A 57,671-nucleotide genomic window follows, 5' to 3' on the forward strand; every position below is an offset into this window, starting at 1 on the left:
TTGGGCGGCGGGTCGGTCATGGATCTGGCGAAGCTCGTCGCGGCGATCTGCGACAGCGGCGAGACGCTGGACGAGATCGCCGGCCCGAACCGCGTCGCAGACCGCCGCACCCGTCTCGCGCAGGTCGCGACCACGGCGGGCACGGGCTCGGAGGCCGGTATCCGCGCGCTCATCACCGATCCCGGCAAGGGCGCCAAGATCGCCGTTGAAAGCCCGCATCTGCTGGCCGACCTGGCCGTGCTGGACCCCGAGCTGACCTTTACCGTCCCCCCCGCCATCACCGCCGCGACCGGGATCGATGCCATGGCGCATTGCGTCGAGGCCTTCACCAACCGAAACGCCCATCCGGTGATCGACGGCTATGCCCGGATGGGGATAGACCTCGTCGGGCGCTACCTCGCCCGCGCCGTCGCCGATGGCAGCGACACCGAGGCGCGGGAAGGGATGATGCTGGCTTCATTCTATGGCGGGATCTGCCTCGGCCCGGTCAATACCGCCGCCGGTCACGCGCTGGCCTATCCCCTGGGAACGCTCCTGCACCTGCCGCATGGGCTGGCCAATGCGATCATCTTCCCGCATGTGCTGGCCTTCAACGAAAGCGTCGCCCCCGCGAAGACGGCCGAGATCGCCGCGGCGCTTGGCCTGTCGGGCGACCTCTTGCCCGCCGCGCATCGCTTCTGCGCCGATCTCGGCGTCGAGATGCGGCTGTCGGCCCATGGCGCGCGCGAGGATCAACTGGACCGTTTTGCCAACGACGCCCATGCGATCCGCCGCCTGATGGACAACAACCCCCGCGACATGAGCGTGGATCAGGTCCGCGAGATCTATCGCGCCGCCTTCTGAGCGGCGCGGTCAGACCGGTTTCTTGCGTTCGAAGAGGCGCTCGCGCGACCCGATCAGGTGCTCTCGCATCAATTGCTGCGCCAGCGCCGCCTCGCCGCCACGGATCGCGCGGAAGATGCGGTCATGCTCATCGAAAACCCGCGCCAGCCCAGTGGCCTCGCGCTTGACCGAGGCGCCGTGAAAGCGCATGCCCACCGCGATATGGTCCTTGAGCGCCTCCATCGCGGTCGAGAAATAGCTGTTTTCGCTGGCCTGCGCGATGGCGAGGTGGAACTGGAAATCGGCATCCTCGCGATGCGATTGCCGGTTGGTCGCATCCCGCATCAGCTCCAGCGCGGCACCGATCCGGTCCAGCGATTGGGGCTCATGGCGCTCGGCGGCGCAGGCTGCCGCGACCGGCTCCATCGTGATGCGGAACTCGTAGCAGTTCAGCAGGTCGGCGACGTTTTCGAGCTGACCGAAACCCAGGGGTTGCTTGAGGCCGGTCGAGCGCACGAAACTGCCCGCGCCCCTCCGCGAGTAAATCAGCCCCTGCTCGCGCAGCCGTTGCAGCGCCTCGCGGATGATCGGACGCGAGACCTCGAACTCGGCCGCCAGATCGTGTTCAGTCGGCAGGCGCTCGTCCGGGGCGAAGGCCCCGGATTTGATCGAACGCAGGATCCGCTCGAAAACCAGATCGGCAAGGCTCTTGCGGGAGGTCTGCCGCGCGCCGGTCATGCTCGGGCAGTCCCGACCATCGCGGCGATGCGGGTCAGACAGTCAGGCTCTCCGAAGCCACCGGATTTTGTGATCACGGTCGATCCCTCCCATTCGGCGACCACGAGGCCCGGCAGGCATTCGCCACGCACCCTCAGGACATCCGCCCCGGCCGCGCGCAGACAGACGGCAGCCGTGGCGCCCCCGCTCAGCAGCACGGTCCCGAAACCCGGCCGCAGCAGGGGCACGACGGCGCGCGCCAAGGCCGCGGAAACCTCCTCTGCGTTCCGCGGTTCCGATCCGGGCACTGCCTGAAGCAGCAAGCGTGGAACATCGGGAAGCGTGGCCCGGAAGATGCCGTTCGGCGCAACGACTCGGGTCGTTCCCGGCATGTCGCGCAGCAGGTCGGCCTGGGACAGCGTGATCGGATCGCGGGAGCCAAGCACGAAAAGCGCCTGCGGTCCCGGCAGGCATCTGATCCTGCGCGGGGCGCAGGCCACCATGCGCTCCGCCAGCGCATCGGCCAACCCGCGCGCCCCGATGAGCAGGGCATCCCCTGCGGCATCCAGCGCCGCGTGCATCTCGGCTACGGTCGTGACATCCGGGACGGCAACCGGCGCCGCGCGGATGCCCAGACGTTCACGAACCGGGATCGGCGCGTCGATGCCGAAGCCCGTGACCGCCCCCGCCTGCACGATCCGCCCGAATTCAGGTATCGCCGGGGCAGCGAGGGCGCAGCCGAACTCAAACGCGGAAAGCTCGGCCTCGATATTGCCCTTGAGGCGGGAATCGACCTTTTTCAGGATGCGAACCGCTGGCAGTGCCCCGATGACCCGACGCACCGCGTCATGGGCGGCTTGCGGCGAAATCTCGCGGCTTTCCGTCGTCACCGCGATGACATCTGGGTCGCCGGACAGCGCGGTTGAGACATGCTGAGGGCCAAGCGCGACTGCGACGGCCAACCCTCGGGAAGCAAAGGGGGCTGAGGCGTCCAGCGCCCCGGTCAGGTCATCGCCGATGATGGCAAGCGAAAGCGGCATGTGCAGATGTTGTAAACTTATCCCAGCTGACAGGATAGGGTCTTGGCGGCCCAGCCGCAACAATGTCGCGTGGCATTTCGCGCAATCTCCCCAGCGACGCGACCGGGCTGCAGCCGGCAAGGTGGAGCCGTCGCCAGCCCGACCCTGTTTGATCCCAGGGCTTTCTGATTGCGGTGTGCTGGCTGGCTAGGCGTGAGGTATCGCGCCAGCCTCTCGTCAGCCCCAGTTGCCCCTTCGGATCGGGCCGGATCATGCGATCATGCCGACGACCTGCGGCTTCGTCTGGGGGCCTGGCCCGGCATTGGCCTATGCCCCCGCGATTGCCCTGCTGTCGGGTGGCCTCGCGTGGCGCGGCCGGTTCATTCCGGCGATGGTCCTGCTGATCGCGGCAGGTGTTTTGAAGGTCGGCATTGCGCGTCTTGCCTGGCCCTTCGTCCTGTTTGCCGTGGCGTCCCTGGGCTGGGCGGCCGCCGCGCGATCGTCCCCATGATCCGCTACACGCATGAAGGGCTGACCTCCACGCCAGACGAGCTGATCGAGGCTGGCCACCGCCTGCCGAGCGACCAGATGCGCCATCATGCGCGAGGTTCGCGCACCATATGCCACACCCACGATCCTTCTCGGTCTCAACCAGACAATCCTCTATGCGTTTTCGATGCTGGTGATCGTCGCGCTGATCGGAACAACCGATCTGCGTCAAAGGATCTATCTCGCCTTGGGTCAGGGCGATGTCGGGCTTGGCGTCGCGGCGGACGCGGCCATGGCCATTCTGGCACTCGTGGCCGACCGATCCTTTTGGGGAAACTCGATCAGTCGAAGCCTATTGCGCCAAAGCGCAGCAAGGCTGCTTTCCTCGGCAGTTTCAATCCTGAAGACTTGCATGACAGGCCGGGACCGACCAGACTATCTCGGACCGATCCTTTCCTCCGACAGTCCATATCGGTCACACTGCCCGACCCCTCCCGCATGCTGCTCACGCTTGAGCCCTCGCAGGCCAAACCGATCAGAAACGAGTAGAGACCCATGGCACAGTTTGATTTCCTGTCGATCATCGCGTTCACCAGAAGTGGCAACAGCCTCAATTTCGGGGACGGCACAACATATGACGTCGAAGGCACACTGGATGACGGCGATTCCGCCGATAACAGTTTCCAGGATGGAGAGATCGTCGGCACCGTCGACGGAAATGCCGTCCGCTTCATCGGCACCTATACTTATAACGGCCACGTCTATCCGGTCGTCACCATAGACGGAAATCCCGACAGCGGTTATCTTGTCAGCCCCTATATCTCGGCAACCTCGCTCAGCGATCTTCCAAACGAAGTCAGCACGAACGATGTCGAATTCAACGCGGCATCGGCGGGTGATTTCGTCACCTGCTTCGCGGCGGGAACGCTTGTCAGAACACCGGTTGGCGAAACCGCCGTCGAAGCCCTTCGGATCGGTGATCTCATCATGACGGATGACGGGCGAAGCATCCCGGTCAGGTGGATCGGGCGGCAGACGGTGGACAAGCGCTTCACCCCAACCGAACGTTTCGTTCCGGTTCGGGTGCGGGCCGGTGCCCTGGGTGGGGGCATTCCGCATAGCGACCTTGTCCTGACCGCCGATCACGCGCTCATCCTCGACGGTATTGCCATCAATGCCAGTGCTCTGGTGAACGGTCGCACCATTGCCTACGAGCCGTCTTGCAACTTGCCCGACCGCATCACCTATTATCATGTCGAGACGGAAGGACATGAGATCATCGTGGCAAACGGCGTCGCAGCCGAGACCTATGTGGATTACATCACGCGCCGGGTCTTCGACAATTATGCCGAGTTCGCAACCCTCTACGGCGAGGATCGGACCATCGCGGAAATGAGCCTTCCGCGCGTGTCCTCGGCACGTCTCCTGCCACCGCCGATCCGCGCCCGGCTCGCGGCGATCTGCACGTCGGGGCATCGGCGCAGCGCGTAGATTTCGCGTTCGGGCAGAGCTTCAAAGGGGCGCATGGAGGAGGCGTTCTTCCATCTCTCCTTGCCGCCGCGAGTGGTGGAGATTATCGCAGATCGCGGGCGCGGTGCCCCATAGGAAACGTCATGGATCTCTCTGTCTCACCGATCATGCCGGGTGTCACCGCCAAAGGCATTGGCCATGCGGGGCTGCGATGGTTCGACCTGACGGACACGGCAAACGGCGTGATCCGGCGGGTATTTCTGTGGTTGCCGCCCGGTGAGATGCCACGGGCAGGCTGGCCCGCGCTCTTCATGACCGATGGCAACGCAGTCATTGCCACGGCGATTGACGCAATGCGGGCGCAGGCCCCCTATCCCACGGGCACAAACTTGGGACAAGGCGCGCTTATCGCCATCGGCTACCCGACTGACGACGCCTATGATCCCTTCCGACGCAGCTGGGATCTCGGCCCGCCTCCCGGCGCAACCTATCCGCCCTTCTGGCCCGGCACGCCCGAAGTCAGGACCGGTGGCGGGGCGGAGCTCGCGCGTTTCATCCTTGAGGATGTATGTGCATTTCTGGCCACGCTCACACGCCTTGATCCGGCGCAACAGGGACTCTTCGGGCATTCCTTCGGCGGGCTCTTCGCGCTGTGGCTGATGTTCAACCGCCCCGATGCGTTTACCCATTGGATCGCGGCCAGTCCCTCGATCACATGGGAGGATAGTTTCCTTCTCGCGCATCGCGACGCCTTCGATCCCGGAGGGCGCGAAATTCGCGTGCATCTTTCCGCCGGGGAATGGGAAGGTGATCTGCTCGCCCCCTTTCAGCGCGAGGCCGAGGATGCCGGGAAACGGCTTGCGGCCAAAGCCAAGGAACGCACCTCGGACGCCGCGCGCGAGATGGCCGAGGATCTGAACCGCCTGCCCGGCGTCACAGCGGTCTATGAGACATATGCCGGAGAGACCCATATGTCTGTCCTGCCCGTCGCGGTGAACCGGGCGCTGCATTGGGTCTTCGGCCTGCGCTCATAGGCCTGCCGGCAGAACCACCGGTTTGCCATCCGGAAGCGCGCTGCATTCGAAGCCGATGCCGAAAGTTTCGCGCAATGGCACCGGCGACAACACGGTCTCGGGCGGGCCGATGGCCACCAACCGGCCCTCGCGCAGGGCAAGGACCTGATCGCAGGTGCGGGCGGCGATGGTCAGGTCATGCAGGATCATCACGACGCTGCGCGTTCTGCCCAAGTCCCGCAGCAACCCGACCAGCTCGGCCTGATGCGGCAGGTCAAGGAAGTTCAGCGGCTCATCCAGCAGGATCGTGTCGCATTCCTGCGCAAGGACCAGCGCGATCCAGGCCCTTTGCCGCTGCCCGCCCGACAGGCTGTCCACGGGCCGCGCGGCAAGATCGACCAGACCCACCGCGTGAATTGCGCGATCGACCGCAGCACGATCCGCGGGCCCCATCGGCAGAAACGGCCGCATCCATGGCGTACGTCCCCGCGCGACCAGTTGACGAACGGTCAGGCCGGGCGGGGCCGAGGCGGATTGCGGCAGCATGGCGATGCGGCGGGCGCGGGCGCGTGGCGGCAACCCCGCAATGTCTCGACCCTGATGCAAGACCGTCCCGCTTTCGGGGGGCAAAAGCCCCGCCATGGCGCGCAGCATCGTCGTCTTGCCCGAGCCATTCGCGCCGATGATCCCGGTGATCCCGCCCGAGGGCAGCGCGAAATCCAGCCCATGCAGCACGGGCATCCCGCTGAGATGGATCGAAAGGTCGCGGATCTCGAAGGGCATTGTCGTCCTTTCGCCTCTAGCTTCGCGGCGCGTGCATTTAGTTTCGCGCCATCCGGCGCACGGTCAGGATCAGGACCGGCGCACCGATCAGGGCCGTATAAAGCCCGGTCGGCAGCAGGGCCGTCGGGGCCATGGCGCGGGCCAGCACATCGGCCAAGGTCACGAAAGCCGCGCCGGTCAGCATGGCGGCGAAAGGGCTGGGGCGGCCACCGGCGACCACTCGCGCAACCGGACCAGCGGCCAGGGCCACAAAGCTCATCGGGCCGCAAAGGGCAACCGAGCCAGCCGCCACAAGGGCCGCGACAAGGCCAAGCCCGGCTCGCAGCAGCCCGACCCGCAAGCCAAGCGCGCGGGCCAGATCGTCGCCCAGTTCCAAGCGGTCCAACACCCTCCCCGACAACAACAGCGGCAGAAGCAGCGGGGCAAACAAGAGCCCGCGCTGGATCTCGGACCAGCCTGCCCCATTCAGCGTGCCGCTGAGCCATGTCATCGCCATCCCCGCGCTGCTGTCGCCCATGCGCAGGATCAGCGCCTCGGTTCCGGCTGCGGCGAAGATCGCAAGGGCCAGCCCTTGCAGCACGACGGCCCGCGTCTCGATGCCTTGGCGGGGATGCGCGGCAAGCCAGCCCAAGGCGGCGACGGCGGCCAGGCCTCCGGCCCAGGCGCAAAGTACGACCGGAGCGCCAAGGAACAGTCCCACCACCGCACCGAAGGCCGAGACCTGCGTCACCCCGATCACATCGGGCGAGGCCAGCGGGTTTCGCAGCAGCGTCTGGAAGACGAGGCCCGAAAGGCCAAAGCCCGCCCCGGCTATCATCCCGACCAGCAGGCGCGGCAGGCGCAGGTTCCAGATCATGCGGCCCGCGCCCTCGGGGTCGAGAAGCGCTTGTGCAAGCGCGGACGGCGCAAGCCACGTCCGCCCGGCGGAAAGCGACAGGATGGCCAGCGCCAGCAGAAGCACGATCAGCCCGAGATACCTCATGCGCCCTCGCGGATCATGCGGCGGATCAGCGCCATGAAGATGGGCGCGCCCAGCATCGCGAGCACAAGGCCAAGCTGCACTTCCGAGGGCCGCGCGAACCAGCGCCCCGCCAGATCGGCAAAGACCGCAAGCCCCGCACCGATCGGACAGGCCAGCGCGACCTGTTGCGTCAGACCGGCCTGTGGCAGGACACGCCGCGCCAGATGCGGCGCGATCAGGCCGATGAAGCCGACCGGCCCGGCAATGGCGACGCTCGCGCCCGCGCAAAGCGCGACCGAGGCAAGGCCAAGTCCCATGACCCGCCCGACATTCAGGCCAAGTGCGCCGCCCATCTCGGCCCCGAGCATCAGCGCCTCGATCTGGCGCGCGACCAATGCCGCAAGCAGGATGCCGAGGCCCGCGACAGGCGCGAGAACCGCCAGCGCGGGCAGTTGCGCCATGGCGAGCGATCCGACCATCCAGAAACGGTAGACATTGCGCGCCTCGGGCTGGGTCAGCACGATCAGCGCGACAAGGGCCATGAAAAGGCTCGACAGCGCCGCGCCGGCCAAGGGCAGGCGCAGGATATTGTCGCCGCGGCCGGAAAGGTAGCGCACCAGGATCGCCGCCATTGCCGCGCCCGCCAATGCCAGGCCTGCGACCGCCATCTGAGGCAGCGCGCCCAGCCAGAAAAGCCCCAGCACCACGGTCAGCGCCGCCCCGGCATTGACCCCTGTCAGGCCCGGATCGGCCAAGGGATTGCGCGCCATGGCCTGCATCACCACCCCCGCGACGGCAAGCGCCGCGCCGATCATCAGCGCCGCCAGCACGCGCGGCAGGCGCATGCCCATGATGATGCCCTGCGCGGGTTCGGTGGGGTCGAAAGACGTCACGGCCTGCCAAAGAACGCGCGGCGCATAATCCTGTGCCCCAAGGCAAAGCGCGGCGAAAAGCCCTGCCAGAACGGCAAGCCATAGCGCAAACAGGCGGGGCAGAAGTCGCAAACCGGGCTCCGTTGGGGATATTCTTGGCGGCTGGCGACGGCTGGCCCTTTGCGCCTGATTGCAGGGCAGAACGGCGTGGTCAAGCGGCTTGACCGATCACTGTACAGAGGTTAGCCCAAGATCACCCAGCGCAGCGGCGCAAGGCAGCACCTGAACCGACGGAAGATGCCATGCTGCGCTGCCTGCTGACCTTTGCCATTCTGGCAGCCCTTGCTTTGCCTGCCACGGCCGAGGATATCACCCTGCGCCACGGCTTCGGCGAAACGACGGTCGACCCAGACAAGGTGCAGCGCATCGTCTCGGTCGGTTATCACGAGCAGGATTTCCTTTATGCCCTCGGCCTTGCGCCGGTCGGCGTGCATGATTGGTTTGGCGGCCATCCCTATGCGACCGGGCCTTGGGCCGAAGAGGCGCGCAAGGCGGTCGGCGCAGAACCCGAGGTGCAGAAGGGCTTCGAGATCGACGTGGAATGGGTCTGGGAAATGCAGCCCGACCTGATCGTCGCCAGTTTCGCGCCAATGGATGCGGCGCTTTACGCGCAGCTTTCCCAGATCGCGCCGGTGCTGGGACCGCCCGCCGATTATCCGCTATGGGGCGGGCCGTGGGACGCGGAATTGCGGCTGATCGCGCAAGCCACCGGGCGCGAACCTCAGGCCGAGGCCGTGATCGACCGCATCAGCGCCAAGGTCGATGCCGCTGTTGCCGAGCATCCGCAGTTTCGGGGCTTGTCGGGCACGGCGGCCTATTTCCAGAACGGGCAGATCGTCGGCTATCGCAGTCTGGACGGCGCGAACCGGCTGCTGGACAGTTTCGGGATCAAGACACCACCGGTCTTTGACGAGATGGTCGGCGGCTCGGACCGCTTCCAGATCAGTCCCGAGCGTTTCGACCTGTTTGACCTCGATGTGCTGTTCTGGCTGGTCGAGGCCCCTTCGCGCGCCGCGATCAAGGCTCTGCCCTCATGGCAGAACACCCGTGCCGCCCGCGAGGGTCGCGCGATCTGGGCCAGCCCCGAGATGATGGGCGCGATGGCCTTCCAATCGCCGTTGTCGATTGAATGGGCTCTGGAGCCTCTGACCAGGCTGCTGGCAGCGGCATCAGACGGAAATCCCGGTACATCAACGGATCTGACACCTTGACTTGACCCGCCAAGGGTCACAGAAGCGTGAAAACCTAGGCAGCGCGGCTCGCGCAACCCCGGCAGCAATCAGCGGCCCTCTCTCCCGCTATTCATTTCCCCTCGCGCCGTCCCTTCCGGGAGTCCGGCGCCGCGCATCAATGGCCGGATCATCATGAACATTTCCCTGTTCCCCATCGCCTCAAGCAGGCCTCGCTTGGCCCTTCTGCTCAGCGCCACCGCTCTGACCGCCCTGCCCGCATTGGCGCAGGAAAACGTCACGCTGGACCCCGTCGTCTTGCAGGGTCAGGGTTCACCGATCTCGGGCGGCGTGGGCTATACCGTCGCCACCACGGCGACCGGGCTGAAATCCGGCGCGCCCGTGACCGAAGTTCCGATGACGGTCAACACCGTGACCGAACAGGAACTCGCGGATCGCGACCCCGTCCAGATCGAGGACGCGTTGGCCTATATCCCGGGCATTGTCGCCTCGCCCTGGGGGATGGATGACCGTTTCGACCAGTTCAGCATTCGCGGCTTCGACCTTGGCGTTTACGGCCTCTTCCGCGATGGGCTGATCAACAAGGCGCAAAGCTTCACCGGCTTCAAGGTCGATCCCTACATGATCCAGCGCATCGACGTGCTGAAGGGTCCGGCCTCGGTGCTTTACGGCTCGAACGACGCGGCGGGCATGGTGAACATGATCACCAAGCGCCCGACCTTTGCCCATCTGGGCGAGGCGCGGCTGTCCTATGGCTCGCATGACACGGCGGAACTGGCCGTCGACTGGGGCGATGTGAATGCCGACAAGACCCTGTCCTGGCGTCTGACCGGGCTGACCCGCGAGGGCGCGAACCAGATCGAGAATTCGGATGACGACCGCAACCTTCTGGCCTTCAGCACGACATGGGCACCGACCGATCAGACCTCGATCACCTTCCTTGCCAATTGGCAAAAGGACAACATGATGCCCAATGTCATGGTCCCCGTCGCGGGCGAGGACTACGACACTTCGGGCGGCACGCTGCCCTATGATTTCCTGAACAGCATTCACCCCTGGAACAAGTTCCAGACCGAACAGGCGAGCATCGGCTGGCAGGCCGAGCATGAGGTGAACGAGAGCCTGAAGATCCGGCAGAACTTCCGCTACGCCCGCCAGAGCACGGATTACAACCACCTCTATTCCAGCGGTCTGGATGCCAGCGCGCCGCTGCCCGCGAACCTGAATTACACCGCCTTCACCGTGGACGAAAAGGCACGCTACTGGGCCTTGGACAACCAACTGGAATATCGCGGTCGCTTCGGCAATGCCGAGCATGTCCTGACCTTCGGCGTCGATGTCAGCAAGCAGATCCGCGATGGCAGCATGGGCTATGCCGATCCGGGCTATGTCATTCCACTGGCTGCGCTGAATTTCGACCAGCCTGTCGCCGAGCCGGGAGCCTTCAACGACGCCCGGACCGAGGTGCTGGAAAAAGGCCTCTATGCGCAGGATCATATCCGCTTCGGCAATGGCGTCACGGTTACCGCGGGTCTGCGCCGGTCATGGATCGAGAACGAGACGGAAGACCGCCTCTGGGGCATGGATAGCTACCAGAAGGACAACGCCACCACCGGCATGCTGGGCGCGACCTGGGATCTGGGCAATGGCTTCGTGCCCTATGCCAGCTATGGCGAAAGCTTTACCGTGAATATCGGCCAGACCTTTGGCGGCGAGCAATACCAGCCGACCGAGGGCAAGCAGCTTGAAATCGGCCTGCGCTATCAACCGGCGGGCACGCAACTGCAACTGGCGGCGGCGCTCTACAATATCGAGAAAAGCAATGTCCTGACCTCGGACCCGATCAATCCGGGTTTCCAGATCCAGACCGGCGAGGTTCGCCATCGCGGGCTTGAGCTTGAGGCACGCGGCCAGCTGACCGAGGCGCTCTCGCTGATCGCGGGCTATAGCTATATCGACGCCAAGGTGACAAGCTCCGAGGATGGCGATCAGGGCAATGAACCGGCCCTGGTTCCCGAGCATTCGGCCTCGATCTGGGCGCAGTACGACTTCAAGGGCGCGGTCGAGGGCCTGCGCCTGGGCGGCGGTCTGCGCTATGTCGGCAAGACCTGGGCCGACAACGCCAATTCGCGCGAGGTCGATTCCTATCTGCTGGCCGACATGGCCGTCCATTACGACTGGGATGATTATTCGGTTGCGCTGAATGTCACGAACCTCTTCGACGAGGATTATTACTCGACCTGTAGTTCGGCGGGTTACGGCTGCGCCCAGGGCGAAGGCCGCGAGGCCACGCTGACGCTTTCGCGCGCCTTCTGATCTTGGCCACAGTCGCCGCGGGGAGTTGCCTTTCCGCGGCCCGTGCTCATCAAGCGCTTCGACGGCATCGCCGGGAAGCAGACCGGCTGCAAGCTGCAGGATCATTTCCTGCGACACCTCGACAGGCGCAAGGGATCTCATGAGGGTGCAGCAGCGCACCGAGATCCCGCCCCATCCGATACATCGAAAAACGTCCTGCGGGCCCAGGTTGTCAAACGCCGGAACTCGGGGGGACGATAAGCGAGAAGTCTCGGTCCGCCCGCGATCGCAATTTTTCCAATCTTTTTTTGAACCGGCAGCGGTGTCGCCGCGACTTAGCGATACCAACCCAAAACCAGTTTGAGGAAAATGACATGATTGATCCGTTTGAAGTCGTCGGCGAGCGCGTGCGTCACTGGGCCGAAATCAACAATCCCAAGGACGGCAAAGGCACCTATGTGCCTTCAAAGTCCAAGATGCGCATCCAGACGCAGGAGCTGGTGTTCGGGGAAGTTCTGCCCGGCGCGATCATCCCGAGGGGCGTCTATCACACCGACTGGGAAAACAACACTTCGGTGCAGAATGTGCAGACATTTCTTGTCGAGGAGACCACAACCGACACCTATACCTGGAGCCTTACGGCGGGCCTGAAGGTCAGCAGCAAGTTCACCGCGAAAATTCCCTTCGGCAGCGGCACCGAAAACACCGTCGAGATGAGCACGAGCGTGACCGAGACCGAGACGCAGTCCACGGCGCGGAGATGGAGTTATTCCACGCAGGTCTTTGTGCCGCCGCATTGCAAACTGGTGTCGTCCTTTATCGTCAATGAGGCGCAATACCATGTGCCGTTCACCGCCAAGGTGACCGTGCGCGGCTATGTCTACATCAAGTTCAGCAACGGCAAATACTTCGGCAAGGAAATCGACGTGCTGATCAAGGATCTGGGTTGGTCACCCTCGACCTTCATGGTGCATACCACCGGCGAACTGGATGCGGTTGTAGGTGAGAGCTTTACCGTGCGGACGGATGAATACGCGCTCGACGGCACGCAGCGGGCGATGGGTGAGGTGCTCGACCGAGGCTATTGGGTCGAAGGTCGGGCGATCTCGGCCCCCGGATTGGGACTGCTTGAAACCGAGCTTGAAACCCGATGACCCGGTGCCGCCGCTCGGCCCAGCCGGGGCGCGGCGGCATCCACTGTCCGCCAAGGGCCGGAAGGGGGTCAGAACCATGATCGGGCTGCAGGCCAAGCCCGGGTCCGCGACTTTGCGTGAAAGGGACAGATGCGGCTGTGCCAGATCATTCGACGACGAACACCTTCAAGATGCAGTTTACGGGGCGCTTCCCGACCCTTTCATGGATCAACCGCGTCAGGGCTGCCCGGTTCATGCCGCTGTCGAACCTCAGGCATCTGCGATTGGTCAACCGCAACTTTGCCGGAACCGAACTCTGTGCCGGTCGGCTCCACATGGTCGACCCGGTTCATGATTTGGCGGAAGTTCGATAGTTCTTGATACAAGCGTCGACGCGCCCGGCTCTGGTTGCCAAGTGGCCGGTGCTCACGAAGCGAATGCCACGGGTTGAACTTCAGGTTGCGGTTGAGGCTCATCATCTCCGGGTTGTCGAAATCCTGCCTCGGGATATGGATGCGTGCGACCGGCACCCAAGGTGAGAGATCCTCGGGCCAGCGGATCGAGGCATCCTCGATCGGCATGCGGTGAGGATCGGTCTGGATCTGCACAAGCATATCGAAGTCGACATCCGTCTCTCGCAGAGTCCGCGCCATGTTGTCGCGAAGATAGTTCGGCGGGACGCGGCCAAACGGGACGCCGGGGATGTCCATCCCCACCTTGCTCAGCGGCAGATAGGAATAGAGCATCGCCTGTCCCTCGCCCAGCAGGTAAGGCACGCAACTGTAATAGCGCTGGCCAAGCGGGTTGTACTGGGTCTGATTCCAAAGCCCCTGCATGAGAAAATCAAGGAAATGCAGGTCCTTCGGGTTGAGAAAGTACCAAAGCGGCTCGTCGATCGTGCTCCAGTACTGCAGCTTGGCATTCTCGCGCACGTTCGGTGTCACGAAGGTCGGCGTGACGACCGCAGGCCAGTCCTGCGTGAACTTTTCTTCGTCCATCAGCTTTTCGCCCGGCACGTCCATCAGCTTTACGGTCATTGATCCGAAGCCGACATCGCGGATGTCCTCGGGTACGTCCGGCCCGGGCCCCGCGAAGCGGATATAGGCGGGATAGCTGCGCTCGACTGCGAAAACGCCCCTCCGCAGGTTCTCGGCAAGGCCCGGCCGGACGGTGAAGGTCGCGCGGACCAGGCCGTGTGTCTTGGTATTGCCGCCACGCTCGTAGGCGCCGGGCTGGAAGTGCAGGTTCATCTGTTCGCGCATCTCGTCGATGATGTCCTGCAGCGCCTGTTCTTCCCAGTCGAAGAGTTTCTCTTCGGCAAGGCCAAGACCGAGATCGGGACGGTTGCGGTTCTTCAGGTGCTGGACCAGCTTCGCCAATGGCTCACGGGTTAGGCGGTCGAGCTGCGGGCGGAAGAACGGCTCGAATCGGCGCTCGATGTGCAGGCCGACTTCCAGACCGCGATGGGCAAGCCGACGCAACGGGATCAGGAACTCAAACATCACCGCCTCCTACGCACCGGCAATGAACTGCAGCGCCCGGATGCCGGGCATGAAGAAATAGGCACCGCCCCGCACCGTGACGAATTGCGGCAGGCCCTCCAGCCGTTCTGGCAAGCCGGTCAGCCGCGGCGCGCTGTAATGGTCGGTCATCGTGCCATCGGGAAGCGGTGTGCGGGCGCCCGTCAGGGGATCGCGCTCACCGCCCAGCCCGTCGAACCTCGCGCTGTAGAGCCAGGCTTCCTGCACGAACTCGAACTGGCGGACGATGTCGGCGCAGAGGCAGACGAAGAGAATGCCCCGTTCTTCGTCTGGACCGGGCAGCAACGCTTCGTCGACGCTGAGCCTGCTGCCGTATTCGCGGCCCCGGCGAACCAGCCGGTGGAAACGCGACGAGGCCACGAGGTCGTGCCGTCCGGCCAGCCCGTCCCGCCGCCTTCGGAAACCCAGCGTGCTCATCAGCCAGGACCAGCGGCCACTGACCCCGGCGGGATGATCGCCCGTCCGTGGGTTGGCGCGCCGGATATGGGCGCCGACCGGGCAGACATTTCCGTCGACATCCCCGGAATAAGTGAAGTTGTTACCGCTTCGCCCACCCGGGATATTCTCGTGGTCGGGGATCAGGCCACGGCCGTCGCGATGGCGGCCCACCATGAGCGAGGCCAGCCGATCACGCTGCGCCGGATCGGCGCCGGCCACGCGGTCGAGGTACTGCCAGAAACCTCGCACGTCCTGGTGAAGTTGACGAAGCACCAGAAAGCTGCCGTTCCGCGCAAGATCGGTGGCCCGCTGACCGGGCGCGGCCTCGGCCAGCACCGCCGGGGCAGTCTCCTGGTATTCGTTCGGGTATCCAAGCAGCAACTCGCCCGGCGCCAGCATGTTCGCATAGCCGAGCCTGCGGTGCAGATCGGTGGTGAAGGTCTGATCCCAGTCGATCACCGGCTCGCTGACGCCGTCAACGAAGCCGAAGGGCTCGATGCCGCGGGCGATGCCGGTCGGCAATCTGCGCATCACGCGAAAGCCGGTGTCGAAATTCGTGTCGCGCAGCTCGGCCATCAGCGCATCAAGGCCACCTTCGGCGGCATAGAGCATCAACAAGACATGCGGCGCGGGCCGGCCCCACTGCCAGTTTAGCGGATCGTTATCGCCCACATCCCCCAGCCGCCGCGAGCGGCTCGCCTCGCCCGCCATCCCGGCAAGAAAGGGCTGCGGGAACCGCGAGACGGTGGCCTCGGTGATGCCGAGGGCGCGCAGCCCATCGGCGGTCAGCGCGACCTGCAGCGCGGTTTGCGGCGGCGTTTCGCGCAGTTGCGCCGTCGTCAGCGGCGCGCTGCGCAGCCAGGCGCGGGCGGCATCAGGCGCTGCCACCTCGAGCAGCAGGAACTCGGCTGCCCTCAGCCGTCCGTGGCCGAAGCGGGCAAGGCCCTGGATATCCGCAAAATCGACCGCTGGCATCGCCCTGCCCTTCATCGCCGGATGCCCGCGAGCCAGTGCCGAAGCGCCCGCGCGCCGACCGGCCGTTTCTCGAGCCCGCGACGGACGCGGGTGTTTTCCGCAAGATCGAAAGCCGCGAGGCCGGGATAGGCCTTGTACCAGACATCCGTCGCCTGATGACGATTGCGGAGATAGCGCTTGAACTTCGCCTCTTGCTCGGCGCCGCCCTTCAGCAGGAAGCGGGTGGACGGATAGCCGACGCCGTTCGAGAAGACCAGGTTCAGGCCCCAGGCGACCTTGTTGATGAAGTCATCCATGTAGCTTTCAAGCGAGCCATCGTAGTTGCTGAAGAAAAGCACCCGCCGCCGCTTGTCGAAGAAGACCCAGCGCGCGAAATGAATGGACTGCACCCGGGTCAGGTAACCACGGCCAAAGACATGCCGCGCCGACCATCCGAGCAAGAACAGGAAGAACGCTGTCGCCGAGCGGCGGAACAGCCCCGGCTTGAGGTCGCCGGCGGCTGAAAAAGGGTTGGTGACGTCATGGTCCTCGAATTCCGCGATCCAGGCAAGGCGGGTGTCGTCCGGGCGCGGCAGCACCTCGGGGTCCGATCGCTCGAGCTGGCGCAGGCGAAGAAGGAGAAATGGGAAGGCGAGCACCGTGACGGGGCTGAGCATGAGCAGCACCAATGGCACGCCGATCAGATCGGCGGCACCGCTGATGCGGCGGCCGAGTGGTGTCGGCGCCTCCGGGGTCAGCGCGAGCCGGCCGGAACGCTGCTCATCCGCGACGAAGGCCACCAGTTCGCGATGCAGGCGGGGGCCGTCGGCTTCGCCTATCCGGGCGACGATCGCCGGAAGCTCTGCGGCGAGAGCGCGGCGCAGCCTGTCTTCCTCGTGCACCTGCAGCACGGTGCGGCCGCGGGTGTTGACGTAATTGGCGGCCTCCTCGACGTTTTTGCTGCGCATCCAGCCCAGCAGGTCGTCCTCCGCCCGAAAGCCTTCGCAGAGCGAGAAGATGCGCCGCAACCCCTCGCCGGCCAGTTCGACGAGCTGGGCGAGGAAGCTTTCCCGATCGCCGTCTATATCACCGAGAAAGGCGAGATGCGCGGGGAATTGCTCGGCCGGGGTACCATAGGCCGTCTGAATATCGCGCCATGTATCGACCTCGACGACGAGAAGGCGCGCGACATGCAGCCTGTCGAAGCGGCCAAAGGGCACCAGCGCGTTCTGGGGGTCGGCAAGGCCCGGCCGCAGCGTCATCGTGGCAAGCAGGGCACGCAATTCCTCGACCCGGCCCTTGGCGATCGGGGCGAAGATCAGAAAGGTGGACTGCGGCGTCATCCGATACCCCGTCAGCGCGTGTCAGCCCTTGCCCTCGAACTCCAGGACGAAGTCGATCAGGCGCGTGTCATCCCAGTATACCTTTCCAAGATAGAGACCGGGACCGATCTCGCGGATCTCGTCGCGGATCCATTGCGCGACCAGCGAGGTGTCGGAATAATCGAGAACGATGCATTCCTTGCCGTCGAGCCAGCTTTGGTCCTTGTAGACCTTGGCGATGATCGCGTTGAAGCCGATCGGCAGGATGCGGTTGCGCAAGACGCCCTTCTCGGCGTCGAACACCTTGCCTTGCCAGGCGAAGGTGTTGATGAACCTCGCGATCAGCGGCGAGAAGCGCGTTCCGGCCGCGATGATCGCGGTGCCCTCGGCGGCGCCGTCGGGAATATCGCCGGCCGGCACGCTCGAGAACAGGTCGTCGAGTTCCTTCTGGCTCATGTCCATCAGCTTTTCGAGATCATATGCCATTGGTGGCTTCCTCTGTCAGCGGTTGGCGTTTCGCGTCCTCAAGGATCGTCTCGGCTGCCTTCTCGCCGACCATGTAGACGGCGGCCGCGATGAAAAAGCCGGGGATGCGCGGGAAGACCGAGGCGTCGACGACGCGCAGGCCGGGCACCCCATGCACCCGGAACCGCGAGTCAAGAACGCCACCCTCGTCCTTCGGGCCGATCCTGCAGCTGCAGGAGGCGTGGTGACCCCAGGCATTGTCGCGGATGTAGGCGGCGATCTCATCGTCGGACTGCACGCCGTCACCGGGCACCTCCTCGGCGGCGATCAAGCCGCGGCGGCGCAGCGGCTCGGTGATCCGGCGGACCAGCTTCACCCCCTCCACCACGCCGCGCAGGTCGGCCTCATGGCCTTCGCTGCCTTCGTCGAGATAGTTGAAATCAATCCTCGGCCGGTCACGCGGATCGGCTGAAGCCAGCCGGACCCGTCCGGCGCGGTTCGCCGTATGCGCTTTCAGGACCGCCCAGGTCAGACAGTTGAAGTGCCGGGAAAGCTCGGCCGCGTAGCCCGGATAATAGCCATCGAAATGCGCGAGCAGGGCCATGCAGAAGAGATCGGGCAGCGGCGCGTCGGGAGTGGAGCGGCGGATGACGCCGATGCCCGCCCCATTGGTGGCGTAGAGGCTGCTGCCGTGCTTGTCCCAGGCCCGCCAAAGCGCATCTCCAACGGCGAAGTCGGCCCCGGCCAGGCTCTCCCAGCGGTCGAACGCCATTCGGTTGATGACGGCGACCTCGTAGCGATCCTGAAGGTTGCAGCCGACGCCGTCGAGCCGCGCCCGCAGGTCGATGCCATGCCGACCAAGTTCGGCCGGATCGCCGATGCCCGAAAGCATCAGCAACTGCGGCGTGTTGAATGCCCCGCCGGCAAGGATCACCTCGCGCCGCGCGGCGATGTGATGCGGCTCCCCTGGGTCGTTGTTTGGCACGGCATGGGCCCGGTAAAGCCGCTCTCCCTTCAGGTAGTCGACGCCGATCGCCCGGCCGCTGGCGTCGAGCACCACGCGGGTCGCCAGCGCATCGAGCTCGACGATCAGCCGGTCGGGGTGGCGTCGGGCCACGTCGAGCACGCGCTCGCGGCTTCCGACCCGGCGACCGCGACGCGTGGAAAGCGGCGTATAGCACAGGCCTTCGGCGGCATCCTCAAGCCGGTCTATGTCGTTCGGATCGGCGGCGCTTTCCAGAAACCAGCGCAAGCGCTCACCAAGATCGGCGCGCTCGCCTGCGATCTTGCGCACCGACGACAGGACCATGTCGACAAGCTCATCGTCGCGCAGCGCTGCGCGCGGGATGCCCTTGTCGGTCGCAAGCCAGCCGTCGTAGCCGTGGCCCGTCCGGTCGATGCCCAAAGCCGCGAGCCGCCGCTGGACAGGGCGGTAGTGACAATCCTCGAGCCTGCGGAAGTGGCGCTGCATTTCTCGGGGTGACCAGCTTGCATCGCCGGTCAGGGCCTCGATCCTGCGCCAGTCCTCGTGGTGCGGACAGACAAGGATCATCGCGTTATGCGCAGTGCAACCCCCAAGCGTGCCCGCGCGCGGATAAAGCACCCCCTCCGGCCCCGCCCTCCAGTCGCGGGCCTGCCGATCGGGAACTGCGTAGTGGTTCACATAGAAATCCCAGCGCAGCGCCTCGTTCTCGGAGGCGAAGCAATGAAACGCCGGCACGTCGTAATCGTCGGGCAGCCGGTTGCCGTCCGGCATTCCGCGCACGCCTCCGGTCAGGTTCCGCGGGTCGCCACCCGCCTCGAGCAGCAGCACCCGCATGCCGCTCTCGGCCAGGCGCGCAGCGACCGTGCCGCCCCCGGCGCCCGATCCGACCACGACGTAATCTACCGCTTCCCTGTGCACGGGGTGCCTCAGAAGGTCTTGAGGAAATCTATCAGGTCGTTCTTCTCTGCGTCGCTCAGCTGCGTCCCGAACAGGTGCCCGCGATTGACCACCAAATCCGGGCATTTGCTGAGTTCCAGCATCGGCCCGACCAGAGGGCGAAAGGCAAGCCGGACGTCCTCGTCACTGGCGTCTTCCGGCAGGTCCTTCAAGGTGCGCTTGATCTGGACGACCAACCTGAACAGCTTGACGTCATGTTCTATCCGATCGAGGAGATCGGCCTGGTCGAGCCTGAGATCCAGGTTGGCCAGAAGCCCGACCGGTGCGCCCGCCGGAATCGGCCCCAGCTGGATATCCCCATTCGCGTTGAACAGCCACGGCAGCTCATCTCGGAAGGGTTCGAAAAGCTTGCCCAGGAACTCCGGCTGGAAGCCCCGCGGGATGATCAGGTAACTCCGCGCGGTCGTCCGGTCGATGAAGCCGGGGATCTTGTCGCCGAGAAGCTGGTCGCGCTCTCGTTTCTCCGGCCAGAGCATCTTGGTGATGCCATCCTCGAATTCGATCATCCGACCGCGCACCGAGGGGTCGGGGTCGTATATCTGGCCGACATTCCGGCCGACCGTGTTGTTGAGCAGGAACGGTGCCGTCGACCAGAGACTGACAAGCGACGGCACCCGGGTATAGCCGCGTCCGCCCGCCGGCATCTCGTAATCGTAGGGCTCCCCGGTCACGGGATGGTAGACCTTGATCGTGCCGACCGAAGGCAGGCTCTTGTAACTGTCCGACGAGAAGTTGTCCCAGATATTCCCGGCAATCGCGTTGGTCGCCAACGGGCTGCAGGCGTTGGTTTCAAGCAGGGTGACCGGAATGCGCAACTCGTTCGACAGGTAGTTGCCGTCCAGGAAGTCCTCCGCCCGCACGATCGCGCGCATCTCGGACTTGAAATCCTCAGTCTTGGTCAGTTCCCAATAGCGGTTCCAGCATTGCAGGTATCCCGACCCCGAACAGCCGCCGGGCATCGCCTGATACGCCGATTGGGGCAACTTGCTTGAATGGCAGCGCGCGCAGTTCTCGGCAAAGATTGTCTTGCCATTGTCGAGCGATCCCGCCTCTGCCGTCAGATACTCCGCGCCGCCCGGCGCGTCCGCCAGGGCGTCCGGCCGACCCGCCTTCAGGAAATAGAGCGCGGTCAGCGGCGTCTGCGCCTCGGTCGCCTGCCAATAGGCAGAGTTTTTCTGCGCCGTCTCGATCTTGATCGGCGAAATCGACCGGCCGCCGACGATCGGGTTGAAGTGGCGGGTCCACTCCTCGCTGTAGAGCCCGATATTGAGATAGACCCGGTTCAGCGCGCCAAGCGCCCCCACCGAGTCGGCGCCGTCCTTCAGGACGCGCGGGCTGAAACTGAGGTCCGGCGGCTCGAAGAAGGGGGCGAGCGCCTGGGTCGCCGGGAAATCGTCGAACTGCCGGTTGTCGCGTTCACCGTCTTCCAGCCGCTCTTCTCCGAAGCGCAGCGCGTTCGCCATCCGCGCCTCGAGCAGATAGATCGCGTTCATCGTCCGCGGGTTGTTGATGTAGTCGCTTGAAACCAGAGAGGTATCGAGCGTTCCCGGCCGCGCGGTGTGAATAAGCTGGACCATGTATTGCCGGTCCTCGGGCTTCCACGCGAAGATCCGATCAAACCAGAAATACTGCGCCCCGACGGTGGCGTTGAGGTTCTCCATCGCCGGGTTTTCCGGATCGTCCGGCGGCGCAATCGGACTTGGCCCGACATGGCAAAACGCGCAGGACATCCCCACCCGGTATGGTCGCACCAGATCATCGTCCAGATAATAGTCCGGATCGTTGTAGAAACGCTCCGGGTCCCAGTCCTGCTCGGCCTTCTCGTCGAATTCCGGGTTCGGGAAAAGCCGCAGGCCCAGCACGCCGCTAGGCTCACCGTAATAAGACCCGACCGGAACGTTGCGGCCACGGGCACCGATCTCGACCCCGGGATATTTCTCGGCGTTTGCGAAGGGATCGGCGGGGCAGTCCTCGCTGCGCCGGTCGAGCCACAGGCCGTAACGATCAGGGTCGGGACCGGTCGCTTGCTCGAAACACGGCTCGTTCATCAGTCCCAGGTATTTGAAGCGATTGGCACGTCGTGCCGGCAGGTCGGGGTGGGACGACAGCGTCTTCAAAAGGTCGAACTGGCCGAAGGTGTCATTGGTGAGGCGGTCCCAGAACAGGTCGTTGCCACCCGTCCAGACCAGCCACATATTGCGACCCTTCACCTCGTCTGGGGTCAGATCAAGGCCGTTATCCATCGCTGCGAAATAGTTCTCATCGGCAGGCTGGAACGACTGGGCGCTTCGGCCCGCCAGCATCGCCTCGTCGCGCACCTCCCGCAGGAATTGGGCGGCCGCGACCGTGGGCAGCACTGCAATCAGCAGAATCGGCCAAAAAAAACGGCCCATTTTTACAATCCTCCGCGCAGGCACCATCGCAGGTGCCGGAATGCTTCGGCAAATTCTCTAACAATATAGCATCGACTCGAACTTTAAAAAATATCGACTCGAATCGCAAAAAATGCAACCTTGTCAATTAACCCATTTTCGACCGCATATGTGACGATAAACTGCATTATTGGCAGGGCGGGACTTAATATTTCCATTCGATGAATAACGTGGATTCTATTTGGATCACGGGGTTTACGGGCACTTCAATCGCCAGGAAACAGCCGATGAATTCTTCGGGTATTACCTCCACACAAACCGAGCAACCCGGCGAGAATACCGCAGGCCTCGCCAGCCTAATCGGCCCGGCCTTGAAGCGGGTCGATGTCGCGCAGGTTCTGGCACGGTCCGGCTTGGCGGGCAGTATCGGCGTCGGTCGAATCGAACTCGGTCGCGCCACCATTGACCGGGTCGATATCGAGAACGTCCATGCGACGCTGACTGCCGGTCAGACGCGGCTCCAGCAAGTGAGCGGGGTGCTGCGCATAATCGTCGAGCTGCGGTTTCGCGTCTTCGGCATTGGCCGCTCGCGTTCCGGAGAGCTCAGCTTTCCATTCTCCATCGGTGAAGTCATCGTCCCGCAACTGAACGATATCGCGGTGGACGTTCCCTCTGCCTCGCTGTCGGATGCAGGGATCGACGTGCAGCCGGTGGCCGATCTCGACCTCGGCGCAGGTCAGTTCAGCGGCCTGCGGATCGATGGCACGCAATTGCCTGCGGCCGGCTTCGGACTCGACGGGATCGGTCTGGGCGCTGTGCGGATGCGCGATCTCGCCGTCCCGGCAACCTTTACCGAAGCGCTTTCCATCGAACGCTTCGCGCCCGACCAACCGCTGCGGCTGCCGGGCACCGTCGTGACCGGTGTGCAGCTTCCCGATGTCGACGTGCCCGCCATATCTTCCAGCGCCCCGATCCACATCCCGAACATCACACCCACGAACCTCCAGCAGAGCATTGGCTTCGACCTCATCATCCTGAGCGTCCGCCTGTTCGTGCGCCCGGTGATCGACATCCGCATGTCATCGCTGACCATCAGCGACATTGACGCGAACTCGTCGATAGGCCGGATCGCGATCGAGAACATCAGGGCACCCGTGACCCTTCACAACCTGCGTCTGGGCGAGCTTGAGCTTCGCGAGGTCACCATCAACGAGATCAGCATCTGAGGAGGCATGGATGCCGGACGATGCCAAGGATGCAATCCAGGACGCCACGGAGGCCGAGGCACGGTTCCAGGCGCTCTGGACGGCCGCGAACGAAAGCCCGGTCCGCTACCTTGAAACCGGCGAGGATGAGGAGATCGACACCGCGGGCGCGTTCGGCGCATGGATTCGCGAGATCGCCGATGCCTGCCGTGAAGGCGGGCTGATCGATGAGGCGGATCACGCCGAGATGCAGCAATGCGGCGATACCGTTGCGAAAATCCTGGGGAAAGTCTCGCCTGAGGCGCTGCGCGCCCGGCTGACCTCCCTTGGACCCGAGGACCCGATTTCCATCGACTAGCAGCAAATGGGAGAAACGCCCATGCCCGACCCGCAGACCTTGACCGCTCGCCTCCTCGACCCGCAGCTGCTCGAACAACTCGGGGCTGCCTTGCGTCGGCGGATCAGCGTCAACAGCATCGCGGCAGCTGCCGGCCGGGCCGCCTCGGTCGAAATCGACCGGATCGAGGTCGGCGAGGCCAGCATCGAGAAAGTGGCGATCGAACACTTTTCCTCTCGGGTCACTTGCGGCGCGGCCCTGCTCCGGAACGTGCGCGCCATTCTCGAGCTGCATTTCGAGGTGCAGTGGAGCTACGATCTCAAGTGGTTCGGAAGTGATCAGGGCGTGAAGGCACTCGGCTCGAAGGCCAAGACCATCCCGCTGCACGACATCCGGATCCCGCTATTGCGGGACATCGAGCTGGAGGTCCCGAGCGTCGATGTCTCTGACGTTTCGGCCAGCGTCCAGCCCGTGTCTGACGTTGCGCTCGGTGCGGCCGGATTCACCGATCTTGCGATCGAGCAGACCCGCCTGCCGGCCAGCGGTTTCCGTGTCTCGGGCCTCGGTTTCGCCTCCTTCGAGGTCGCGCGCTTCGCGGCTCCCGACGCCGACAGCGCGAGGCTCGCGATCGACCGGTTCAGTCCCGAGGCGCCGCTTCGTTTGCCCGACGTGGCAGTCGGGAATATCGAGATCCCGGAGGTTGCAATCCCGGATGTGGGTTCCCCCGAGCCGGTGACGCTGATGGATATCGAGCCCGAAACATTCGAGGCGCCGGTGTTCAAGATCGGTGAGTTCTTCAAGGCGATCTTCATCGCCAAACCGGTGCTGCACCTGCAAATCGGCGAGCTGGTGCTGAGCGATCTCCGTGCGAAGGCCTCAATCGGCGCAGTGCGGGTCGAGGGGCTCAGCACACCGGTCAGCGTGGAGGGCCTGCGCCTGAGCGGGCTGACGCTTGACCAGGTCTCAGCCGAGGGGATCAGAGTCTGAGGGAGGAAAAGCCATGTCCGAACAGGCACCCGGAACAAGGACCGCGAACCAGCGCTTCGACGCGCTTTGGGAAGAGATCGGCGCAAAGCGTCTCATCATCGGCGACGAGGATGAGGGTGTCGAGATCCGCGTCGACGCCGACCTGTCCATCTTCGGCATCCTCGACCGGCTGAAGGAAGCGGCGAACCGCGAACACGAGAAGGGAGAGATCAGCAAGGACGAGCAGAAGATCGTCACCGAAGCGCTGGAACAGACGGCAAGCAAGCTTTCAGGCGGCATCTACGACAAGCTGAACGATCATTTCGCGAAGCTCCTCGGCAAACGGTCCTGATGACATGCCGAAGAACTTGGTGATTGGCTGCGACGGCACGTGGAACGATCCTGAGGACGAAACCAACATCCATTGGCTGACGAGCGAGGCCGTAAAAGACGCGCGCCAGCTCGTCTATTACGACAAGGGTGTGGGGACCGCCGGCGACCTCGATGCGAAGATCGGCGGAAACTTCGGCATCGGCTTGTCGGAAAACGTGCGGCAGGCCTATGCCTTCCTTCTGAAGAACTACGAGCCCGGTGACGCCGTTTTCCTGTTCGGGTTTTCCCGTGGCGCTTTCACCGTGCGCTCGATGGCCGGCTTCATGCGCCTTGTGGGCCGACTCCGCTCGCCCGAGTTGATCGAACAGGCCTACATCTACTATCGGGTTCACGAGCCCGGCGAGGACGACAGCTTCTTCGAACGGATCCTTCGCCCTGAGGTCGGCGCGCCGATGCCGATACGTTTTCTGGGCGTGTTCGATACCGTCGGCTCGCTGGGCCTGCCTTTCGAGATCTCTGGGCGCGCGCCGGATCTTCGCAGGACGCCCTGGGCGCGCGCGGGTAGCCTCGTCACCCGCTGGCTTGACGAGCTCGGCGACCGGGTGCGTCGGCCGATCAAGGGCTTCCATGACACCCGGCTTGGCGATCAGGTCGAGGAAGCCGCGCAGGCGCTGGCGATGGACGAGCGTCGCGGCTTCTTTACCCCCACCCTTTGGACGGAAGCGCCCGGCGAGGCGCTCAAATGCGATCCGACGGGCAGGTTTCTTCAGGTTCCCCAGGCGGTCAGTCAGGTCTGGTTCGCGGGCAGTCACATCGACGTCGGGGGCGGCGATACCGCCATCGCACGATCAGGTCGTCTCAGCAACATTCCGCTGCTCTGGCTCGCCGAGCGGGCGGAGGCAGCGGGCATGCGCTTCCGCGCGGGATTTCTTGAACAGCTGAGAGAATGGCGGGACAGCCTTGCCACCGCCGCGCAGAACGACCCCTGGTCCGAGCGATGGGAACGGCTGCATCGCCAGACCGGCGTCAGGTGGGCCGACAGGCCGATCGGCAATGCAAGCCGGCGCGCCGCCGACCCGACCGGAATGCATTGGCCGCTGGTGGCGACGCCCGAGACGATCCACTCATCATTGACAAAGCGTCGTGGCCAGATGGTTACCATCCTGGGCGAAGGCGGCGTCCGGCGCTCCGAGCTCTACGAGCCCGAGAACCTCGTGCCCGAAATGATCGAAACCGCATAGCCTCGCCTGGGGTCAGAACCCATTCTTCTTGGCCCCGCAGCGCGGTTTACGGCTCGAGAATACAAACGCCGCAACCAAGAACAAATCCCGACCCTGACGGGCATCGACAGGTCAGTTCATTTCAGATCAGAAGCTGACCGCAAGCCCTACGCCCCAGCCATTCAGCTTTTCGCCCATGGTGTAGCGAAAGACCATGCGGCCTTCTTCGATAAGCGGTATCTTCGTCTTCTGGGTGTTGATCTCAAGTCCGACGCCAATCTGGGCCAGCCAATCAGTGCGGAGGACTTCCCCCTGATCCCCGGCAAGATAGGATGCGGAGAATTCATAGACCGTTCGCATCGGGCTTCCAAACGCCTGCATCGAGTTCGGCACGCGGAGCCGTGACCACAAAGCAAGCGTTCTTGCCGATGCGGACCCGACCACATCCTTGTCGCCGCCGATGGGTTCAAGATGAATATCGGTATAGCGAAGGACGGCATCTGCCTCGGAACCCGAAGCCCAGGATTCATTGTAGACAAGCGCAAGTGCTCCGCCGTAACCGCCAACGGTCAAGCCGCCATCCTTGATGAAGGCGGTGTCATAGTTGCCAAGGTGTTCAGCTATGAACTGCGCAACGTATTGGGTGTCGCTGAAAACCTGGCCGATGGTCAGGTTCAGGATTGGTCGGAATGTCAAGGTGTCCGTCAGCGCGAAATCCCAGCCGACGCCACCGGTTGCAGCGAAACCTGTCCATTTCGGGCGGAGCCGCGCGCTTTCCGCATCTTCTGTGATCAACAGGTCGGGATTGTAGCGATTATATCCAATCGATCCCTCCAGGTAGAGAGGCAGCTCATCGCTCCAAGTGAACCCGCCGCTGACTTGCCATGTTTCAAACTTCGATCTGGAACCTCGGGCGATATCGCCCTTGAGCTGCAGCGCACTGGACGCAGAATCCGGAATGGCGGAAATGCCAAGCAGGGAAAGAACGCCCTCGGCCTGACTTTCGATCGAGTAACTTAGAACGTTGCTGACTGACAGTGCATGCAAGGGGTCCGCGGCCGCGAAGCTGAGGCCTATCATCGAGACTGTCGCATATGCGCTGCTGCGCCTTGAATAGCGGCCAGAGTTACGTCTTTGGTCCCGTTGCCTTACCGATTGGTGCGTGTCATTTGCCACAGGCGGCTCCCCTGCCTCGTCGAACAGTTCTTCGCTAAATTGCGCGCGTAATTCGGCTCATTCGCGAGACAGGGCTCTTGGTCAAGGGCCGAGAGATGAAATCCCACCCGATCGACTTCTGCCAACGGTGATGAAGGCATGACTGTTGCTTTTTGGTCGAAACGGCCGAGACGATATGCTGGCCCAACTCGTCACTTGCAATCATTCCCGCTCTCCACTCGTGGCCTGGCTGCGGAAATCCGCGGATGGTCAGCATGCGCGGAACTGGCGGGACGCATGCTGTTTGAAGGCCGCTATTCGCGCAGCCAAATTCAGGACAGCCAGGGCCTTTCCCACAAAGGCGTATTCCACGGCCTCGACACCGCGCCACTTCCTGCGGCGGTGGATTACTTCAGCCTTGAATAGGCCGCTGATCGTCTCTGCCAAGGCATTGTCGTAGCCTTCCCCAACGCTCCCCACCTAGGCTTCGATTCAAGCCTTGGCCATGGTGATGGTCGTCATCATTGATGTGCCCGCCGTTCTGTTCCGACGCAGCCATCATGGCATACGAGATGCCGTAGGGTGGGGGCATCCACCGCATCAGTTCACTTCGACATGGGACGTGTTCTGATGAGCGAGCGCGAGCTGCAGCGGAGCGTGGTGCTGGCCCGGGTTCTGGCTCGCCTCGTGCGCACGGCGATGCCGGGGCACTTCCACGGGGATGAGCCCTTGCCTCGCCGCACGGTTCCTTATGGAGCCCCCGCGCAACATCCATCCTTATCCCCCATTCGGTTACGTGGCAACGAGCCCTCCGGTCACGTCCGGCACGACATTCCGAAACGCGATCTCCTTGTCGAAGCCTTTCGGACGTGCCTGCCTCTTGCCGAAATCCGGCTTCTTGAACTTGACCTTCTCATAGGGGATCGATGCGAGAAGATGCGTGATCGCGTTGATCCTCGCCCGCTTCTTGTCACTCGACTCGATCATCCACCAGGGCGCGACTTCGGTATCGGTCATCCGGATCATCTCGGAATAGGCGGCGGTGTAATCCCACCAGCGGCGATAGGATTCCACGTCCATCGGGCTGAGCTTCCATTGCCGCACCGGGTCCTCGACCCTTTGGCGGAAGCGGCGTTCCTGCTCTTCCTCCGAGACGTCGAGGAAATACTTGAGCAGGATCACGCCAGAGCCGACCAGCCATGCCTCGAGCTGGGGCAAGCCTTCGAGAAAGCGCCCGACCTCGGCTTCCTCGGTAAAGCCCATCACCCGTTCGACGCCGGGGCGGTTGTACCAGCTGCGATCAAAGATCACGATCTCGCCGGCCGCAGGAAGCTGGGTGATGTAGCGCTGCATGAAGACCTGCGATTTCTCGCGATCGCTCGGGGCCGGCAGGGCCACGACGCGAAAGACGCGCGGGCTGACCTTTTCCGTGATGCGCTTGATCAGCCCGCCCTTGCCCGCCGCATCGCGCCCCTCGAAAATCACGACGATGCGCGCGCCGCTGTGCTTGACCCAGGCCTGCAGATGCGCCAGCTCGGCCTGAAGTCGGGCGATCTCTTTCTCGTAGGTCTTGCGATCGAGCTTCGCCGGTCGATCCGCCGCAGAGATCTCTGCGGAGTGATCCTTGTGCTTCTTGCCCATGACCTTCCCCCTTTTTCCGATCATGTCCGCGACGGGCGGGTATCTTCCTGTAGCGTTCCGGGCGGTGCGGCCTGAAAGGCGCGCAGCGCGTCGTCGAGATCGTCGAAGATCATCTCGCGCCCGATCGCGGCATTGAACCCGCTGCGTTCGAGCAGGGCCGAGACATTGGACTGCACCTCGCTCAGCCCCATGCGGATGCCGAGGCCTTCGAGATCGCGCCGAAGATTCTCGAGCATCTCGACCGCGGTGCTGTCGATCTGGGTGATGGCCGAGGCGTCGATGACCAGCCAGCGCGTCTTGGGCGCGTGCCCCGCAATGACCCCGCGCAGCTGTTCATCGACGTGATCCGCGTTGAAGAACAGCATGTTGCCCTGCACGAAGCAGATGAGGAGGCCCGGAATTGGCTGCACTTCAAGCGAGCGGTGCAGCTTGTAGAACCCGCCGCGGCCGGGCATCTGGCCCAGAAGCGCGACCCTTGGCTGCGTCTCCTTGAAGATCACATAGACAAAGGTGGCGATGATCGCCACGACGACGCCTTGCAGCACGCCGAAGCTGATCGCACCGGCCATGGCGATCAGGGCAAAGCCGAATTCGACCCGGCTGATGCGCCAGATCTCGCGCAGCCCGTCAAGGTCGATGACGCTGAGCGCCGCCGCGATCAGGATTGCGCCCAGGGCCGGGATCGGGAGGATCCGCAGGTATTGGGCGAAGAACGCGACGGCCAAGGCCAGCACGACGGCAGCGGTCAGGCCGGCAAGCTGGGTCCTTCCGCCGACCGACAGGTTGACTGCCGTCCGCGAATCCGACGAAGTCACCGCAAAACCGCCCAGCAGGCTCGAGACGATGTTCGCCGCCCCGAAGCCGCGCAGCTCGGCATTCGGGTCGACATCCTCGCCGGTGCGGGCGGCAAAGCTGCGCGCCGTGATGATGCCCGCGCCAAAGCTGACGACAAAGATCGCGGCCGAGCCCAAGAACAGCTGCGTCAAGGGCAGCCCGGCAATCCGCGGCAACCCAGGCGAAGGCAGCCCGGTCGGCAGGTTGCCGACGACCCTGATCCCGCGGGCCTCGAAATTGAAGATCGCGGACAGCGCGGCCCCCAGCACCACGACGATCACCGGGCCCGGGATGCCGACCGGGCGGATCCGGACAAGCTGCAGGATCGCGAACATGGCAAGCGCGAGCACGAGCGACGGCCAGTGGATGTCGGATGCATTCCGCGCCAGCTCAACCAACGGCCCGATCAAACCCTCGGCCTCGATCTTGAGGCCGGTCACCCGGCCGATCTGGCCGACCATGATCGAGATCGCCACGCCGATGAAGAAGCCGGCAAGGATCGGCCGCGACAGCAGGCTGGCGATATTTCCCAGCCTGAAGGCACTGGCGGCGAAGCAGATGAGCCCGACGCCCAGCGACAGAAGCGACGCGGCCCCGACGAGATCGGCCGGGGACAGGCCGGGCATCTGCTGCAGGATCGTCGCAAGCACGCCCGCCAGAACCGCCATGGTCGCGGCATCCGGCCCGACGATGAGCCGGCGCGAGGGCCCCAGAAGCGCATAGCCGATGACCGATCCGATGCTGGCATAGATCCCGGTCTCGGCGGGAAGGCCGGCGATGGCAGGATAGGCAATCGCGCTGGGAATCCCCACGGCAGCAATGGCAAGACCGGCCGAAACATCCGATTTCAGCCAGGCGGAGCGATAGCCGCGCAGGCTCGGAAGCAGCCGGAACCACGATGGTCTGAGAGGCCCTTGTCGCTCTGGAGACGATGTTGGAGGGATGAACGCCACGGAATGACACCTCGCCCTGCCGCCCGACCAAGATCCTCCCGCTCGGGGAGCGGTCTCCGGATGGGCACGCTGTTCAGCAACAGGATTGTCGCTTGGAATTCATGGTCTTGTCGTCCAAAGTCTTTCAGCATCCGCGTAGCGCGCGAAAGCCCTGTCCGCCTCACGGCCTCTGCCTCGTCCCGCTTGGTGCGGCCATTCGGCATCGCCGAATTGGCGTCAAGCAGACGCAAAGCTCGTCGTCGGCGGGCATGCCCTCGTCCCGCCGGCACGGGATCACACGGCCTTCGGCGCCCAGTCCAGGAAGAAGCCGACATCCCCGGGCATCCCGTCCGGGAAATTGATGATCATCGCCTTCATCTTGTAGCCCTTGGGCTGCAGGTTTTCCTTGAACCGGTCGTAGAAGGCCCTCGCCTTGCCCTGCAGCGTCTCGGGCCAGTCGCGATCATTGTTGTTGATCGCCCGGCCGTGATCGGTGCACAGCTTCGAGGGGAAGCTGTAGACCAGGGCCTCGAACTGGCCCTTCTCGACCGCGTTCATCACCAGTTGGCGGATCATCGCGCGCTCGCGGTCGCTGACCTCGCCTTGCAGGAACTCCTCGGCCGCCTTGGCGTGCTGCTGACGCTCAGCCTCGCGCAGTTTCGCGCGACGCTCCATCTCCTCCATCTGCTTTTCGAGCTGGATCATGCGCAACTCGTCGGCGCTGGGGGTGGGGGCGTCGGGATCGCGGTTGTTCTTAATCACCATGGTCCGTCTCCTCGGGGCAGGAAATTGCAATTGACCCAGCCTCCTGCAGGGCGCCGGACGGCCTTGCCGTCAAAGGTAGCATATCCGGACAAAAGGTAAGGTAGTTTACAGTAATTAACATCCATATGCCGAAGGCGAGGGGTTGACGCGGTCTGGTTTCATGGCTTGCCGCAAGCATCGGCCCTGCCCGCGGCAGCGCCTGTCATCCAGCGCGTCCTGGTCTTGCGGCGTGACACGACGCCTTGAACCAAGGCCGAACCCACCGTGGCACAGCAGCTAATCCGGGCATACCGGTCGGCATGATCCTTGCCCCGATGCTGTCAACGCGCCGGATAAATTCGCGAAATCGTCGAACGGCAGGCCCTTCCCGGCAGCCTGTCAGAACCGGCGATGCCGACGCAGAGAAGGTCCGGTCAGACGCTCTGGATCGACTGCGGCTGTCACATCATCGACTGAGCCGGGATCGGGGCGGATCATTGCGACAGATCGAAGGCCTGACCGGAAGCGCGCAGATCGTCCAATGTCTTGTCGCGGCAGGACCCGACCCGCTCGCCATCAAGATGCTCGGCGACACCCGCGACCGAGATCACGCCCGCCTGCCGATCGGGAGTCAGGTAGATCGCCTTGCCGTCCGGTCCGAGCTGCGAAAAGTAATAGGCATTGGTGATATGCTCATGCTCGCAATAGATGACGACGGGAAAATCGCGAAAGGTCGGATCGGCCGCGGCCGGAGATCCGACCAACCCAAAGCCGGTCATGCAGGACAGCGCGGCGATCATCGCAGCGGATGGCAGGCGGGGAATCCTGGGGAACAAGGCTCTCTCCTTTTCGAGGCAGGTGATCGCATGCGCGCGTCTATCGGTCTTCGCCGGACCCAGCTGAGTCGCCCCGGGCGGGACCGGTTCTCCGATCACAGGATATCCCAGATTGGGGCGTGCAAGCACCTGAATGTTCCGCTTTCTTCCCTCATCTGTCCAGGGCAGGAAAAGGGCGGCGCGGCCCGCAAGCTCCCTGTGCGCCGGGCGCGCAGGCGGCGGCAGCGCCAGAAATGCAGGCGGCAATCGGCGTCAAGGGTATCCTGGCCGCAGATAAGCTCGACCCGCGTCTCGGGCCGGCCGCGCTTTTTCCGGACCCGCTTTGACCCCGATCCCGGCTCGGTCCATGTCCCGACCCATGACAGCGGCAAGGCCTATTCGACCCCCGCCCCCTCGGGGCAGCGCGGCGATATCATTATCAATCGCGACCGGGTGAGCATCGGTGTCAGCTACCGCTATAGGCTGGATCGGGGCGATGTCCGGCCAGCGCGCCGCGCCACGCGCGAAGGTCAGCGGGTCGGACATGTCCTCAATCCGCAGGAGGCGGGCCGGGCTCCGGGTAAAGGATCCAGGACTTGAGCAAGTCGTGGAACAGGGCCAGCACGACCGGCCCCAGGAACAATCCGATCAGGCCGAAGGACAGGGTGCCGCCGATCAACCCCAGGAAGATCACCAGCGATGGGGTTGAAAGGCCCCGCCCCATCAGCATGGGCTTCAGGAAATTGTCCATCACCGTCAGCGGCAGCAGCACCACAGTCAGCAAAAGCGCCTGAGGGCCGGTCATGGTCATCCAGGCCCAGACCAGAACCGGAAGGACCACCAATGCCGGGCCAATCTGCAGGATGCACAGGATCAGGACGACAAAGGCCAGCAGTCCCGCCCCGGCGACCCCGGCAAACTGCAGGACAAGGCTGATCAGGATGGTCTGCAGCAAGGCGATGCCCACCACGCCGCGCGAGACATTGCGGATTGTCTGGGTGGCGATCTGGATGAACTGCTCGCCGCGTGGAGCAAGGATGCGCGCGACAAGGCGGTGCGCCCAGACCGCCAGCCCCGGTGAGGGCACCAGCAACATGCCGGAAAGAATGATCGACAGGACGAAGAGCACCATCTCCAGCCCGACATGCGAAAGGACCGCAAGGAGCCGCCCGCCCATCAGCGCGATGCCGTCGCGATAGCGGCGCAGCAGGTCCTCGATATTGGCCGAGGACAGCTGCCACAATTCCTGCACCCGCTCGCCGACAAGGGGCAGCGCGGCCAGCCGCTGCGGCGGGTCGGGCAGATGCAGGGGGCCGCCATGCAGGCGCGCAAGCAGCGCATGGACCGTCTCGACGAGACTGCCCGCCAGCGCTGCGACCGGACCCAGCACCACCACGACCATCAGGATCGTCAGCAGCACCGCGGCCACCCGCCGCCTTCCCCCCAGCCGCGCGGCCAGCCATTCATGCACCGGCGCCAGAGCCACGGCCAGCACCACCGCCCAAACCAGAACTGGCAGGAAAGGCCGGATCAGCGCGAAGGAAAGGTAGAGAAACAGGCCAAGCAGCGCCAGCCGGATGACGAGATCGGTCACGCGCGTTTCAATCTGATCGGACCTGGGTGCCTCGCTCATGGCACCGCCCTCTTCCCGGGAAGGTTGCTGTCAAACAGGGTCAGAATTTCCACCGCGCACCCAGGATAAGCGCCGAGATATCCTGGTAATCCGCGCCGGTATCGTCGTCGAATTCGTATTCGCGATAGCCCAGATATGCGTCGATGCCGTAATCGTCGAAGGCCTGCACCGCCTGGATACCCCAGGACTTGGAATCCGAGCCCGAAATGACGTAGTCATTGCCTTCGAAATAGTCGATCGAGACTGCCGTGCTGCCCAGGGCGATCACGTCGCCGGTCCAGCCGAACTTGAAATAGCCGTAATTGCCGCTGTCATCGTCACCGTCGCCCATGGCGAGGGTCGCGTTCAGCCCGGTCGGGCGATGCACCACCGAGGTCGAGGCGATCAGTTGCTCGGTGTCGCCCTCATCCGCGTTTTTCCAGGCATAGCCGATCGCGGCATCTGCCTTGAACATCTCGCTTTCATAGCCGTAGCGGGCGGCGATGTCATAGTAATCGGCATCGTCATCCTCGGCGAGGATCTCTTGCCCGAAGGCGGCCGAGAACATGAAGCCGTTGAATTTCGGCGTGTCATAGCGGATGCGGAAGCGCCGCCCGCCGTCGAAATCCTTGAAGACATCGCCGATCGCAATTCCCGACAGCAGCTCGCCATCGCGGAATTCGTATCCGCCTGCCATGTCGGGCAGGTTCGCATATCCGGCAAGGCTGGTGCCGGAGTTGTCGATCTCGGCCACGCCATCGGTGGCCATGCTGCCCTGTCCGACCCAGACCGAGCCGAAATTGGCGATATAGACGGCCTCGAACTTGCGCAGGTCGGTGCGCTGCCAGTCGATCCAATCGGCATCCTCAAGCTGGCTGGTTTCGGAAGTGGTCTTGAAGCCGAGCCCGGTCTCGAAATTCATCCTGAGCTTGTTCTCGCCCATCGGCATATCGATCCAGAACCCCATGCGGCTGACCGAATTGCCGTTATCGACGACGTCATCGTTGCTTTCCTCGCCGTCGTCGACGTGCTGGTAGGTGAGGTTCAACTGGCCATAGAAGGTGGCCGTCGCGCCCGAGGGATGGGTGAAGGTCAGGTCCTGCGACCAGGCAGGGATCGCCGCGAGGCAAAGGCCGGGGGCGATGACAAGGATCTTGGTCTTCATCTGACTGTCTCCTGTTTCGGTATCAATGCCCTTTCAGGACAAGCGTCTGGATCGGCAGAAGCAGGGCCTGGATGCGCAGGATCAGCGCATGGACCAAGCCGACGGCGTCCACCGCATGCAGGGCGAAACGGCGGAAGGTGCCGATTTCCGGATCATCCAACTTGTCGTGGTTGCTGGTATAGGCGTTGGCGATGCAGGTCGCGCCCTGAGGCAGCCCATCCAGCGCGCCCTCGTAAAGCGGCTCCATGATCACGGTGATCGTGCCGCCGCCGGAGAGGCTCTGGATATCGACAAGCTGGTCGCTCGCCCGCACCTGGCCGCCGGCAATGACATCCTGCACCTCGGTCACCACCATCGGGATGATCTGCCAGGGCTTCGCGGCACAGGTGACTTCGCCGATCATGCCGGGTTTCATCACTTGGCTCTCGATCTGGCCGAAACCGGCGGCAAGGCCGGTAATTCGGCGCTGCGGCACCAGGACGCCCGCCGGGCGCAGCATCGGGTTCACCACGTCGCCAGGGCGCAGTGCGAATTGCTGCACGATGCCGTCAGTCCCGGCCACGACCAGGGTCTTGTCCAGTTCGACCTGCGCCTGCGCCAGGGCCGCTTCGGCGCTGGCCTTCTGGGCGGGCAGCTGGTGCTCGACCTGGGCCTCGAGGGCATCGCGCGCCGCGATCGCGGCATCGACCTGGCCTTGCTGCGTCGCGACCTGAACCTCGGCGCGTTCGACATCACGCCGGGCGACGGCTGTCGAGTTCTGCTGCAGAAGCGCATTGCGTGTGTCGTATTCATCCTGAGCCTGCGCAAGCATGCCCTTCGCCTGCGCGATCCGCCCCTCGGCCTCGCGGACCTGGATGCGGGCGACCGTCAGGCTGGCATCGATCTCGGCCAGCTTGCGGCGCGCCGTCTCGAGCGCGGCCTTCTGCTCGAAATCCTCGAGCCGGAACAGGGGATCGCCCTGTTCGACCTTCTGGTTGATGTCCACAAATGTCTCGGCGACACGGCCATTGGTCTGGGGCAGGATGGTGACGGTGCGAAAGACCGAAGTCGCCGCCTTGGTGGCGGGGTGGAAATAGAAGATCGCCGTAATCAGGCTGATGGTCAACAAAAGGCAAAGGACGATGCCCCAGCGGAGCTCGTACCAAACGGTGAACAGCGTAATCTCATGCCCGATCCGCTTGCCCTGCGCGAAGCGGCGGTACAGGTAATCCGGCAGGATCGTGACCGAAGAACATAGCAGCAACTCAAGCATGATCCTGCTCCGTCGCGCCGCGCTTTTCTGCAGGCGGCAGGGGATCAGGTTCCGGTGCGGGTGCGGGTGGGTTGCCCGCGATCCGCCCCAGGGATTCCGCCATCGAGGTCAGCGGCGTGGTGAAATCCGGGACCGGAATGAGCGCCAGCAGAAGCCCGGCGATCCAGAAGGCATGGTTATGGGTGAAAAGCGAGATCAGCGCCAGCACCGCAACAAGTTCGAGCTGGATCTTCTGGCCACGATGGGCCATGTGCTCGGGAAGTGCGTGGAGCTTGAAATAGAACACCCCCACGCCCACCACGGCAAGGATCAGGAATATCCCGGTCCCGATCAGGAACCAGTCGGTCTGCCCTGGCAGCGAGATGAAGGGCGGCAGATGTGCCACCGCCTCGGGATGCAGCAAGCTCTGGCTCTGGCTATCGGTCGCCATGATCTTCTCCGTTCCGGTTTCATAGGCCGGGCCGAAAGGCCGGGCTGGTTATGCAGGGCGGCTGGGACGGAACATTTCTGCCATTCTAACCGCGCAGGCGAGCCGAGCGGAGCGGCCCGGATGTAAGTCACTGTCAGCCGGGTTCATCAGGCCTTGCGGATGCCCCGGTCCCGCGCCCGCGTCCAGCTCGGGTCGATGCTTCCGATCGCCTGCGTGATCAGGGCGATCAGTTCGGGGTGAAGCTGGCGAAAGCTCAGATCCTCGGAAAGATGACCTCGCAGGGCGGGCGAAAGCCGCCCGGCCTCTTCAAGTGCGCGACGGGCCTCGTCCTTGCGCCCCAGCACTGAAAGTGCGGCGGCCATGGCAAGCCGGACCAGCGCGAGATGCGGCGCATTGATCGCTTCCAGCTTCTGCAGCGCGCGTTCGGGCCGGCCCTCGGCGAAATGATAGAGGAAAAGCCCCATGCGGTATTGCCCGCTCTGCTGCGGGTCGCGGATATAGGCCTCGCGTAGCAGAGGAACAGCGGCATCCCAGTTCATCCTCATGGCGTGACGAAAACCCATTTCGGCCAGGATCTCGGGACTGTTGGGATTAAGGGTGCGCGCGATCTGCAGGGTCGCGATGCTCTCCTCGGTCCGGCCGAGGAACCATTCGGCGATGGCGCGGGCGTGATAGGCGCGGCTGGAATTTGGGGCAAGGCGGATTGCGTGGCAGGCCAGCTCCAACGCGCGGCCCAGCGGGTCGGCGCAGCAATGGCTGACATCGATCCCGTAACGCGCGGCGTTTGAATAAAGCATCGACAGGCAGGCATGGGCGGCTACGAAATTCGGGTCCTCGGCGATCGAGGCCTCAAGGTCTTGCCGCAGCGGCTCGAACAGATTGCCGTCCAGCGAGCGCCAATAATCGTGGAAATGCTGTAGCTTGAGATAGCCCGCGAAATGTCGCCGCCCCTCGCCCGCCGCCTCGCGGGCCTGGCTGTCAAGAATGCCGTCCCGCAGCGCGAGGACGCGGGCGACATGGCCTGCGATCTCGGAGCAAAGGCCGGCAATGCGTGCGGGATTGCAGTTTTCGTCCAGCTCGCGTTCGAAATCCTGCACCCAGATATAGAGGCCATCCGCCTCGCGCTTCATCAGCACCTCGGCCCGCAGCGACCGCTTGGAGACCGTCACTGTACCGACCAGCCGGTAGTCGATGTGCAGCCGGGCCTTGCCCTCGACCGCACCTCGCGGGGCCTCGGAGGACTCCGGGCCATAGATGAAGATCTCGGTAAAGCGGGTCAATGCGGCTATTACCTGTCGGGTCAGGACCAGCGCCACGTCCTGGTTATGCACATCACCCTGCTGGTTGAAATTCTCGACAAGCACACGCGGCCCGTATTCATGAAGGGGGCGGCGCGAGGCGGGATCCGGCGCCGTAGCATCGTCCGTTATCTCGCTGGCCCTCACTTCGAGAAACTCGAAAAGCGGGACATATGCTCCCTTGGGTATCCGAATCCCCAATCCGCCACTCTGGTCCCGCAGGTAATAGTTTTCCAGCGCGCGGCGCAGTCGGGCGGCCTCGATGCGGACAATGGAGTCCTGCATCGGATCGAAATCTTCCGGCCTTCCGAAAACAGAGGTGGCGATATTGTAGGCCTTGATTCGGTCCGCCCGCCCCGCCAGGGTTTCGTCGACCACATAGCGCAGGAAACGGCGGTTGCGTTCCGAGGTTTCGAATTCGGGTGAAGCCAATACGCGATCGAGCGCATGCCGAATCTCGTGCTCGGTGGGTTGTCGGGCTTTCCCAATCATCGCCTCACCCATTCCTGTCGGATTATAAAACCGTCGGTCCGTCAGCCAGGAAACCCGTCAATCCCCTGCCTGTTAGTCACAGTAACTATTTGCATGCGGAATTGATTCGGGAAACTTTTCCAGATGTTACATCCTTGGATGCTCAGCGGAAGTTTTTTCTAGCGAGGCCTTATGCGCACGGTCGATCTGGTCATCGAGCGCTTTCCACAGCTTTCAACGGCTGTCAGGCAGCTATTCCTGCGCGACTCTGAATTCAGAGCTATCTGCGAAGATTTCTCACTCGCACTCGAATCGCTTCACCGTTTCGAAGCCCGCCCCGACGCGCCAATGCGCACCGAGGTCGACGATTACCGCAATCTCGTGCGCGAGCTCGAAGAGGAACTGCGCCGCCATATCGAAGCCGATCGCAAAGATTTACGGCGTTAACAGTAAGCTACATGCCAAGGATAGAGGCGGCTTTCTCGGCATTGCTATTATCAGGGTCAAGCCGCAACCGAAAGGTTGCCGCAAGCGCTGAAGGGGAGGCCGGAATGGACAAACCCACGACCGATTCCAGAATCAAAAGAGTCGACCACTTTTTCGCGTTTCCGGGGGCGCGAAATGATCGTTGGCGTTACCTGAATGCCGCCTGCGCTGACTGGGCGCGAAGCGGGGAAGGTGCGGCGCTTTCGGCATCGCTGCTTGACGATATCGAGGCTTATGAGGGGTTTTTTGCCTATCCCGGGCGATCCCTGCTCGCGACTTTGCGCCAACGGATCGAGGCCGGACAATCCGGCGCGGCCGCGGCACTGGCGCAACGGATCTCGGAATCGATCCTGACGCGGTCCTACAAGTCCGACCCCGCGGACTGGCAATCCGCCGAGGCCGCGGCCGAAACCCCGCCCGATCTCAACACCCCGACTTTGGCGCGCGCCGGCGGGCATCGGCCCTATTTCGAGGTCCTGGTCGTCGCCCCGGGCGCGGCCACGCGGGGCGAGAACATCACCCAGCAGATGCGCCGCCTGCGTCGCACCGAAGATGCCTTCATCTACGAGGCCGTCCCGGTCGGCAGCTTCGAAGAGGCGATCTGCGCCGTGATCCTGAACCCGGCAATCTCGGCGGTCACGATCTATGAAGGGTTCGCGCATGAAAGCGCTGCCGAACTGCCGGTGCTGCGCGATTTCCTGGCCTCGGCCCGGTTGGATGCGGCGTCCATCGCGGGGGCCGACCTGCCCTTGTCGCTGGCCGATGCGATCAAGCGCATCCGGCCGGAACTGGACCTTTACCTGCTTTCGGACCGCCATGTCGAACGCATCGCCGGCGACGCGCGGGCGAGCGGGCTGCGCCGCGTGCTTTACTCGGTCGAGGAATTGCTGGAGCTGCATCTGTGCATCCTCGAAGGCGTCGACGACCGCTTCCGCACGCCCTTCTTCGACAATCTCAAGAAATACGCGATGCGCCCGATCAGCACCTTCCACGCATTGCCGATCGCGCGCGGCAAGTCGGTGTTCAAGTCCGACTGGATCCGCGACATGGGCGAGTTCTACGGGCTGAACATCTTCCTTGCCGAATCCAGCGCGACGACCGGCGGGCTCGACAGCCTTTTGGAGCCCACGGGCAACATCAAGGAAGCGCAGGACATGGCGGCGCGGGCCTTCGGCGCGGATCATGTATTCTTCGTGACCAATGGCACCTCGACCTCGAACAAGATGGTGCATCAGGCCTTGGTCGCGCCGGGCGATATCGTGCTTCTCGACCGCAACTGCCACAAGTCGCACCATTATGGCCTCGTGCTGGCTGGCGGCCAGCCGCTTTACATCGACGCCTTCCCGATGACGGAATATTCGATGTATGGCGCGGTGCCGCTCGCGAGCATCAAGAAGGCGCTTCTGGACCTCAAGGCCGACGGGCGGCTTGACCGCGCCAAGATGGTCGACCTGACCAATTGCACCTTCGACGGCCATATCTACAACACCCGCCGGGTGATGGAGGAATGCCTCGCGATCAAGCCCGACCTGATCTTCCTATGGGACGAGGCCTGGTTCGGCTTTGCCCGCTGGTCGCCCTTCCTGCGGCCGCGCACCGCCATGGGCGCGGCCGAGGCCATCGCGGCCTGGATGGAGGACCCGGCCTCGGTCGAGGCCCACGAGGCCCAAGCGAAGGAGTTGGGCAAAAACCCGTCCGCGGCGAAGCTGATGGAAACCCGGCTGATCCCCGATCCGCGCCAGATCCGGCTGCGGGTCTACCAGACCAATTCGACGCACAAGTCGATGTCGGCGCTGCGGCAGGGCTCGATGCTGCTGGTCCGCGACGTCGATTTCGCCAGCGTCGAGGCGCAGTTCCACGAGGCGGTCTTCACCCATGCCTCGACCAGCCCGAACCAGCAGCTGATCGCCAGCCTCGACATTGCCCGCCGCCAGATGGAGCTGGAAGGCTACGGCCTCGTCGCCAATGCGATCGAGATCGCGCTGGACATCCGCAAGGAGGTCAATGCCCATCCGGTCATCTCGAAATATTTCCGCATCCTCGGCGCCGACCAGATGATCCCCGCCGAGTACCGCCAGACCGGCTTCACCGATTTCCTGACCCCCGGCACGGATTGGGAGGACCAGGTCCGTTCCATGCATGAAGACGAGTTCTGCCTTGACCCGACGCGGATGACGCTGGTCTGCGGCACGGCGGGCTATGACGGCACCCAGTTCAAGAAGCTGATGGCCGATGATTACGACATCCAGTTCAACAAGACCTCGCGCAACTCGGTCCTGCTGCAATCGAACATCAACAACACCCGCAGCGATGTCGCGAACCTGATCCGGGTGCTTCTGGAAATCAGCCGCAAGATCGAGGCCGATCTGGCCCGCGGCGGCGAGAATGGCCGCGCGGCTTTCGCGGCGCGGGTGAAGTCGCTGATGACCGACGTGCCCGACCTGCCGAATTTCAGCGAGTTCCACGAGGCCTTCCGCTGGGATGCCGGCAAGAAGACCCCCGAGGGCGACATGCGCTCGGCCTTCTACAGCGCCTATTACGCCGAGGGCTGCGAATATGTCCCTCTCGACAGTCCCGAGGTCGACAAGCGGCTGAAATCCGGCCCGGCGATGATCTCGGCCAATTTCGTGATCCCCTACCCGCCGGGCTTCCCGATCATGGTGCCCGGGCAGGTCATCACGAAGGAGACGATCGATTTCATGCGCAAGCTCGATGTCAAGGAAATCCACGGCTTCGAACGCGCCAAGGGGCTGAAGCTGATCCGTCCCGACCACGCCAAGGATCACATTCGCAAGTAAGGGGGAAAGTCATGTTCAGCTATATCGCGGAAACGCTTCGCGCCAACCCGCAGCTTGCGATCTTCCTGACGCTGGCGATCGGCTACTGGGTGGGGGCGCGGCGCTTCGGCAGCTTCAGCCTTGGCGCGGTGACCGGGACGCTGCTTGCGGGCGTTGTCATCGGCCAGATCGGGATCGACATTTCCAGCCAGGTGAAGTCGATCTTCTTCATCATGTTCCTGTTTGCGGTGGGCTTCGGGGTCGGGCCACAATTCGTGCGCGGCATCGCGACCGACGGGTTGCCGCAGGCGCTGTTCGCGGTCGTGGTTTCGGTCCTGTGCCTTGCCGGGGTCTGGATCGCGGCCAAGGTCTCGGGTTACGGCCCGGGACTTGCCGCCGGCTTGCTCGCCGGCGCGCAGACCATCTCGGCCTCGATAGGGCTAGCGACGGACGCCATCAACGGGGCGGGGCTTAGCCCCGAACAGACCAAGGCCGAGCTGGACCTGATGCCCGTGGCCTATGCCATCACCTATCTTTTCGGCACCATCGGCACCGGCTGGATCCTGGCATTCGTCGGGCCGAAGATACTGGGCGTCGACATCGCCGAGGCCTGCGCCCGCTATGAGCGCGAGGTTCTGGCTGGCGGCAGCAAGGATGCGAGCCATCTGAGCGCTTGGCGCGCGCGAGAGCTGCGCGCCTATCGTGTGCGCGAAGGCGGCATGGCGGTCGGCCAATCCGCAATCGCTGTCGAGACGCTGGCCGAGGGCGAGCGCATCTTTGTCGAGCGCATCCGCCGCGATGGCGAACTCGTCACCCCCAGCCCCGAGACCGTGCTGAAAGCGGGCGACCTCGTCGCAGTTTCTGGCAAGCGCGACGTGCTGGTGAAGCTCTTCGGCGAGACCCAGGAGGTCGATGACCAAGATCTATTGGATATCCCGGTCGAGGCCGTCGACGTGCTGCTGACCAGCAAGGCACTGGATGGCCGCGAGTTGATCGATCTGGCGAAGGAACCCTACACGCGCGGGGTCTATCTGAACTCGATCCGGCGCGGTTCGATGGCGGTGAATATCCCCGTCATGCCCAAGACCATGCTGAACCGGGGCGACATCGTCCGCGTCGCCGGATCGACCGCCCATGTCGCCGAATTCGTCAAGAAAGTCGGTTTCGCGGATCGCCCGCAGACGGTCACGAATATGGTGCTGGTCGGGTTGTCCATCTTTATCGGCGGGCTGATCGGGGCCTATGTAATGCCGGTCGGTGGGATTCCGATCACGCTTTCGACCTCGGGGGGCGCGCTGATCGTGGGCATCCTGGTCGGCTGGCTGCGCACGGTGAAGCCGCAGATCGGCAATATCCCGCAGCCCACCCTGTGGTTCATGAACTCGGTCGGGCTGAATGTCTTCATCGCCATCGTTGGGATTTCCTCGGGGCCGACCTTCATCGCCGGGCTGAAAGAGGCGGGCTTCGGGCTGTTCTTCTGGGGACTTTTCGCCACCGCAGTGCCGATGCTGCTCGCGCCCTATATCGGCAAGTACATTTTCAAGTTCGATGACGCGATCAATCTTGGCTGCTGCGGCGGGGCGCGGACCTCGACGGCATCGGTCGCCATGGTGGGCGAGGTCGCCAAAAGCGACGTACCCATGCTGGGCTATACCGTCCCCTATGCCGTCAGCAACACGCTCTTGACGCTTTGGGGGCTGGTGATCGTGCTGCTGATCCTCTGAACCCCAAGGGGGAAGGCGGAAACATGGAAGCGATCCGATCTTTCTTCGCGCATTCCCCGATCGCGGTGCTCTTCGTCTGCGTCGCGATCGGCTTCGCCATCGGGCGGATCAAGGTGGCGGACATTCCGATCGGTGGCATTGCGGGCACGCTTTTCGCCGCGATCATCGTGGGCCAGGTCGGGGTCGAGGTCGACGAGAACATCAAGACCATGGCCTTTGCCCTGTTCATCTATTCGCTGGGCTATGTCTCGGGGCCAGGCTTTTTCCAAAGCCTCGGGCGCAGCACGCTCAGCCTCGTCAACCTGTCGCTGGTCTCAAGCTTCCTGATCTTCCTGACAATCTGGGGGCTGGCGCAGGTCTTCGGCCTGGACAAGGGCACGGCGGCGGGGTTGCTGGCGGGCGGGATCACCGAATCCGCCGCCGTCGGCACCGCCAGCGAGGCCTTGGGAAGCCTGCCTCTGCCGCCCGACCAGATTGCCGCGATGCAGGCCAATATCGGCGTGGCCTATGCCATTACCTATCTCTTCGGCTTCACTCTGGTCGTGTTCTTCGTCAGCCTGATCGCGCCCCGGATCATGCGGATAGACCTTCCGGCCGAGGCCGCCGCCTACACTGCCGTCATGGGTATCGGCAGCGATGATGAAATTGGCCCGGAACAGGAATCCGCGCTGCGCAGCGTCGTCGCCCGCGCCTATCAGGTGACGCGGCAGGAAGCTGCGGGTCTCGACATCGCCGAATTCGAGAAGCGCTTCAACGGCTTCGTCACAGTGCAGCGGATGATGCGCCGGGGCCGCCCGATCGAGGCGGCGAAGACCCAAACCCTTGCCATCGGCGACCGAATTGCGCTGCTGGGCCGGATCGACGAGCTACTTCAGGCGGGCGCTTTCCTTGGCACCGAGACAACCAACATGCGCGGCCTCGAACTGGTGGGCGAGACCCGGACCGTCGTGCTGACGAACAAAGCCTTCATCGGCGAGACCATCATGGCGGTGCGCGCCCGCATCGATCCCGAGCAACGCCGGGGCGTCCATGTCACTAAAATCTCGCGTTTGGGTCAAAGCCTGGTCCCCCGCCCGAAGATGCGGCTGGAAGCCGGCGACACCGTGACCCTTTACGGCACCCCCGAGGCGCTGGACGGCGCCGAGCCGATCATCGGCTATGCGGTGGATCAGGGCATCGCGGTCGACTACGTCTATCTGGGGCTTGGCATCATCGTCGGCATCGCGATCGGCATGGTCACGATCAAGATCGCGGGATCGCCCGTCGCGCTGCATACCGGCGGCGGCTGCCTTCTGTCAGGTCTGCTGTTCGGCTGGCTGCGCGCGCGCCATCCCAGCTTTGGCGGCCTGCCCCCCGCCACCGCGCTGCATCTGCGGGATTTCGGCCTTGCGATCTTCATCGCCTGCGTCGGGCTTGCCACCGGGCCGCAGGCCTTGGCCCTGCTGAGGCAGCAAGGCATCCTGCTTCCTGTCCTTGCGATCATTGCCATCATCCTGCCGATCGTCGTCTCGCTGTTCTATGCCCGCTATGTTCTGAAGTTGAACCCGGCCGTGATCTGCGGCGCACTGGCGGGATGCTTCACCTGCACGGCGGGACTGAACGCCGCCGTGCAGGCCGCGGGAAACGAGGCCCCCGTGCTTGGCTATACCGTGCCCTATGCCATCTCGAACGCGACGCTGACCCTGCTCGGCCCCATTCTCGTGCTGACCGTCTGAAGGAGCGTGCAAAGTGACCCAATTGCTTGGCAGGATCCGCGCCACGCCGCTGCTTTGGCTCTTGGCCTTCGTGCCCGTCGTGTTGCTGTTCGAGATGGTCACCCCCGGATCGCATACCCTGCTGTTCCTGCTTTCTGTGCTGGCCATCGTGCCGCTCGCCGCGCTCCTCAGCCTCGCGACGGAATCCGTGGCCGAGAAGACCGGGGACGCGGCGGGCGGGCTGATCAACGCCACGCTTGGCAACCTGACCGAGCTGGTGATCGCCCTGACCGCGCTGGCCGCCGGGCAATACGGGCTGGTCAAGGCCTCGATCGCGGGGGCCATCGTCACCAATGCGCTCTTCATGCTGGGCGCGTCCTTCCTGCTGGGCGGGCTGCGCCACCATGTGCAGGAATTCAACCGCGTCGGCGCCCGCTTCCAGGCCAGCCTGCTCTTCATCGCGACGGTGGCGCTGCTGGTGCCCTCGGCGGTGGGCACGGCCGATCGCGTGACCGATCCCGTGGCGATCCAGAAGCTCAGCCTGATGCTCGCGGTCCTTTTGATCGCGGGCTATGTGCTGGGGCTGTATTTCTCGCTCGGCACCCACAAGGAGGCCTTTGCCAGCGCCGAACACGAGGCCCATGAGGATGTGCTGCCGATCGGTGTCGCGCTGATCACGCTGGCCGTCGTCACTGTGCTCGTCGCGCTGGTCAGCCATATCTTCGTGGCCTCGGTCGAGGTCGCGGGCGCGGCGCTGGGGCTCACGCCCGCCTTCGTCGGCTTCATCATCGTCTCGCTGGTCGGAGGCGCGGCCGAATTCGCCTCGGCCTTCTCGGCGGCGCGCAAGGACCGGCTCGACCTCAGCGTCAGCATCGCGCTTGGCAGCGCGGTTCAGATCGCGCTCTTCGTCGGACCGGTCCTGGTCCTGCTGAGCTATGTGATCGGGCCCGCGCCGATGGGCCTCGACTTCTGGCCCGGTGCGGTCGTGATGATGCTGATCTCGGCGCTGTCGGCTGCGATGCTCACGAATGGCGGGCACTCGACCTGGTTCCTTGGCGTGCTCGTGCTGATGGTCTATGCGATCTTCGGCCTGACGCTTTATGTCCTGCCGCCCGCGCCATGAATACGCGCCTCCGAGATCCTGTTTGGCCTGATCATGGTCCTGACCTTCCTGCGGATCTCGCATGCCGTCGCCCTCAAGGCATTCTCTGGATCCTGATCGAGCTGATCCAAGCATCCACGCAAGGGGCACAGTTGCGCCCGCGTTGTGCTGGTGCGCGAGGATTGCGAAGGCTTCGTTCAGTCAATCCGGACCGCAGAAACCTGATCGTCAGCGACATGGGCCTGTGCCTGCCGCGAACGGCAGGCACTGGGCGAGATCAGGCCGTCTGGGTGACGAACTTGGTGTTGACATAGGCGTCGAGCGCCTCGGTCCCGCCTTCCGATCCGTAGCCTGAATCCTTGATGCCGCCAAAGGGCACTTCGGGCAGGGCTAGTCCGAGATGGTTGATTGTCAGCATCCCCGCTTCGACCTTCCGGGCCAGCATGGCCCGCGTTTCGGCGGCCGCGGTAAAGGCATAGGCGGCGAGGCCATAGGGCAGACGGTTCACCTCGTCCATCAGCGCGGTCTCGTCGCGGAAGGGGATCATGGGCGCGAGCGGACCAAAGGGCTCCTCATGCATGATCCGCGCATCCTCGGGAACCGAGGTCATGATCGTCGGCTGGAAGAAATAGCCCTTGTTGCCATGTCGCGCCCCGCCGATGCGGATTTCGGCCCCCTTTTCGCGGGCATCGGCGACCATCTCCTCCATCGCGGACAGACGGCGGGCATGCGCCAGCGGGCCCATCGTCACGCCTTCGTCAAGCCCGTCGCCCAGTTTCAGCGCATTTGCCGCAGCCTCGAACCGGTCAAGGAACTGGTCCATCACGTTCTCATGGATCAGGAATCGGGTCGGCGACACGCAGACCTGCCCGGCATTGCGGAACTTGTTGAAGCTCAGAAGTTTCGCGGCCTGATCCACATCGGCATCGGCAAAGACGATGGCAGGGGCATGGCCGCCCAGTTCCATCGTGCTGCGCTTCATGTGCAGCCCGGCCAGCGCGGACAGTTCCTTGCCGATCGCAGTCGATCCGGTGAAGGAAATCTTGCGGATGTCAGGATGCGGGATCAGGTGCTTGGACACCATCGCGGGCACGCCGAAGACAAGGTTGAGCACCTCGGCAGGCACGCCCGCATCGACAAAGGCCTGGACCAGCGCCATCGGGCTGGCGGGTGTCTCTTCGGGCGCCTTGAGCACGACGGAACAGCCCGCCGCCAGTGCCGCCGAGATCTTGCGGACCGCCTGGTTGAGCGGAAAGTTCCATGGCGTGAAGGCAGCAACCGGACCCACTGGCTCGCGGATGACCTGCTGATGGACATTCGGCGCACGGGCAGGAATGACGCGGCCGTAATTCCGGCGCGCTTCCTCGGCGAACCAGTCGATGACATCGGCGCAGGCGAGGGTTTCGACCATGGCCTCGGCCAGCGGCTTGCCCTGTTCGATGGTCAGGTTGCGGGCGACCCTCTGCGCACGCTCGCGCAGCAGTTCCGCGGCCTTGCGCATGATCTTGTAGCGGTCGAACACGCCGACATCGCGCCAGATGGCGAACCCGCGGACCGAGGCCTCGACAGCACGGTCGAGGTCGCTTTCGGTTGCAAGGGGAACATGTCCGATCACCTCTTCGGTCGCGGGGTTCAGGACCGGCTGGCTGGCGCCGTCCGTGGCCGCGCACCATGTGCCGGCGATGAACATCATCGGATTGGGATAGGACATTTTCGTCTCCAGTTTCTGAAATCTTGCGGCCCGGTCAGAGCAGCTTGCCGGGGTTCATCAAGCCCTGCGGATCAAGCGCCGACTTGATGCGGCGCATCATCTCGAGTTCGGGCCCGGCCCGCAGGCGGGCAAGGCTGTCGCGCTTTGCCTGACCCACGCCATGTTCGGCCGAAAAACTGCCGCCAAGTCCCTCGGCCAGATCGGCGAGCGCGGCATTGATCGCGGGTTCGCAGGCCCGCAGCGCATCGGCATGATCGCGCGACGCCGGGCTGACGTTGAAGTGGATGTTCCCGTCGCCAAGATGGCCGTAGCAGATCGGCTGGGCATCGGCGCAGATCCCGGCGATCAGGGCGCTGCCCCTCGTGAGCAATTCGGGAATGCTGCCGATCGGGACCGAGACATCGTTCTTGACCGAATGGCCAAGGCCGTTCTGCGCGAACGAGATCGCCTCGCGGAAGGCCCAGAACGCCTCGCGCTGCGCGACGCTCTGGGCCAGGAGGGCATCGGTGATCTCGCCCCGCTCGAGCCCGCTTACCAAGGCATCGTGCAGGCGATCCTGCGTCGCCTCGGTGCCGGTGAAATCCTCGGCTTCGATCAGCAGGCAGGCGCTGGGGCCACCCGGCAGGGCCAGCGCCGCCGCGAGTTCCGGCCGCTGGTCCGAGATCAGCGCCACGGTCGCGGCGTTCATGTATTCGAAGGCGACAAGGGCATCCGGCAGGCTGCTGCGCAGCTTGACGAGCAGCGACAGCGCAGCGTCGATCGACGCGACCGGGCAGAATGCCGTCAGCACGCTCTTGGGTGCAGGCACCAATTGCAGGACCGCACCGGTCACGATGCCCAATGTCCCCTCGCTGCCGATGAAGACCTGCTGCAATGCATATCCGGTATTGTCCTTGGCGACCGGGCGCATGCCGTCCCAGACACGTCCGTCGGGCAGAACGACCTCGAGCCCGGTGACGCGCTGGCGCGTCATGCCGTGTCGCAACACATTGCTGCCGCCCGCATTGGTGGCGATGATGCCACCGATCTGGGCCGAACCTTCCGAGCCGATCAGGACCGGTAAATCCAGCTGGTGCCGGGCGGCATGGGCGCGCGCTGCGCCAAGCGTCATCCCGGCGTCAACGGCCATGGTCATGCCAAGCGGGTCGATCGAACGGAGGGCCGATATGCGCTCGAGCGAAAAGACGACCTCTCCGGCCAGCGGAATTGCCCCGCCGACCAGGCCCGTCCTTCCGCCCTGAGGGACGATCGACGCGCCCGCCGCGGCGCATAGCGCGACCGCCTGCGCGACCTCTTGGGTCGAGCGGGGCAGGATCACGCAGATCGCGTTGCCGGCATAGCGCCCGCGCCAGTCGCTTTCATAGGCCATGCGGTCCGCCGGATCCGTCAGGACGCCGGACTTTCCCAAGGCCGTGGTCAGCTTCCGGATCAGCTCGTCATTTGCGTGGTCAGGCATGCAGGTCTCCGTCTAAAGGCCAGATCCGCCCGCCATTCACTGCCCGGCCGCGCATGGGGAGTTTCGGATAGATGGCCGGACGCTAGATCTGTGATCTCAGACTGTCAACGCGAATCTGAGATCGCAGTTATCTCGCCGGCCTTTCGACGATCATCGCAGGACAGTTTCATGCTGACCTGCACAAGCCGCATCCCGTCCATGATATCCGCGGCCACTGCCTCGCCCAGCCTGGCCGCGTCGCCATCGCGCAGCGCCTCAAGAATCACCGGATGCTGGTCCTCTTCGGCGGGCCGGCCTGCATAGCGTTCGAAGACGAGGCGCATCAGCGGGCCGAATTGCAGCCAGAGTGTCTCGATGAGCCGCATCACGGTCGGGCCGGGCTTCGCTGCATAGATCTTGAAGTGAAACTCGTAATTTCCGAGCATGTAGGCCTCGACATCGCCCGAGGCGAGGCCGCGATTCATGCGCTGGTCGATATCGCTCAGCTCGGCGATCAGCGTCTGGGTCACCTCGGGCATGGCGCGCATGGCTGCCGCAGGTTCAAGCTGCATGCGGCTGAACAGCAGATCGTCGAAGCGCTGAGGGGTCATCTGGGGCACGACAATGCTGCTTTTCGAGCGCACTTCCAAAGCCTGCTCGGCCGCAAGACGCGAGACGGCCTCGCGGACCGGCATCGGGCTGACGCCCAGCTCGCGGGCGAGCGCGCGGGAAGACAGGACCTGATCGGGCGTGATCGCACCGGTCACCAGCCTGCGCCTCAATGTTTCGTAAGCCATGGCGCGCAGTGGCGCATCGGCCGCCTTCCTTGCTTCTTCATCGATTCCGCTTGGCATCGGCCCCTCAACTGCCCGTAGCTCTGGGCAGTGCGATGGGGCAGGACAATCGGGGCGCAATGTCTTCGGGAGGCGTCAAGCGGCGTCTTTCCTGCTCAGAAACTCATGGCGGCAAGCCTACGTGAAGCGGATTCCGTGTCAACTCGCCCCATGAGCGCCGTGAAGCGCCCGTCGTCCCGAATGATGCATTCCAGAACGGATCATGCCCGCTTTACAATGACTTCTAAGGATAATTCTCACCCTGTCATGTCTGGCCCAGACGGCCAGGACGATGCCTCTGCAGGTGTCCGATCACGTCTCTCATGATCTGGTGATGCTCGACCGGGCGCGATTTGGTGTCTCGGCAGGGTCCGAGGGCCGAGGGGCCCCAACCGGGCTAAGTCTTTTTCTGTTCTTCAATGATGAGCGCGGCAAGTCGAAAGAACCCATGCACCATTTTCGAATAGGGCAGCAGCAGAAAGAAGCCGAAGACCGATCCCAGATGCAGGGCGAGAAACGCCCTGAGCGCCCAGCCGGTCGATTGATCAAGCGCAAGACCGCTGGATGCAATCAGGAAAAGCAACAGGACGAAGGCCATTTCCCCGCCCCAGACGCGGCTGGCGCCAAGGCTGCGATCCGCCTTCAGCTTCAGGAGGGCAAGACATGCAGATCCGGCGCAAAGGAGGACCCCGCCGGACAGGCCGAGCAGTTTCGGCGGGCTGAACAGCCCATATGGTGCAGGCATCGCGAAGGCATAATGCATCACCGTCGCGACAGAAGTGGCCGCCAGGCAGAGCATGAAGCCCAGAACGACCACTTGATGGGCGTGCCGACGCGCGTTGGAATAGCGGTCCCGCTTTTCGAAATTGCAGCCCTGTCCCTGACCTCCAGACAGGTTCCGCAACCTGATCGCGCTCGCAAATGCGGCTTTCATCTCTGATCCTCGGACCGCCCTTCCACCGGTTGCAGTCCAGTAGCGGCGCAGCCCCATCGCGACCACGAGAAGGGGCAAGAGGAAGGCCGGAAGGAATATCGCGACCATCACCTCATGCGGGATCAGGTCGTAAAAATCCGTCTCGGCCGAAACAGATCCGCTCGACATGACCAGTAGCAGCAGGCTGATCGCCCCGACCAGCACAGCCGCGACGGCGAGCCCGCTTTGGTGAAAGACGCGCGCCAGAGGTTCGGGCCAGGCATGATCTTGCCAGGATGTCTGCCGGACCTCGGCAAGGATCGCGGGAATGTTCAGGGCGAATTCATGCGGAGGCGTATATTGGCAGGAATACCAGCAGCCCCGGCAATTATGGCAAAGATTGGCAAGATGGGTGATATCGCCCGAGGCAAAGCTTTTCTGCCGGGTCATTGCCGGAAAGACCGAGCAGAACCCCTCGCAATAGCGGCAGGCATTGCAGATTTCGAGCTGCCGGGCAGCTTCGTCATGCAGGTCCGGCAAGGGGATTTCGACCGCACGGACCAGATCAAAGGACATGTTCTGCGGCCTCCTTGCCTGCGATGCGCCCGAAAACGGTGCCGATTGCCATGCCGAAGCCGGCCAGGTAGCCCTGGCCCAGGATCGAACCGGCCATGATCTCGCCCGCGGCCCAGACATTGGCCAAGGCGCCGTAGGGGCGCTGAACCTGCGCCCGATCCGAGACTTTCAGGCCGAGATAGGTGAAGGTCACGCCGGGGCGGAGCGCATAGCCGTAAAAGGGCGGCTCGATGATGGGGCGCGCCCAGTTCGTCTTGGGGGGGGCCACCCCTTCTGTGCGTAGCCCGTCCAGTTCTGTCGGGTGGAATTTCCCGGGGCGACAGGCGGCATTGAATTCCGAAATCGTCGCTTCGAGCCTGCCGGGATCGAGCCCCAGCCGTTCGGCCAGCTCGCCGATCGTCGCGCCCTTGATGGGCGGAAAGACCGAGGGCATGAAGAGATCAAGCGATCGCGCATCGATGATCGCGAAGGCCACCTGATCGGGCTCGGCCGCGACGAGCCGGCCCCAGATCGCGTAGCGCTTGGGCCAGGTATCCTGCCCTTCGTCATAGAATCTTGCAGCGTCGCGATTGACCACGACGGAAAACGGCACGCAATCAAGGCGGGTGCAGATGCCGCCGTCATATTTCGGGGCGCGCCCGTCGATGGCGACGCAATGGCATTGCGTCGGGTCGCCCACGGTTTCGATCCCCTGGTCGATCATGTCCCGCAGCACCGTGCCGCGATTGTAGGGCGTGCCCCGGATCAGGAAGTTCGCGGCCGAAGGTCCCCAGGCCCGCGTCAGCCAGTCGATATCGGACTGGAACCCGCCCGAGGCGAGGACGAAGCCCCTGCCCTCGATCCTCTGGACCGGGCCGCCCGCGACCGAGACCTCGACATGGCTGCAGTGCTCGCCCTCGAGATGGACGTGGCTGACCTGGGCTTCGTAAAGAACCGTGACGCCCAGATCCTCGCAGGCATTGTAATAGGCATTGACCAGCGCCTTGCCGCCGCCAAGGAAAAAGGCATTGGTCCGCGACAGCGACAGCGTGCCGGACAGCGAAGGCTGGAAATGGACGCCATGCGCCGCCATCCAGGAAAAGCAGCCCTCCGAGTTGCGGATCACCATGCGGGCCAGGGCCTCGTCGGTCTGCCCCTTTGTCACCAGCATCAGGTCGTCGAAATATTCATCCTCGCCATAGCTGCCGGTCAGGACCGAGACCGGGGCTTCGTGCATGCAGCGGAAGTTCCGCGTATGCCGGCTATTGCCGCCGCGATAGGGCTTCGGCGCCCCTTCAAGGATGATCACGCTGGCCCCCGCCTCGGCCGCGGTGATCGCCGCGCAAAGTGCGGCATTGCCGCCACCGACCACCACGAGATCCCATTTGCCGTCCCGCGGAGCGGTTGGCTTCCGGCGGCCCCATCTTGCGTGACATGTCATTTCGGACGTCCTGCCTCCCCTCAGCCGCCCCTTGGGACGGTCAATCCTCCAATGGCCTTTCGATCCGGCGCAGCTTGCGCAGGCGCACCATCTGCGCCGCCTCCATATGGGCGCGCATGCTTGCCTCGGCCGAAGCCCCGTCCCGGTCCAGAAGCGCGTCGATGAGCTGGCGGTGTTCTTCAGCGGCGCGGGCCACCCGGTCGGTCTCCATCAGCGTCGTCGGCCCCAGCAGCAGCATGGTCTTCTGCAGGCCGCGCATGGACCGGGCAAGAAAGCGATTGCGCGCCGCCTCAAGCAGCATGGCGTGGAACTGGCGGTTCAGCTCGGCCGCCGCGCGCTCGTCCGGAGCGGCCGCGAATTCGGTGTTAAGCTCGGCCAGCTGGCGCAGCTCGGCCTCGTTCGCGGCACGGCTCGCGAGGCGCGCTGCGGTGCCTTCCAGGACGGCGCGCATCTCGTAAAGTTCCATCACCTCGGCATAGTCGAGCAGGCGGATCGTGGCGCCCTGGCGCGGCTGATGCACCACCAGCCCGTCCATCTCCAGAAGCCGGATCGCCTCGCGCACCGGGGTCCGAGAATGTCCGAGGCGTTCGGCCAGTTCCACCTCGCGCAGCCGCGCGCCCGGAGCCATCTGGCCGGTGCGGATTTCGTCCAGAAGCCGGCGATAGACCAGCTGCCCCTGGGGCATTTCCTCGATGAGTTCCGACATGATCCATTCCTTGCATCCCTATGGATACAACCGGATGCACCTTGGATCAAGCCCCTCCGAAGTCACCCGAGATTTCAGCCAAGAAATTGAAATAAAGCACGTATCTTGAGAACTCCGGGCATTCCCTCCCGGCCATATGAGGAAACTATGCACCCCGAAGAATTCCCTATTGGGATTATGGGGCAGTTTCGGCCTAGATCAGGGCAAGGCAGAAACCCGCCCCGCTTCGGGTGGCGAGGAAAGGATGGCTACCCATGCGGCTTGATCCGGCGGGGCGCCGCCCGCTGGAGGAACTGGACGAGGTCGATCTGATCGTTCTCGGCTCGGGTGCCGGTGGGCTCAGCGCCGCCCTTACGGGTGTCTTGGAAGGAATGCGGGTTGCGCTGCTCGACCATGCGCCGGTCCTGGGCGGCACCACGGCGCGCTCTTCTGGAACGGCATGGATCCCGGACAACCGCTTGATGCGCGCTGCGGGCTTCCCCGAGGATCGCGAGCCCGCGCAAGCCTATCTTCAGGCACTCGTCGGCACGAAAGGATCGACCCGGCCTTGGGAGACCTTCCTGGACCTTGCCCCTCGCATGCAGGCCGATCTTGAGGATCGCGCTGGCATCCTGTTCCGGCCCTATCTGCGCGCGCCGGATTATCGCAGCAACCTGCCCGGCGCGGCCAGCGGCGGCCGGGCGCTCGAACCCGCGGCCTTTGACGGGCGCTTGCTGGGGGGCTGGTTTGCGCTGCTTGCCCCTCCGCTGGCGGAACTGACAGTGCTGGGCGGGATGATGCTCACCCGCGCCGAGGCACAAAGGCTCATTCGGGCAGAGCGTTCCGCCCGCGCCATGCAGGAAGGCGCGCGGCTGCTGGTTCGGCATCTTCGCGACCGTTGGCATCACCCGCGCGGAACGCGGCTGGTCATGGGCAATGCGCTGGTCGCAAGGATGCTGCACGCATTCCTGATGCGCGGCGGCATGGCCTGGGAAAATGCCCATACGCAGCGGATCGAGACCGCGGCAGGACGGGTTGCGGGCGTCAGCGGCTCGGCCGAGGGTCGCGCGTTCCACCTGAAGGCGCGGCGGGGCATCGTACTGGCCGGGGGCGGTTTTCCCGCAGATCCCGAAGCAGGGGCGCAGCAACTTCCCCCCACGGCCAGCGGACATACGGTAGCCTCGCCCTTTGCGCGGGGCAAGACGATCCGGCTGGGCCTGCAGGCGGGGGGACAGCTTGGCCCCTCGGTCGGAACGAACGGCTTCTGGTTTCCGTCCTCGCTGATGGTTCGGCCGGGCGGCGGATTGGCGGTCTACCCTCATATCGCGCTCGACCGTGCCAAGCCGGGATCGTTGATCGTGGACCGGACCGGACGGCGTTTCGCCAATGAGGCGGCCAGCTATCACGATTTCGGCGAGGCCATGCACGCGCGCGGTCGCGATGCCCTGCCCTGCTGGATGATCGCGGACGCCGCTTTCATACGCCGCTATGGGTTTGGATTGATCCGGCCACGGACGCGAAGGCTCGGCCCCTATCTTGCGGCGGGCTATCTGAAACGGGGCGAGGATGTCGCCGATCTGGCCCTTCGACTGGGCCTTGAACCGGAACGCCTGCGCGCGACGATCAAGGATTTCAACGCCCTGGCCGGCCGGGGCAAGGACGAGGATTTCGGGCGCGGCGAAAGCGCCTATGAGCGTTCGAATGGCGATGAAGGCCGGGAGCTCGCAAACCCCTGCCTTGCCGAGATTGGTCCGGGGCCGCTTTTCGCGCTCGCGCTTTGGCCGACGCCGCTCGCGACGGCGCGGGGGCTGGCCTGCGGTGAGGCCGGGCAGGTGCTGGACGGATCTGGCATCGCCATCCCGGGCCTTTATGCTGCGGGCAATGACATGCAATCGGTTTTCGCCGGGGAATATCCCGGGGCCGGCGCCCAGATCGGCCCCGCCATGACATTCGGCTGGGCCGCGGCGCGGCACGCGGCCCGCCAGGAGGAGATGGCAGAATGATCGGAGGACAGCAATGACGCGGCAAAAGGGAGGCAGCTACATTGCCGAAGCCCTGGTTCGGGAGAAGATCCCCTATATCTTCGGGATCTGCGGCCACGGCACGGTCGGGCTGATCGACTGCCTGGCCGAGGTCAAAGACGAGATACCGATGATCTCGCCCCGGCACGAGCAGACGGCGGTGCACATGGCCGACGGCTTCTTCCGGGTGTCCCACCGGATCGCCGCGACGCTCAGTTCGACCGGGCCGGGTTCGTGCAACCAGATCATGGGGCTCGCGGTGGCCCAGACCGACAGCTCGGCCATCCTGGCGATCACCGCCAACGTGCCGACCCAGCAATTCAACCGCGCGCCTTTCCAGGAATTGAACATGCATGGCCAAGCCGATTTCGGCCAGGTCATCAAGCCGGTGGTCAAGCGCAGCTTTCAGCCCTCGCGGGTCGAACAATTGCCGCTGATGATCCGGCAGGCCGCGGCCACGATGACCACCGGGCGGCCCGGGCCGGTCAATCTCGACATCCCCTATAACCTGTTCCAGGAAGAGGCCGAACTGACGCCCGAGCCGGTCGGCAGCGCCTTCGGGATGCGCCGCCCCGGGGCCAGCGCCGAGGATGTCGCGCAAAGCGTCGACTGGCTTCTGGCGGCCGAGCGACCGGTCATCTTCGTCGGCCATGGCATGGCCCTGTCCGAGGCCGGGCGCGAATTGACTGCGCTGGCGCATCGGCTTTCGATTCCGGTGATCTCATCGCCCAACGGCATGGGCACGATCGACATGGAGGACCCGCTTTCGCTTGGCTTCATCGGCCGGAACGGCGCCTATCAGGCCAATCAGGCCGGGCGGCATGCCGATCTGGTTCTCGCGATCGGGGCACGGTTCGACGATCGTTCGGCCTCAAGCTGGCGGCCGGGATATTCCTGGAACTTCCCGGCGACGCGGCTCGTCCATGTCGATCTGGACCATGCCGAATTGACGCGGAACTACACCCCGGACCTCGCCATTCTGGCCGATGCCCGGACCTTTCTGCGCCAGATCCTTGCCGAACTCGACGCCCGCGCCGCGGGCTCCGACGCCCCGCCGAATGGCCTGCCGCGCCTGCAGGGCTGGCGGGACGAGATCGCCGGCTGGCGCGCGGAATGGGAAGACTTCGTCGCCCCCGGTTTCGCGGCGCATCAACAACCGATCCGCCCGGAACGCATTGTTGCCGATTGCCAGAAAATCCTGCCGCCGGATGCCATTCTGTCCTTTGACGCGGGCATCCACCACAACTGGTTCATGCAGTTCTGGAAGGCGAGAGGCCCGCAGAACATGCTGAATTCATGGGGCTATTCCGGCATGGGCTTTGGCCCTTCGGCAATCCTCGGCGCGAAGCTCGCCGCACCGGATCGGGTCTGCGTCTCGGTCTGCGGTGACGGCGGTTTCACCATGGTGCCGCATGTGCTTTGCACGGCGGTCGAATTCGACATCCCCGTGATCTGGATCGTCTGGAACAATTTCGCATGGGGCGCGATCCGCGACCTGCAATACGGTTATTTCGAGGGCCGCGAATACGGCACCGCCTTCTATCGCGGCCCGAATGCCGAGCCCTATAACCCCGATTTCGCCGCCTGGGCGCGAGCATCGGGGGTGGCGGGTTTCACGGTGACCCGTTCCGAGGATTTCGCGGCAACGCTGGAAGAGGCGATCCGCCTGAACCGGCCGGTCCTGATCGACGTCCATGTCGATGCCGATATCCGCCCGCCCGCGACCGGCTCCTGGTCGCTGCCGCCCCTGCAACCCAAGGAACCGGCCTTTGGCACGGCCTGGCGCCCGGAATGAAGAGCAAGAGGCAAGCCCCCATGACCGACCGCAAAAGCCTGATCCGCAATATCGCCGAAGAGCCCTGGCAGCAATTTCCCGCCCATTACGGCGGCGCGCTGTCAAAGGCATTGGTCCATCCCACAACCACCGGATCGCAGCAGATCGATTACCGAATTTCGACCTATGCGCCGATGGCCTATGTCGAGCGCCACCATCACAAGGTGCAGGAACAGGTCTATCACATCCTCG

General features: G+C 64.1%; 48 protein-coding genes (2 of these 48 running past the window's edge). 21 read left to right on the forward strand and 27 right to left on the reverse strand.

Features of this window, described 5'->3' with window-relative positions; all coding sequences use genetic code 11:
• A protein-coding gene (locus RGQ15_RS19665; RefSeq protein ID WP_311162507.1) for an iron-containing alcohol dehydrogenase crosses the window boundary here: on the forward strand, positions 1 to 843 show its 3' portion. Its footprint begins 264 nt before the window's first position; 843 of the gene's 1,107 nt are visible here — the last part of the coding sequence; its start codon lies off the left edge, out of view; it ends in the stop codon at positions 841 to 843.
• Positions 844 to 852: 9 nt separating this feature from the next.
• On the opposite strand, the gene RGQ15_RS19670 is transcribed toward RGQ15_RS19665, so the two are convergent.
• Together RGQ15_RS19670 and RGQ15_RS19675 are read right to left on the reverse strand one after the other, a co-directional pair.
• Positions 853 to 1,560, reverse strand: a complete 708-nt coding sequence (locus RGQ15_RS19670) for a FadR/GntR family transcriptional regulator (protein ID WP_311162508.1) — start codon at positions 1,558 to 1,560, stop codon at positions 853 to 855.
• A complete protein-coding gene (locus RGQ15_RS19675; RefSeq protein WP_311162510.1) occupies positions 1,557 to 2,579 on the reverse strand; it encodes a four-carbon acid sugar kinase family protein in 1,023 nt (340 codons plus the stop codon). The genes RGQ15_RS19670 and RGQ15_RS19675 overlap by 4 nt, the downstream gene beginning before the upstream one ends.
• Positions 2,580 to 2,838: 259 nt before the next feature.
• Between RGQ15_RS19675 and RGQ15_RS19680 the strand changes: the two genes are divergently transcribed.
• The 3 genes from RGQ15_RS19680 (at position 2,839) to RGQ15_RS19690 (ending at position 5,551) form a co-directional block, all read left to right on the forward strand.
• Entirely contained in the window at positions 2,839 to 3,069 is a 231-nt protein-coding gene (locus RGQ15_RS19680; protein WP_311162511.1) for a hypothetical protein, read from the forward strand.
• Between the two features lie 533 nt (positions 3,070 to 3,602).
• A complete protein-coding gene (locus RGQ15_RS19685; protein ID WP_311162512.1) occupies positions 3,603 to 4,538 on the forward strand; it encodes a Hint domain-containing protein in 936 nt (311 codons plus the stop codon).
• 122 nt (positions 4,539 to 4,660) lie between these two features.
• Positions 4,661 to 5,551: an alpha/beta hydrolase gene (locus tag RGQ15_RS19690; RefSeq protein ID WP_311162514.1), complete on the forward strand. Its 891-nt coding sequence runs from the start codon at positions 4,661 to 4,663 to the stop codon at positions 5,549 to 5,551.
• On the opposite strand, the gene RGQ15_RS19695 is transcribed toward RGQ15_RS19690, so the two are convergent.
• From RGQ15_RS19695 to RGQ15_RS19705, 3 genes are read right to left on the reverse strand one after another with little or no spacing between them, the layout of a single operon-like run.
• Positions 5,546 to 6,313, reverse strand: coding sequence for an ABC transporter ATP-binding protein (locus RGQ15_RS19695; RefSeq protein ID WP_311162516.1), 768 nt, complete (start codon positions 6,311 to 6,313; stop codon positions 5,546 to 5,548). The two genes, RGQ15_RS19690 and RGQ15_RS19695, sit on opposite strands and share 6 nt — an antisense overlap.
• A gap of 37 nt (positions 6,314 to 6,350) precedes the next feature.
• A complete protein-coding gene (locus RGQ15_RS19700; protein WP_311162517.1) occupies positions 6,351 to 7,295 on the reverse strand; it encodes a FecCD family ABC transporter permease in 945 nt (314 codons plus the stop codon).
• Positions 7,292 to 8,278, reverse strand: a complete 987-nt coding sequence (locus RGQ15_RS19705; RefSeq protein ID WP_311162518.1) for a FecCD family ABC transporter permease — start codon at positions 8,276 to 8,278, stop codon at positions 7,292 to 7,294. The genes RGQ15_RS19700 and RGQ15_RS19705 overlap by 4 nt, the downstream gene beginning before the upstream one ends.
• 170 nt (positions 8,279 to 8,448) lie before the next feature.
• Here RGQ15_RS19705 and RGQ15_RS19710 point away from each other — a divergent pair, with 170 nt between their 5' ends.
• The 3 genes from RGQ15_RS19710 to RGQ15_RS19720 all read left to right on the forward strand — a co-directional run bounded on the left by RGQ15_RS19710 (position 8,449) and on the right by RGQ15_RS19720 (position 12,845).
• On the forward strand, positions 8,449 to 9,417 hold the full coding sequence (locus tag RGQ15_RS19710; RefSeq protein ID WP_311162520.1) for an ABC transporter substrate-binding protein: 969 nt from the start codon (positions 8,449 to 8,451) through the stop codon (positions 9,415 to 9,417).
• A gap of 195 nt (positions 9,418 to 9,612) precedes the next feature.
• A complete protein-coding gene (locus tag RGQ15_RS19715; RefSeq protein WP_311162522.1) occupies positions 9,613 to 11,712 on the forward strand; it encodes a TonB-dependent siderophore receptor in 2,100 nt (699 codons plus the stop codon).
• Positions 11,713 to 12,065: 353 nt separating this feature from the next.
• Positions 12,066 to 12,845 (forward strand): ETX/MTX2 family pore-forming toxin, encoded by a 780-nt coding sequence (locus RGQ15_RS19720; RefSeq protein ID WP_311162524.1) that lies wholly within the window; start codon positions 12,066 to 12,068, stop codon positions 12,843 to 12,845.
• Between the two features lie 200 nt (positions 12,846 to 13,045).
• Here RGQ15_RS19720 and RGQ15_RS19725 read toward each other — a convergent pair whose 3' ends face one another.
• Genes RGQ15_RS19725 through RGQ15_RS19750 form a run of 6 tightly spaced genes read right to left on the reverse strand, consistent with a single transcriptional unit; the run spans position 13,046 to position 21,879 of the window.
• Entirely contained in the window at positions 13,046 to 14,326 is a 1,281-nt protein-coding gene (locus tag RGQ15_RS19725; RefSeq protein ID WP_311162525.1) for a catalase family protein, read from the reverse strand.
• Positions 14,327 to 14,335: 9 nt separating this feature from the next.
• Positions 14,336 to 15,778: a Dyp-type peroxidase gene (locus RGQ15_RS19730; protein ID WP_311162526.1), complete on the reverse strand. Its 1,443-nt coding sequence runs from the start codon at positions 15,776 to 15,778 to the stop codon at positions 14,336 to 14,338.
• Between the two features lie 11 nt (positions 15,779 to 15,789).
• Complete coding sequence (locus tag RGQ15_RS19735) at positions 15,790 to 17,100, reverse strand: hypothetical protein (RefSeq protein ID WP_311162527.1); 1,311 nt, start codon at positions 17,098 to 17,100, stop codon at positions 15,790 to 15,792.
• Between the two features lie 21 nt (positions 17,101 to 17,121).
• On the reverse strand, positions 17,122 to 17,565 hold the full coding sequence (locus RGQ15_RS19740) for a hypothetical protein (RefSeq protein WP_311162528.1): 444 nt from the start codon (positions 17,563 to 17,565) through the stop codon (positions 17,122 to 17,124).
• Positions 17,555 to 19,447 carry a GMC family oxidoreductase gene (locus tag RGQ15_RS19745; protein ID WP_311162529.1) on the reverse strand — a complete coding sequence of 631 codons (1,893 nt, stop codon included), beginning with the start codon at positions 19,445 to 19,447 and terminating at the stop codon, positions 17,555 to 17,557. Before RGQ15_RS19745 ends, RGQ15_RS19740 begins: the two co-directional genes overlap by 11 nt.
• Positions 19,448 to 19,455: 8 nt before the next feature.
• The gene (locus tag RGQ15_RS19750) at positions 19,456 to 21,879 is read right to left on the reverse strand and encodes a c-type cytochrome (protein WP_311162530.1); all 2,424 of its coding nucleotides are present in this window, start codon (positions 21,877 to 21,879) and stop codon (positions 19,456 to 19,458) included.
• A 266-nt stretch (positions 21,880 to 22,145) separates the two neighbouring features.
• On the opposite strand from RGQ15_RS19750, the gene RGQ15_RS19755 reads away from it, so the two are divergent.
• Genes RGQ15_RS19755 through RGQ15_RS19775 form a run of 5 tightly spaced genes read left to right on the forward strand, consistent with a single transcriptional unit; the run spans position 22,146 to position 25,940 of the window.
• Entirely contained in the window at positions 22,146 to 23,084 is a 939-nt protein-coding gene (locus tag RGQ15_RS19755) for a hypothetical protein (protein ID WP_311162531.1), read from the forward strand.
• 10 nt (positions 23,085 to 23,094) lie between these two features.
• A complete protein-coding gene (locus RGQ15_RS19760) occupies positions 23,095 to 23,421 on the forward strand; it encodes a hypothetical protein (RefSeq protein ID WP_311162533.1) in 327 nt (108 codons plus the stop codon).
• A gap of 21 nt (positions 23,422 to 23,442) precedes the next feature.
• Positions 23,443 to 24,387 carry a hypothetical protein gene (locus tag RGQ15_RS19765; RefSeq protein WP_311162534.1) on the forward strand — a complete coding sequence of 315 codons (945 nt, stop codon included), beginning with the start codon at positions 23,443 to 23,445 and terminating at the stop codon, positions 24,385 to 24,387.
• A 13-nt stretch (positions 24,388 to 24,400) separates the two neighbouring features.
• Positions 24,401 to 24,718, forward strand: a complete 318-nt coding sequence (locus tag RGQ15_RS19770) for a hypothetical protein (RefSeq protein WP_311162535.1) — start codon at positions 24,401 to 24,403, stop codon at positions 24,716 to 24,718.
• A 4-nt stretch (positions 24,719 to 24,722) separates the two neighbouring features.
• A complete protein-coding gene (locus RGQ15_RS19775) occupies positions 24,723 to 25,940 on the forward strand; it encodes a DUF2235 domain-containing protein (RefSeq protein WP_311162536.1) in 1,218 nt (405 codons plus the stop codon).
• 126 nt (positions 25,941 to 26,066) lie between these two features.
• Here the strand turns inward: RGQ15_RS19775 and RGQ15_RS19780 are convergent, their stop codons facing one another.
• Positions 26,067 to 26,999 carry an autotransporter outer membrane beta-barrel domain-containing protein gene (locus RGQ15_RS19780; protein WP_311162537.1) on the reverse strand — a complete coding sequence of 311 codons (933 nt, stop codon included), beginning with the start codon at positions 26,997 to 26,999 and terminating at the stop codon, positions 26,067 to 26,069.
• 372 nt (positions 27,000 to 27,371) lie between these two features.
• Here RGQ15_RS19780 and RGQ15_RS22410 point away from each other — a divergent pair, with 372 nt between their 5' ends.
• A complete protein-coding gene (locus RGQ15_RS22410; protein ID WP_409201362.1) occupies positions 27,372 to 27,500 on the forward strand; it encodes a hypothetical protein in 129 nt (42 codons plus the stop codon).
• A gap of 366 nt (positions 27,501 to 27,866) precedes the next feature.
• Here RGQ15_RS22410 and ppk2 read toward each other — a convergent pair whose 3' ends face one another.
• The 9 genes from ppk2 to RGQ15_RS19830 form a co-directional block, all read right to left on the reverse strand.
• Complete coding sequence (ppk2, locus tag RGQ15_RS19790; RefSeq protein WP_311162539.1) at positions 27,867 to 28,715, reverse strand: polyphosphate kinase 2; 849 nt, start codon at positions 28,713 to 28,715, stop codon at positions 27,867 to 27,869.
• Between the two features lie 20 nt (positions 28,716 to 28,735).
• Positions 28,736 to 30,502 carry a SulP family inorganic anion transporter gene (locus tag RGQ15_RS19795; protein ID WP_311162540.1) on the reverse strand — a complete coding sequence of 589 codons (1,767 nt, stop codon included), beginning with the start codon at positions 30,500 to 30,502 and terminating at the stop codon, positions 28,736 to 28,738.
• A 273-nt stretch (positions 30,503 to 30,775) separates the two neighbouring features.
• Positions 30,776 to 31,246: a hypothetical protein gene (locus RGQ15_RS19800; RefSeq protein WP_311162541.1), complete on the reverse strand. Its 471-nt coding sequence runs from the start codon at positions 31,244 to 31,246 to the stop codon at positions 30,776 to 30,778.
• A gap of 473 nt (positions 31,247 to 31,719) precedes the next feature.
• Positions 31,720 to 32,061 carry a hypothetical protein gene (locus RGQ15_RS19805; protein ID WP_311162543.1) on the reverse strand — a complete coding sequence of 114 codons (342 nt, stop codon included), beginning with the start codon at positions 32,059 to 32,061 and terminating at the stop codon, positions 31,720 to 31,722.
• 529 nt (positions 32,062 to 32,590) lie between these two features.
• A complete protein-coding gene (locus RGQ15_RS19810; protein WP_311162545.1) occupies positions 32,591 to 33,673 on the reverse strand; it encodes an AI-2E family transporter in 1,083 nt (360 codons plus the stop codon).
• A 40-nt stretch (positions 33,674 to 33,713) separates the two neighbouring features.
• Positions 33,714 to 34,817, reverse strand: coding sequence for a porin family protein (locus tag RGQ15_RS19815; RefSeq protein WP_311162547.1), 1,104 nt, complete (start codon positions 34,815 to 34,817; stop codon positions 33,714 to 33,716).
• Between the two features lie 22 nt (positions 34,818 to 34,839).
• Complete coding sequence (locus tag RGQ15_RS19820; RefSeq protein WP_311162548.1) at positions 34,840 to 36,069, reverse strand: HlyD family secretion protein; 1,230 nt, start codon at positions 36,067 to 36,069, stop codon at positions 34,840 to 34,842.
• On the reverse strand, positions 36,062 to 36,499 hold the full coding sequence (locus RGQ15_RS19825) for a hypothetical protein (RefSeq protein WP_311162550.1): 438 nt from the start codon (positions 36,497 to 36,499) through the stop codon (positions 36,062 to 36,064). Before RGQ15_RS19825 ends, RGQ15_RS19820 begins: the two co-directional genes overlap by 8 nt.
• Positions 36,500 to 36,645: 146 nt before the next feature.
• A complete protein-coding gene (locus tag RGQ15_RS19830; protein ID WP_311162551.1) occupies positions 36,646 to 38,289 on the reverse strand; it encodes a hypothetical protein in 1,644 nt (547 codons plus the stop codon).
• A gap of 171 nt (positions 38,290 to 38,460) precedes the next feature.
• On the opposite strand from RGQ15_RS19830, the gene RGQ15_RS19835 reads away from it, so the two are divergent.
• From RGQ15_RS19835 to cax, 5 genes are all read left to right on the forward strand, one after another.
• Positions 38,461 to 38,715 (forward strand): hypothetical protein, encoded by a 255-nt coding sequence (locus tag RGQ15_RS19835; RefSeq protein WP_311162553.1) that lies wholly within the window; start codon positions 38,461 to 38,463, stop codon positions 38,713 to 38,715.
• 104 nt (positions 38,716 to 38,819) lie between these two features.
• Complete coding sequence (locus RGQ15_RS19840; protein WP_311162555.1) at positions 38,820 to 41,552, forward strand: ornithine decarboxylase; 2,733 nt, start codon at positions 38,820 to 38,822, stop codon at positions 41,550 to 41,552.
• Positions 41,553 to 41,563: 11 nt separating this feature from the next.
• On the forward strand, positions 41,564 to 43,255 hold the full coding sequence (gene aspT, locus RGQ15_RS19845) for an aspartate-alanine antiporter (RefSeq protein WP_311162557.1): 1,692 nt from the start codon (positions 41,564 to 41,566) through the stop codon (positions 43,253 to 43,255).
• Between the two features lie 23 nt (positions 43,256 to 43,278).
• Complete coding sequence (gene aspT / locus RGQ15_RS19850; RefSeq protein WP_311162558.1) at positions 43,279 to 44,970, forward strand: aspartate-alanine antiporter; 1,692 nt, start codon at positions 43,279 to 43,281, stop codon at positions 44,968 to 44,970.
• 13 nt (positions 44,971 to 44,983) lie between these two features.
• Positions 44,984 to 46,072 carry a calcium/proton exchanger gene (cax, locus tag RGQ15_RS19855; RefSeq protein WP_311162559.1) on the forward strand — a complete coding sequence of 363 codons (1,089 nt, stop codon included), beginning with the start codon at positions 44,984 to 44,986 and terminating at the stop codon, positions 46,070 to 46,072.
• A gap of 256 nt (positions 46,073 to 46,328) precedes the next feature.
• Here cax and RGQ15_RS19860 read toward each other — a convergent pair whose 3' ends face one another.
• The 6 genes from RGQ15_RS19860 to RGQ15_RS19885 all read right to left on the reverse strand — a co-directional run bounded on the left by RGQ15_RS19860 (position 46,329) and on the right by RGQ15_RS19885 (position 53,645).
• A complete protein-coding gene (locus RGQ15_RS19860; protein ID WP_311162560.1) occupies positions 46,329 to 47,762 on the reverse strand; it encodes an NAD-dependent succinate-semialdehyde dehydrogenase in 1,434 nt (477 codons plus the stop codon).
• A 34-nt stretch (positions 47,763 to 47,796) separates the two neighbouring features.
• The gene (locus RGQ15_RS19865) at positions 47,797 to 49,218 is read right to left on the reverse strand and encodes an FAD-binding oxidoreductase (protein WP_311162561.1); all 1,422 of its coding nucleotides are present in this window, start codon (positions 49,216 to 49,218) and stop codon (positions 47,797 to 47,799) included.
• A gap of 104 nt (positions 49,219 to 49,322) precedes the next feature.
• Entirely contained in the window at positions 49,323 to 50,051 is a 729-nt protein-coding gene (locus RGQ15_RS19870) for a GntR family transcriptional regulator (protein ID WP_311162562.1), read from the reverse strand.
• A 376-nt stretch (positions 50,052 to 50,427) separates the two neighbouring features.
• Positions 50,428 to 51,519, reverse strand: a complete 1,092-nt coding sequence (gene tcuB / locus RGQ15_RS19875; protein ID WP_311162563.1) for a tricarballylate utilization 4Fe-4S protein TcuB — start codon at positions 51,517 to 51,519, stop codon at positions 50,428 to 50,430.
• Positions 51,509 to 52,939 (reverse strand): FAD-dependent tricarballylate dehydrogenase TcuA, encoded by a 1,431-nt coding sequence (gene tcuA, locus RGQ15_RS19880; RefSeq protein WP_311162565.1) that lies wholly within the window; start codon positions 52,937 to 52,939, stop codon positions 51,509 to 51,511. The genes tcuB and tcuA overlap by 11 nt, the downstream gene beginning before the upstream one ends.
• A gap of 40 nt (positions 52,940 to 52,979) precedes the next feature.
• A complete protein-coding gene (locus RGQ15_RS19885; protein ID WP_311162567.1) occupies positions 52,980 to 53,645 on the reverse strand; it encodes a GntR family transcriptional regulator in 666 nt (221 codons plus the stop codon).
• Positions 53,646 to 53,899: 254 nt separating this feature from the next.
• Between RGQ15_RS19885 and RGQ15_RS19890 the strand changes: the two genes are divergently transcribed.
• The 3 genes in view from RGQ15_RS19890 to RGQ15_RS19900 are tightly spaced (at most 20 nt apart) and all read left to right on the forward strand, a layout consistent with a single transcriptional unit that may run on beyond the window.
• The gene (locus tag RGQ15_RS19890) at positions 53,900 to 55,627 is read left to right on the forward strand and encodes an FAD-binding protein (protein WP_311162569.1); all 1,728 of its coding nucleotides are present in this window, start codon (positions 53,900 to 53,902) and stop codon (positions 55,625 to 55,627) included.
• A gap of 13 nt (positions 55,628 to 55,640) precedes the next feature.
• Positions 55,641 to 57,440, forward strand: a complete 1,800-nt coding sequence (locus tag RGQ15_RS19895) for a thiamine pyrophosphate-binding protein (RefSeq protein ID WP_311162570.1) — start codon at positions 55,641 to 55,643, stop codon at positions 57,438 to 57,440.
• Between the two features lie 20 nt (positions 57,441 to 57,460).
• Positions 57,461 to 57,671 carry the 5' portion of a cupin domain-containing protein gene (locus tag RGQ15_RS19900; protein WP_311162571.1) on the forward strand. 155 nt of this gene lie beyond the right edge of the window, so only the first 211 of its 366 coding nucleotides appear in the window; its start codon is at positions 57,461 to 57,463; the stop codon falls past the right edge of the window.

This window comes from Paracoccus sp. MBLB3053, from assembly GCF_031822435.1.
Taxonomy (GTDB): domain Bacteria; phylum Pseudomonadota; class Alphaproteobacteria; order Rhodobacterales; family Rhodobacteraceae; genus Paracoccus; species Paracoccus aurantius.

Bases quoted from the DNA above. Each gene is read 5' to 3' on its own strand.
- RGQ15_RS19890 (WP_311162569.1), top strand. From the start codon at position 53,900: ATGCGGCTTGATCCGGCGGGGCGCCGCCCGCTGGAGGAACTGGACGAG.
- RGQ15_RS19760 (WP_311162533.1), top strand. From the start codon at position 23,095: ATGCCGGACGATGCCAAGGATGCAATCCAGGACGCCACGGAGGCCGAG.
- RGQ15_RS19670 (WP_311162508.1), bottom strand. From the start codon at position 1,560: ATGACCGGCGCGCGGCAGACCTCCCGCAAGAGCCTTGCCGATCTGGTT.
- RGQ15_RS19680 (WP_311162511.1), top strand. From the start codon at position 2,839: ATGCCGACGACCTGCGGCTTCGTCTGGGGGCCTGGCCCGGCATTGGCC.
- RGQ15_RS19860 (WP_311162560.1), bottom strand. From the start codon at position 47,762: ATGTCCTATCCCAATCCGATGATGTTCATCGCCGGCACATGGTGCGCG.
- RGQ15_RS19885 (WP_311162567.1), bottom strand. From the start codon at position 53,645: ATGTCGGAACTCATCGAGGAAATGCCCCAGGGGCAGCTGGTCTATCGC.
- tcuB (WP_311162563.1), bottom strand. From the start codon at position 51,519: ATGTCCTTTGATCTGGTCCGTGCGGTCGAAATCCCCTTGCCGGACCTG.
- RGQ15_RS19800 (WP_311162541.1), bottom strand. From the start codon at position 31,246: ATGGTGATTAAGAACAACCGCGATCCCGACGCCCCCACCCCCAGCGCC.
- RGQ15_RS19830 (WP_311162551.1), bottom strand. From the start codon at position 38,289: ATGATTGGGAAAGCCCGACAACCCACCGAGCACGAGATTCGGCATGCG.
- aspT (WP_311162558.1), top strand. From the start codon at position 43,279: ATGGAAGCGATCCGATCTTTCTTCGCGCATTCCCCGATCGCGGTGCTC.
- RGQ15_RS19740 (WP_311162528.1), bottom strand. From the start codon at position 17,565: ATGGCATATGATCTCGAAAAGCTGATGGACATGAGCCAGAAGGAACTC.
- RGQ15_RS19695 (WP_311162516.1), bottom strand. From the start codon at position 6,313: ATGCCCTTCGAGATCCGCGACCTTTCGATCCATCTCAGCGGGATGCCC.
- RGQ15_RS19755 (WP_311162531.1), top strand. From the start codon at position 22,146: ATGAATTCTTCGGGTATTACCTCCACACAAACCGAGCAACCCGGCGAG.
- RGQ15_RS19815 (WP_311162547.1), bottom strand. From the start codon at position 34,817: ATGAAGACCAAGATCCTTGTCATCGCCCCCGGCCTTTGCCTCGCGGCG.
- RGQ15_RS19730 (WP_311162526.1), bottom strand. From the start codon at position 15,778: ATGCCAGCGGTCGATTTTGCGGATATCCAGGGCCTTGCCCGCTTCGGC.
- RGQ15_RS19770 (WP_311162535.1), top strand. From the start codon at position 24,401: ATGTCCGAACAGGCACCCGGAACAAGGACCGCGAACCAGCGCTTCGAC.
- tcuA (WP_311162565.1), bottom strand. From the start codon at position 52,939: ATGACATGTCACGCAAGATGGGGCCGCCGGAAGCCAACCGCTCCGCGG.
- RGQ15_RS19685 (WP_311162512.1), top strand. From the start codon at position 3,603: ATGGCACAGTTTGATTTCCTGTCGATCATCGCGTTCACCAGAAGTGGC.
- RGQ15_RS19725 (WP_311162525.1), bottom strand. From the start codon at position 14,326: ATGTTTGAGTTCCTGATCCCGTTGCGTCGGCTTGCCCATCGCGGTCTG.
- aspT (WP_311162557.1), top strand. From the start codon at position 41,564: ATGTTCAGCTATATCGCGGAAACGCTTCGCGCCAACCCGCAGCTTGCG.
- ppk2 (WP_311162539.1), bottom strand. From the start codon at position 28,715: ATGGGCAAGAAGCACAAGGATCACTCCGCAGAGATCTCTGCGGCGGAT.
- RGQ15_RS19780 (WP_311162537.1), bottom strand. From the start codon at position 26,999: ATGATAGGCCTCAGCTTCGCGGCCGCGGACCCCTTGCATGCACTGTCA.
- RGQ15_RS19835 (WP_311162553.1), top strand. From the start codon at position 38,461: ATGCGCACGGTCGATCTGGTCATCGAGCGCTTTCCACAGCTTTCAACG.
- RGQ15_RS19700 (WP_311162517.1), bottom strand. From the start codon at position 7,295: ATGAGGTATCTCGGGCTGATCGTGCTTCTGCTGGCGCTGGCCATCCTG.
- RGQ15_RS19825 (WP_311162550.1), bottom strand. From the start codon at position 36,499: ATGGCGACCGATAGCCAGAGCCAGAGCTTGCTGCATCCCGAGGCGGTG.
- RGQ15_RS19870 (WP_311162562.1), bottom strand. From the start codon at position 50,051: ATGCCAAGCGGAATCGATGAAGAAGCAAGGAAGGCGGCCGATGCGCCA.
- RGQ15_RS19720 (WP_311162524.1), top strand. From the start codon at position 12,066: ATGATTGATCCGTTTGAAGTCGTCGGCGAGCGCGTGCGTCACTGGGCC.
- RGQ15_RS19750 (WP_311162530.1), bottom strand. From the start codon at position 21,879: ATGGGCCGTTTTTTTTGGCCGATTCTGCTGATTGCAGTGCTGCCCACG.
- RGQ15_RS19865 (WP_311162561.1), bottom strand. From the start codon at position 49,218: ATGCCTGACCACGCAAATGACGAGCTGATCCGGAAGCTGACCACGGCC.
- RGQ15_RS19710 (WP_311162520.1), top strand. From the start codon at position 8,449: ATGCTGCGCTGCCTGCTGACCTTTGCCATTCTGGCAGCCCTTGCTTTG.
- RGQ15_RS19675 (WP_311162510.1), bottom strand. From the start codon at position 2,579: ATGCCGCTTTCGCTTGCCATCATCGGCGATGACCTGACCGGGGCGCTG.
- RGQ15_RS19810 (WP_311162545.1), bottom strand. From the start codon at position 33,673: ATGAGCGAGGCACCCAGGTCCGATCAGATTGAAACGCGCGTGACCGAT.
- RGQ15_RS22410 (WP_409201362.1), top strand. From the start codon at position 27,372: ATGCTGTTTGAAGGCCGCTATTCGCGCAGCCAAATTCAGGACAGCCAG.
- RGQ15_RS19895 (WP_311162570.1), top strand. From the start codon at position 55,641: ATGACGCGGCAAAAGGGAGGCAGCTACATTGCCGAAGCCCTGGTTCGG.
- RGQ15_RS19820 (WP_311162548.1), bottom strand. From the start codon at position 36,069: ATGCTTGAGTTGCTGCTATGTTCTTCGGTCACGATCCTGCCGGATTAC.
- RGQ15_RS19765 (WP_311162534.1), top strand. From the start codon at position 23,443: ATGCCCGACCCGCAGACCTTGACCGCTCGCCTCCTCGACCCGCAGCTG.
- RGQ15_RS19775 (WP_311162536.1), top strand. From the start codon at position 24,723: ATGCCGAAGAACTTGGTGATTGGCTGCGACGGCACGTGGAACGATCCT.
- RGQ15_RS19735 (WP_311162527.1), bottom strand. From the start codon at position 17,100: ATGACGCCGCAGTCCACCTTTCTGATCTTCGCCCCGATCGCCAAGGGC.
- RGQ15_RS19840 (WP_311162555.1), top strand. From the start codon at position 38,820: ATGGACAAACCCACGACCGATTCCAGAATCAAAAGAGTCGACCACTTT.
- RGQ15_RS19690 (WP_311162514.1), top strand. From the start codon at position 4,661: ATGGATCTCTCTGTCTCACCGATCATGCCGGGTGTCACCGCCAAAGGC.